60 protein-coding genes, 1 other RNA gene and 1 riboswitch (2 of these 62 running past the window's edge) are annotated in these 55,059 nt (G+C 49.3%); of the genes, 33 read left to right on the plus strand and 28 right to left on the minus strand.

Annotated features, from left to right (window positions below):
* Both QEZ41_RS01710 and dctM read left to right on the plus strand, forming a co-directional pair.
* Positions 1-194, plus strand: the 3' end of a protein-coding gene (locus QEZ41_RS01710) for a TRAP transporter small permease (RefSeq protein WP_289409625.1). Its footprint begins 445 nt before the window's first position; only the last 194 of its 639 coding nucleotides appear in the window; its start codon lies beyond the left edge, outside the window; it ends in the stop codon at positions 192-194.
* Positions 194-1,474: a C4-dicarboxylate TRAP transporter large permease protein DctM gene (gene dctM, locus QEZ41_RS01715; RefSeq protein WP_289409626.1), complete on the plus strand. Its 1,281-nt coding sequence runs from the start codon at positions 194-196 to the stop codon at positions 1,472-1,474. Before QEZ41_RS01710 ends, dctM begins: the two co-directional genes overlap by 1 nt.
* A gap of 66 nt (positions 1,475-1,540) precedes the next feature.
* On the opposite strand, the gene QEZ41_RS01720 is transcribed toward dctM, so the two are convergent.
* Positions 1,541-2,008: a DUF2141 domain-containing protein gene (locus QEZ41_RS01720; protein WP_289409628.1), complete on the minus strand. Its 468-nt coding sequence runs from the start codon at positions 2,006-2,008 to the stop codon at positions 1,541-1,543.
* Positions 2,009-2,025: 17 nt separating this feature from the next.
* Here QEZ41_RS01720 and QEZ41_RS01725 point away from each other — a divergent pair, with 17 nt between their 5' ends.
* From QEZ41_RS01725 to darH, 4 genes are read left to right on the plus strand one after another with little or no spacing between them, the layout of a single operon-like run.
* Positions 2,026-2,943, plus strand: a complete 918-nt coding sequence (locus tag QEZ41_RS01725) for a dialkylrecorsinol condensing enzyme (protein WP_289409629.1) — start codon at positions 2,026-2,028, stop codon at positions 2,941-2,943.
* A 15-nt stretch (positions 2,944-2,958) separates the two neighbouring features.
* Positions 2,959-4,116: a beta-ketoacyl-ACP synthase III gene (locus QEZ41_RS01730; protein WP_289409630.1), complete on the plus strand. Its 1,158-nt coding sequence runs from the start codon at positions 2,959-2,961 to the stop codon at positions 4,114-4,116.
* Positions 4,106-4,525 carry a DarG family dialkylresorcinol biosynthesis protein gene (locus tag QEZ41_RS01735; RefSeq protein WP_289409632.1) on the plus strand — a complete coding sequence of 140 codons (420 nt, stop codon included), beginning with the start codon at positions 4,106-4,108 and terminating at the stop codon, positions 4,523-4,525. Before QEZ41_RS01730 ends, QEZ41_RS01735 begins: the two co-directional genes overlap by 11 nt.
* Complete coding sequence (gene darH, locus QEZ41_RS01740) at positions 4,515-5,510, plus strand: BtrH-related acyltransferase DarH (protein ID WP_289409633.1); 996 nt, start codon at positions 4,515-4,517, stop codon at positions 5,508-5,510. Before QEZ41_RS01735 ends, darH begins: the two co-directional genes overlap by 11 nt.
* Before the next feature lie 3 nt (positions 5,511-5,513).
* Here darH and QEZ41_RS01745 read toward each other — a convergent pair whose 3' ends face one another.
* From QEZ41_RS01745 to QEZ41_RS01770, 6 genes are read right to left on the minus strand one after another with little or no spacing between them, the layout of a single operon-like run.
* The gene (locus QEZ41_RS01745; RefSeq protein ID WP_289409634.1) at positions 5,514-6,077 is read right to left on the minus strand and encodes a hypothetical protein; all 564 of its coding nucleotides are present in this window, start codon (positions 6,075-6,077) and stop codon (positions 5,514-5,516) included.
* A gap of 2 nt (positions 6,078-6,079) precedes the next feature.
* Positions 6,080-7,192 (minus strand): beta-ketoacyl synthase N-terminal-like domain-containing protein, encoded by a 1,113-nt coding sequence (locus tag QEZ41_RS01750; RefSeq protein ID WP_289409635.1) that lies wholly within the window; start codon positions 7,190-7,192, stop codon positions 6,080-6,082.
* Positions 7,189-7,455, minus strand: a complete 267-nt coding sequence (locus QEZ41_RS01755) for an acyl carrier protein (RefSeq protein WP_289409637.1) — start codon at positions 7,453-7,455, stop codon at positions 7,189-7,191. Before QEZ41_RS01755 ends, QEZ41_RS01750 begins: the two co-directional genes overlap by 4 nt.
* Positions 7,437-8,618, minus strand: a complete 1,182-nt coding sequence (locus QEZ41_RS01760) for an ABC transporter permease (RefSeq protein ID WP_289409638.1) — start codon at positions 8,616-8,618, stop codon at positions 7,437-7,439. Before QEZ41_RS01760 ends, QEZ41_RS01755 begins: the two co-directional genes overlap by 19 nt.
* Positions 8,615-9,496, minus strand: a complete 882-nt coding sequence (locus QEZ41_RS01765; protein WP_289409639.1) for an ABC transporter ATP-binding protein — start codon at positions 9,494-9,496, stop codon at positions 8,615-8,617. Before QEZ41_RS01765 ends, QEZ41_RS01760 begins: the two co-directional genes overlap by 4 nt.
* Positions 9,489-9,893 (minus strand): ApeP family dehydratase, encoded by a 405-nt coding sequence (locus tag QEZ41_RS01770; RefSeq protein ID WP_289409640.1) that lies wholly within the window; start codon positions 9,891-9,893, stop codon positions 9,489-9,491. Before QEZ41_RS01770 ends, QEZ41_RS01765 begins: the two co-directional genes overlap by 8 nt.
* A gap of 197 nt (positions 9,894-10,090) precedes the next feature.
* On the opposite strand from QEZ41_RS01770, the gene QEZ41_RS01775 reads away from it, so the two are divergent.
* From QEZ41_RS01775 to typA, 3 genes are all read left to right on the plus strand, one after another.
* Positions 10,091-10,495 (plus strand): hypothetical protein, encoded by a 405-nt coding sequence (locus QEZ41_RS01775; protein WP_289409641.1) that lies wholly within the window; start codon positions 10,091-10,093, stop codon positions 10,493-10,495.
* 183 nt (positions 10,496-10,678) lie between these two features.
* Positions 10,679-12,133, plus strand: a complete 1,455-nt coding sequence (gene thiI, locus QEZ41_RS01780; protein ID WP_289409642.1) for a tRNA uracil 4-sulfurtransferase ThiI — start codon at positions 10,679-10,681, stop codon at positions 12,131-12,133.
* Positions 12,134-12,226: 93 nt separating this feature from the next.
* The gene (gene typA / locus QEZ41_RS01785; protein WP_289409643.1) at positions 12,227-14,038 is read left to right on the plus strand and encodes a translational GTPase TypA; all 1,812 of its coding nucleotides are present in this window, start codon (positions 12,227-12,229) and stop codon (positions 14,036-14,038) included.
* Between the two features lie 147 nt (positions 14,039-14,185).
* On the opposite strand, the gene trmL is transcribed toward typA, so the two are convergent.
* The gene (trmL, locus tag QEZ41_RS01790) at positions 14,186-14,647 is read right to left on the minus strand and encodes a tRNA (uridine(34)/cytosine(34)/5-carboxymethylaminomethyluridine(34)-2'-O)-methyltransferase TrmL (RefSeq protein WP_289409644.1); all 462 of its coding nucleotides are present in this window, start codon (positions 14,645-14,647) and stop codon (positions 14,186-14,188) included.
* On the opposite strand from trmL, the gene QEZ41_RS01795 reads away from it, so the two are divergent.
* Positions 14,646-15,110, plus strand: a complete 465-nt coding sequence (locus QEZ41_RS01795) for a hypothetical protein (RefSeq protein ID WP_289409645.1) — start codon at positions 14,646-14,648, stop codon at positions 15,108-15,110. The genes trmL and QEZ41_RS01795 overlap by 2 nt on opposite strands.
* Before the next feature lie 7 nt (positions 15,111-15,117).
* Here QEZ41_RS01795 and QEZ41_RS01800 read toward each other — a convergent pair whose 3' ends face one another.
* Positions 15,118-17,406 carry a DUF1631 domain-containing protein gene (locus QEZ41_RS01800; protein WP_289409646.1) on the minus strand — a complete coding sequence of 763 codons (2,289 nt, stop codon included), beginning with the start codon at positions 17,404-17,406 and terminating at the stop codon, positions 15,118-15,120.
* Positions 17,407-17,673: 267 nt separating this feature from the next.
* Here QEZ41_RS01800 and nadC point away from each other — a divergent pair, with 267 nt between their 5' ends.
* Entirely contained in the window at positions 17,674-18,522 is an 849-nt protein-coding gene (gene nadC / locus QEZ41_RS01805; RefSeq protein WP_289409647.1) for a carboxylating nicotinate-nucleotide diphosphorylase, read from the plus strand.
* Between the two features lie 49 nt (positions 18,523-18,571).
* On the opposite strand, the gene QEZ41_RS01810 is transcribed toward nadC, so the two are convergent.
* On the minus strand, positions 18,572-19,996 hold the full coding sequence (locus QEZ41_RS01810; protein WP_289409648.1) for a TolC family outer membrane protein: 1,425 nt from the start codon (positions 19,994-19,996) through the stop codon (positions 18,572-18,574).
* Positions 19,997-20,113: 117 nt separating this feature from the next.
* Positions 20,114-20,217: riboswitch (TPP riboswitch) on the plus strand.
* Between the two features lie 77 nt (positions 20,218-20,294).
* On the opposite strand from QEZ41_RS01810, the gene thiC reads away from it, so the two are divergent.
* Positions 20,295-22,178: a phosphomethylpyrimidine synthase ThiC gene (gene thiC / locus QEZ41_RS01815; protein WP_289409649.1), complete on the plus strand. Its 1,884-nt coding sequence runs from the start codon at positions 20,295-20,297 to the stop codon at positions 22,176-22,178.
* A 45-nt stretch (positions 22,179-22,223) separates the two neighbouring features.
* Here the strand turns inward: thiC and QEZ41_RS01820 are convergent, their stop codons facing one another.
* From QEZ41_RS01820 to dauA, 5 genes are all read right to left on the minus strand, one after another.
* Positions 22,224-22,823, minus strand: a complete 600-nt coding sequence (locus QEZ41_RS01820) for a nitroreductase family protein (protein WP_289409650.1) — start codon at positions 22,821-22,823, stop codon at positions 22,224-22,226.
* Positions 22,824-22,905: 82 nt separating this feature from the next.
* Positions 22,906-24,189: a glutamate-1-semialdehyde 2,1-aminomutase gene (hemL, locus tag QEZ41_RS01825; RefSeq protein ID WP_289409651.1), complete on the minus strand. Its 1,284-nt coding sequence runs from the start codon at positions 24,187-24,189 to the stop codon at positions 22,906-22,908.
* A 9-nt stretch (positions 24,190-24,198) separates the two neighbouring features.
* Positions 24,199-24,834 carry a thiamine phosphate synthase gene (gene thiE, locus QEZ41_RS01830; protein ID WP_289409652.1) on the minus strand — a complete coding sequence of 212 codons (636 nt, stop codon included), beginning with the start codon at positions 24,832-24,834 and terminating at the stop codon, positions 24,199-24,201.
* A gap of 17 nt (positions 24,835-24,851) precedes the next feature.
* Complete coding sequence (locus QEZ41_RS01835; protein WP_289409653.1) at positions 24,852-25,637, minus strand: bifunctional hydroxymethylpyrimidine kinase/phosphomethylpyrimidine kinase; 786 nt, start codon at positions 25,635-25,637, stop codon at positions 24,852-24,854.
* A gap of 24 nt (positions 25,638-25,661) precedes the next feature.
* The gene (gene dauA / locus QEZ41_RS01840) at positions 25,662-27,419 is read right to left on the minus strand and encodes a C4-dicarboxylic acid transporter DauA (protein ID WP_289409654.1); all 1,758 of its coding nucleotides are present in this window, start codon (positions 27,417-27,419) and stop codon (positions 25,662-25,664) included.
* A 266-nt stretch (positions 27,420-27,685) separates the two neighbouring features.
* On the opposite strand from dauA, the gene rplM reads away from it, so the two are divergent.
* The 7 genes from rplM to QEZ41_RS01875 all read left to right on the plus strand — a co-directional run bounded on the left by rplM (position 27,686) and on the right by QEZ41_RS01875 (position 32,540).
* Positions 27,686-28,114: a 50S ribosomal protein L13 gene (gene rplM / locus QEZ41_RS01845; protein ID WP_289409655.1), complete on the plus strand. Its 429-nt coding sequence runs from the start codon at positions 27,686-27,688 to the stop codon at positions 28,112-28,114.
* Positions 28,115-28,129: 15 nt separating this feature from the next.
* The gene (gene rpsI / locus QEZ41_RS01850; RefSeq protein WP_289409656.1) at positions 28,130-28,522 is read left to right on the plus strand and encodes a 30S ribosomal protein S9; all 393 of its coding nucleotides are present in this window, start codon (positions 28,130-28,132) and stop codon (positions 28,520-28,522) included.
* A 316-nt stretch (positions 28,523-28,838) separates the two neighbouring features.
* Positions 28,839-29,432, plus strand: coding sequence for a ubiquinol-cytochrome c reductase iron-sulfur subunit (petA, locus tag QEZ41_RS01855; RefSeq protein ID WP_289409657.1), 594 nt, complete (start codon positions 28,839-28,841; stop codon positions 29,430-29,432).
* Positions 29,432-30,643, plus strand: a complete 1,212-nt coding sequence (locus tag QEZ41_RS01860; RefSeq protein WP_289409658.1) for a cytochrome b — start codon at positions 29,432-29,434, stop codon at positions 30,641-30,643. Before petA ends, QEZ41_RS01860 begins: the two co-directional genes overlap by 1 nt.
* Positions 30,643-31,353 (plus strand): cytochrome c1, encoded by a 711-nt coding sequence (locus QEZ41_RS01865; protein ID WP_289409659.1) that lies wholly within the window; start codon positions 30,643-30,645, stop codon positions 31,351-31,353. The genes QEZ41_RS01860 and QEZ41_RS01865 overlap by 1 nt, the downstream gene beginning before the upstream one ends.
* A 114-nt stretch (positions 31,354-31,467) precedes the next feature.
* Positions 31,468-32,088 (plus strand): glutathione S-transferase N-terminal domain-containing protein, encoded by a 621-nt coding sequence (locus QEZ41_RS01870; RefSeq protein WP_289409660.1) that lies wholly within the window; start codon positions 31,468-31,470, stop codon positions 32,086-32,088.
* A gap of 8 nt (positions 32,089-32,096) precedes the next feature.
* Entirely contained in the window at positions 32,097-32,540 is a 444-nt protein-coding gene (locus tag QEZ41_RS01875) for a ClpXP protease specificity-enhancing factor (RefSeq protein WP_289409661.1), read from the plus strand.
* Between the two features lie 101 nt (positions 32,541-32,641).
* On the opposite strand, the gene QEZ41_RS01880 is transcribed toward QEZ41_RS01875, so the two are convergent.
* The 4 genes from QEZ41_RS01880 to QEZ41_RS01895 are packed head-to-tail and all read right to left on the minus strand — an operon-like array spanning position 32,642 to position 35,974.
* On the minus strand, positions 32,642-33,169 hold the full coding sequence (locus tag QEZ41_RS01880) for a BON domain-containing protein (protein ID WP_289409662.1): 528 nt from the start codon (positions 33,167-33,169) through the stop codon (positions 32,642-32,644).
* On the minus strand, positions 33,166-33,759 hold the full coding sequence (locus QEZ41_RS01885) for a phosphoheptose isomerase (protein WP_289409714.1): 594 nt from the start codon (positions 33,757-33,759) through the stop codon (positions 33,166-33,168). Before QEZ41_RS01885 ends, QEZ41_RS01880 begins: the two co-directional genes overlap by 4 nt.
* Positions 33,760-33,804: 45 nt before the next feature.
* Entirely contained in the window at positions 33,805-34,170 is a 366-nt protein-coding gene (locus tag QEZ41_RS01890; protein ID WP_289409663.1) for a YraN family protein, read from the minus strand.
* Positions 34,163-35,974, minus strand: a complete 1,812-nt coding sequence (locus QEZ41_RS01895) for a penicillin-binding protein activator (RefSeq protein WP_289409664.1) — start codon at positions 35,972-35,974, stop codon at positions 34,163-34,165. The genes QEZ41_RS01890 and QEZ41_RS01895 overlap by 8 nt, the downstream gene beginning before the upstream one ends.
* Before the next feature lie 125 nt (positions 35,975-36,099).
* Between QEZ41_RS01895 and rsmI the strand changes: the two genes are divergently transcribed.
* The gene (rsmI, locus tag QEZ41_RS01900) at positions 36,100-36,969 is read left to right on the plus strand and encodes a 16S rRNA (cytidine(1402)-2'-O)-methyltransferase (protein WP_289409666.1); all 870 of its coding nucleotides are present in this window, start codon (positions 36,100-36,102) and stop codon (positions 36,967-36,969) included.
* Here rsmI and QEZ41_RS01905 read toward each other — a convergent pair.
* The 4 genes from QEZ41_RS01905 to folM are packed head-to-tail and all read right to left on the minus strand — an operon-like array spanning position 36,955 to position 38,948.
* Positions 36,955-37,296, minus strand: a complete 342-nt coding sequence (locus QEZ41_RS01905; RefSeq protein ID WP_289409667.1) for a HopJ type III effector protein — start codon at positions 37,294-37,296, stop codon at positions 36,955-36,957. The genes rsmI and QEZ41_RS01905 overlap by 15 nt on opposite strands.
* A complete protein-coding gene (folX, locus tag QEZ41_RS01910) occupies positions 37,289-37,666 on the minus strand; it encodes a dihydroneopterin triphosphate 2'-epimerase (RefSeq protein WP_289409668.1) in 378 nt (125 codons plus the stop codon). The genes QEZ41_RS01905 and folX overlap by 8 nt, the downstream gene beginning before the upstream one ends.
* A gap of 2 nt (positions 37,667-37,668) precedes the next feature.
* Positions 37,669-38,226 carry a GTP cyclohydrolase I FolE gene (gene folE / locus QEZ41_RS01915; RefSeq protein WP_289409669.1) on the minus strand — a complete coding sequence of 186 codons (558 nt, stop codon included), beginning with the start codon at positions 38,224-38,226 and terminating at the stop codon, positions 37,669-37,671.
* 14 nt (positions 38,227-38,240) lie between these two features.
* Positions 38,241-38,948 (minus strand): dihydromonapterin reductase, encoded by a 708-nt coding sequence (gene folM / locus QEZ41_RS01920; protein WP_289409670.1) that lies wholly within the window; start codon positions 38,946-38,948, stop codon positions 38,241-38,243.
* 151 nt (positions 38,949-39,099) lie between these two features.
* Here folM and QEZ41_RS01925 point away from each other — a divergent pair, with 151 nt between their 5' ends.
* On the plus strand, positions 39,100-39,564 hold the full coding sequence (locus tag QEZ41_RS01925; RefSeq protein ID WP_289409671.1) for a flavodoxin domain-containing protein: 465 nt from the start codon (positions 39,100-39,102) through the stop codon (positions 39,562-39,564).
* 23 nt (positions 39,565-39,587) lie between these two features.
* Entirely contained in the window at positions 39,588-40,178 is a 591-nt protein-coding gene (locus QEZ41_RS01930; protein ID WP_434556778.1) for an rRNA large subunit pseudouridine synthase E, read from the plus strand.
* 3 nt (positions 40,179-40,181) lie between these two features.
* Here the strand turns inward: QEZ41_RS01930 and QEZ41_RS01935 are convergent, their stop codons facing one another.
* The 5 genes from QEZ41_RS01935 to tesB form a co-directional block, all read right to left on the minus strand.
* A complete protein-coding gene (locus tag QEZ41_RS01935) occupies positions 40,182-40,382 on the minus strand; it encodes a DUF2788 domain-containing protein (RefSeq protein ID WP_289409672.1) in 201 nt (66 codons plus the stop codon).
* A gap of 160 nt (positions 40,383-40,542) precedes the next feature.
* Positions 40,543-41,025 (minus strand): Lrp/AsnC family transcriptional regulator, encoded by a 483-nt coding sequence (locus QEZ41_RS01940; protein WP_289409673.1) that lies wholly within the window; start codon positions 41,023-41,025, stop codon positions 40,543-40,545.
* A 296-nt stretch (positions 41,026-41,321) separates the two neighbouring features.
* A complete protein-coding gene (locus tag QEZ41_RS01945; protein ID WP_289409674.1) occupies positions 41,322-42,065 on the minus strand; it encodes a substrate-binding periplasmic protein in 744 nt (247 codons plus the stop codon).
* Between the two features lie 13 nt (positions 42,066-42,078).
* Positions 42,079-42,687: an HAD family hydrolase gene (locus tag QEZ41_RS01950; RefSeq protein WP_289409675.1), complete on the minus strand. Its 609-nt coding sequence runs from the start codon at positions 42,685-42,687 to the stop codon at positions 42,079-42,081.
* Between the two features lie 3 nt (positions 42,688-42,690).
* Complete coding sequence (gene tesB / locus QEZ41_RS01955; protein WP_289409676.1) at positions 42,691-43,578, minus strand: acyl-CoA thioesterase II; 888 nt, start codon at positions 43,576-43,578, stop codon at positions 42,691-42,693.
* Positions 43,579-43,772: 194 nt separating this feature from the next.
* Between tesB and rnpB the strand changes: the two genes are divergently transcribed.
* The 11 genes from rnpB to murG all read left to right on the plus strand — a co-directional run.
* An RNA gene (gene rnpB / locus QEZ41_RS01960) (RNase P RNA component class A) lies at positions 43,773-44,128 on the plus strand.
* A 293-nt stretch (positions 44,129-44,421) separates the two neighbouring features.
* On the plus strand, positions 44,422-44,877 hold the full coding sequence (gene mraZ / locus QEZ41_RS01965) for a division/cell wall cluster transcriptional repressor MraZ (RefSeq protein ID WP_289409677.1): 456 nt from the start codon (positions 44,422-44,424) through the stop codon (positions 44,875-44,877).
* Between the two features lie 2 nt (positions 44,878-44,879).
* Positions 44,880-45,821, plus strand: a complete 942-nt coding sequence (rsmH, locus tag QEZ41_RS01970) for a 16S rRNA (cytosine(1402)-N(4))-methyltransferase RsmH (protein WP_289409678.1) — start codon at positions 44,880-44,882, stop codon at positions 45,819-45,821.
* Complete coding sequence (gene ftsL, locus QEZ41_RS01975) at positions 45,818-46,111, plus strand: cell division protein FtsL (RefSeq protein ID WP_289409680.1); 294 nt, start codon at positions 45,818-45,820, stop codon at positions 46,109-46,111. Before rsmH ends, ftsL begins: the two co-directional genes overlap by 4 nt.
* The gene (locus tag QEZ41_RS01980; protein WP_289409681.1) at positions 46,108-47,826 is read left to right on the plus strand and encodes a peptidoglycan D,D-transpeptidase FtsI family protein; all 1,719 of its coding nucleotides are present in this window, start codon (positions 46,108-46,110) and stop codon (positions 47,824-47,826) included. Before ftsL ends, QEZ41_RS01980 begins: the two co-directional genes overlap by 4 nt.
* A complete protein-coding gene (locus QEZ41_RS01985) occupies positions 47,826-49,295 on the plus strand; it encodes a UDP-N-acetylmuramoyl-L-alanyl-D-glutamate--2,6-diaminopimelate ligase (protein ID WP_289409682.1) in 1,470 nt (489 codons plus the stop codon). The genes QEZ41_RS01980 and QEZ41_RS01985 overlap by 1 nt, the downstream gene beginning before the upstream one ends.
* Positions 49,288-50,664 (plus strand): UDP-N-acetylmuramoyl-tripeptide--D-alanyl-D-alanine ligase, encoded by a 1,377-nt coding sequence (locus QEZ41_RS01990; protein ID WP_289409683.1) that lies wholly within the window; start codon positions 49,288-49,290, stop codon positions 50,662-50,664. The genes QEZ41_RS01985 and QEZ41_RS01990 overlap by 8 nt, the downstream gene beginning before the upstream one ends.
* Positions 50,664-51,746, plus strand: a complete 1,083-nt coding sequence (gene mraY / locus QEZ41_RS01995) for a phospho-N-acetylmuramoyl-pentapeptide-transferase (RefSeq protein ID WP_289409684.1) — start codon at positions 50,664-50,666, stop codon at positions 51,744-51,746. The genes QEZ41_RS01990 and mraY overlap by 1 nt, the downstream gene beginning before the upstream one ends.
* 9 nt (positions 51,747-51,755) lie before the next feature.
* Positions 51,756-53,087 (plus strand): UDP-N-acetylmuramoyl-L-alanine--D-glutamate ligase, encoded by a 1,332-nt coding sequence (gene murD / locus QEZ41_RS02000; protein ID WP_289409685.1) that lies wholly within the window; start codon positions 51,756-51,758, stop codon positions 53,085-53,087.
* Positions 53,084-54,328, plus strand: coding sequence for a putative lipid II flippase FtsW (ftsW, locus tag QEZ41_RS02005; RefSeq protein ID WP_289409686.1), 1,245 nt, complete (start codon positions 53,084-53,086; stop codon positions 54,326-54,328). The genes murD and ftsW overlap by 4 nt, the downstream gene beginning before the upstream one ends.
* Positions 54,318-55,059: the 5' portion of an undecaprenyldiphospho-muramoylpentapeptide beta-N-acetylglucosaminyltransferase gene (gene murG / locus QEZ41_RS02010; protein WP_289409687.1), read on the plus strand. The gene runs 329 nt beyond the window's last position; only the first 742 of its 1,071 coding nucleotides appear in the window; its start codon is at positions 54,318-54,320; its stop codon lies beyond the right edge, outside the window. The genes ftsW and murG overlap by 11 nt, the downstream gene beginning before the upstream one ends.

Genomic DNA, 55,059 nt, shown 5'->3' on the forward strand with positions numbered 1-55,059 from the left:
GCGCGGATGATTTAGGTCACTACGGCATCAAACAGTGGCATATCACGCTTATCGTGCCTCTTGGTTTTGCCATGGTGTTTGCCCGATTTTTGGAAATTCTTGTGCGTATTTTAACCAATCAACAAACGGGCTTGGGTTTGGCTGATGAAGCCGCCGATGCGATGAAACTGAGCAGCCAAGAGGAGAGCCAGTAATGACTATTGGGTTTCTATTCGTTGCGCTGTTTGCGCTGATGTTAATTGGCGTTCCGGTTGCTATTTCCTTAGGTTTGGCTGGCTCACTAACGATTATTTTCTTTAGCCCTGACTCCGTCAGCTCACTGGCGATTAAGCTGTTTGAAACCAGTGAACACTACACCCTGTTAGCGATTCCATTTTTCTTGTTGGCTGGCTCTTTTATGACCACCGGTGGGGTGGCGCGCAGATTGATTGATTTTGCCAACGCCTGTGTTGGACATATTCGTGGTGGTTTGGCGATTGGCTCAGTACTGGCCTGCATGTTGTTTGCCGCGCTATCAGGTTCGAGTCCTGCAACGGTTGCTGCAGTAGGTTCGATTGCCATTGCCGGTATGGTGCGCTCTGGTTATCCGCAAGCTTTTGCTGCGGGTATTGTCACCAACGCAGGAACACTTGGTATTTTGATTCCACCGTCGGTGGTGATGGTTGTCTACGCGGCTGCTACGGAAACATCTGTAGGTACGCTGTTTATGGCTGGTGTTGTGCCCGGGTTATTGCTGGGCGTACTACTGATGATAGCTATCTATGTCATTGCCGTAAAAAAGAACCTGCCGGCTATGCCGCGCGCCACAGTACGCCAATGGTTAAGTGCTGCACATAAAGCGGTTTGGGGCTTGCTGCTGATGGTAATTATCCTTGGCGGGATTTATAGCGGGCTGTTTACCCCGACCGAGGCCGCTGCCGTAGCGGCAGTCTATTCAGCCTTTGTTGCGCTGTTTATTTATAAAGACATGACCATTCGTGAGGCGCCAAAAGTGGTGCTAGAGTCAGCCAAACTCAGCATTATGCTGATGTTTATCATTGCCAATGCGATGCTGTTTGCTCACGTCTTAACCACCGAGCAAATCCCACAGCAAATTACCGCCATGGTGTTGGAGGCGGGCTTGCAGCCGTGGATGTTCTTGCTGGTCGTTAATATAGTCTTGCTGGTAGCGGGCGCATTTATGGAACCGTCGGCCATTATTTTAATTTTGGCACCTATTTTGTTCCCAATCGCCATGGAGCTAGGTATCGACCCCATCCACCTAGGCATCATCATGGTGGTCAATATGGAGATCGGCTTAATTACTCCACCGGTAGGGCTCAACCTGTTTGTGACCTCAGCAGTGACAGGGATGCCTGTTACTCAGGTAATTCGCGCTGCCATGCCTTGGTTGATGATGTTATTGGGTTTCTTGGTGATAGTGACTTACGTACCTTCGGTGTCCATGGGCTTGCCACGCTTATTGGGAATGTAAGACCAATAGTACCTACAGCACAAAAGCAAGGCGCACTACGTTTAAAATAAATGGGTGCGCCTTTTTTTATTCCGCCGTATTAGCGTAGCGTTTGCGCACAAAAAAACGGATGTTTTCAGTGACCAAGGGTTCTGCTACGTTAATCCAACACTTATCAATGCTAGGCTTGCCACGAAATAATGAAGGATTGTTGGAAAAACCAACCGGCTCTTTAGGGATGCCGTTGCGTGAGCTATCTAAACGGCCATTGGCATTCATATCTTGAAAAAGCTGCACTGCATACCGCCCCGGGGGCAGACCGGTAAAAACAATAGTTTCTTTTGTGGTCTCCACTGCTCGCAGTGGCTGAGCCTCCCAGTTCGTGCTTGACTGGTCATAGAGTGCCGCATGGATCACAGCGCGCGGTTGTTGTTCAGATAACTCAATGACCAGTGTGGCCGCAAAACTAGGAAAACTTATCCACAACAGCCAAGCTTGGCTTATAATCAGCAAGGTTTTTTTTGCTTTGCCGCGTGGCGGGCAAGTTTTATTCATCGCTTGGTACCTTGAAAATGCGTCATGTTTTAGTGATTCACTATTCACAAAGTGGGCAGTTAAATAAAGTGGTAGATGCTGTTACTGCGCCATTATTGGGGCAGGAGCAAATTCAGGTTGATTATTTAACGCTACAAATGCAAGAGGAGTTTCCTTTTCCTTGGCCATTTTGGCATTTCTTTCATATTTTTCCTGAAACTGTTTTACAGCGTGCGCAGCCTTTGCAGCCCTTTACACTGGATACAGATAAACAATACGATCTGATTATTCTTGCATATCAGGTATGGTTTTTATCTCCATCATTACCTATGGCGAGTTTTTTGGCGACTAAACAAGCACGGCTGCTACTAAAGGATAGGCCTGTTATGACGCTAATTGGCTGCCGAAATATGTGGCTGATGGCGCAAGAAAAAGTAAAATCACGCTTACAGCAGCTGGGTGCCCGTTTAGTGGATAATGCTGTTTTGACCGATGCTTGCGGCAGTGCTGCCAGCTTTTTAGCTACTCCTATGTGGATGTTTACTGGTAAGCGACAAGCCTATGCTTGGCTGCCCAAAGCCGGTATTGCCGAGCAAGATATCAGTGCGGCACAACGCTTTGGTTGGGCTATAAAGACTCGCTTATTAGCTGATACGAAGCCGATAACCGAGCCCATGTTGCGTGGTTTAGCGGCAGTACAGATTAACGAGAAGCTGATAGCCAGTGAGCGCATTGGTAATCGTAGTTTTCAGGTTTGGAGCCGTTTGCTCAGCAAATTGGGACCGCAACTTAGTGTGGCGCGCAGTGTGGGCTTAATGTTTTATGTGATCTTTTTGTTAGTCATGATCATTACAGTCGTACCCATTAGTGCGTTAGTGAGAAAAATACTATCCCCGCTATTGCGCAGAAAAACAGCTGAGCAAAAAGCCTATTTTGCACAACCCTCTGGGGAATAAGGACAAGGAATATCTGTGACACAAGCAGTCTATATCAATCGAGTGAGTGCCTTCCTGCCCCATGAGCCGGTGTGTAACGAACAAATGGAGCAGCGTTTGGGGATGGTTGGTGATAAGCCATCGCGGGCACGTAAAATCATTTTGCGCAGCAATGGTATCCGTTCACGCCATTATGCTATTGATCCAGTGACTTTAGCACCCAGTTACAGCAATGCGCAGCTAAGCGCTGAAGCCATTCGCGGTTTATGTGATGAAGCTATGCCGCTGGAGCAGATTGATTGTTTGGTAGCCAGTAGCTCACAGCCGGATCAGATGATGCCTAATCATGCCGTGATGGTGCACGGAGAGTTGGGTAATCCCGCCTGTGAGGTGGTGGCTACCTCAGGTATTTGTTTATGCGGTATGACCGCTTTGAAATACGCATGGATGAGCGTGGCGTTGGGGCAAAGTGAAGATGCCGTTGCTTGCGGTTCGGAAGTGGCTTCCAATCTCATGCGTGCCAGTAATTTTAGCGCTGAGTATGAGCAGCGAGCCGAGCAGTTGGCCAAGCAGCCAGAGCTGGCTTTTGAAAAAGATTTTTTGCGCTGGATGCTCTCCGATGGAGCCGGCGCGGTGCGTTTGTCTCAGCAGCCTAATCAGACAGGTTTGAGTTTGCGTATCGACTGGCTGGATATTTTGTCGTTTGCCAATGAGTTACCCGCCTGTATGTATGCGGGTGCAGACTATAAAGACGGCAAATTAAAAAGTTGGAGTCGTTATAGCGCACAAGAGCGCAATGCGCGTTCGGTGTTGGCAGTGAAGCAGGATGTAAAACTGCTCAATGAAAATATTGTTAAATATACCGTGGTCAAAGCCTTGCGCAAAATTATGCACAAGCGTGATTTGCAGGCGGATAAAATTGATTATTTTTTACCCCATTACTCTTCCGAGTTTTTCCGTGAACGCTTGGCTGATGGCATGCGTGAGGTGGGTTTGGAAATTCCTTACGAGCGCTGGTTTACCAATTTAACCAGTAAAGGCAATACGGGCTCAGCGTCTATTTTTATTATTTTAGAAGAGTTGTTTAATTCAGACCGTTTACGTGCTGGCGAAACCTTGCTGTGTTATGTGCCAGAAAGTGGACGTTTTTCCAGTGCTTTTATGCAGCTGACGGTGGTTGGTAATGAAGCTTGATGAAGTGCCGCAGGATGCGGAATGCTCTGCTTATGCAGGTCATCAAAAACTGCTGTATGCGGTGGATGAGGAAGGCTGCTACCAAGGCGCACAAAGTGCTGGCTGGGATGCAGAAAACTACGCAACGCAACAGGCCTTAGCTGAGCTGGAAGTGCTTGAGCAGCAGGCAAAGCAGCGTTGGCAGGCGGGCGAGACCTCGGTACTGCCCTATTTGATGTATCGCTACCGGATGGATGAGTTAGCTCTGGCGCAGTGCACAGGCTTGTGGCGCTGGCGTATTCGTCGCCATTTTAAAGTGCCGGTTTATCAACAATTACCTGTGCGGATTTTAACCCGCTACGCCCAAGCGTTTTCACTCCCTGTGGAGCAACTACTCGCGTATCAACAAGGTCAACTGGATGAGCTTTAATCACGAACAAAGTGCCCACTGCGAAAGCGGGGTGATGTCGAGTCTGTTGACCCATGCGGGGTTGCCGATGAGCGAGCCGATGGCGCTAGGCTTATCCTCGGGCATTGCCTTTGCCTATATTCCTTTAGTAAAACTCAGCGGTATGCCATTAATCGCTTACCGCATGCCACCTAAGCATATTATTAAAACGCTAAGCAAACGCCTGGGCTGTCGTTTACACAGCGCAACTTTCAGTAACCCGGCAGCAGGTAAGCAAGCCTTAGATCAAGCACTGGAACAAGGTCGTTTGGTGGGCATGCAGAGTTCGGTGTTTTGGTTGCCCTATTTTCCACCGGAAATGCGTTTTCACTTCAATGCGCATAACTTGCTTGCCTATGGCCGCGAAGGTGAGGAGTACCTACTTAGCGATCCCGTGTTTGAACAACCAGTGCGCTGCGCCAGTGACGATCTACAAAGAGCGCGTTTTGCCAAAGGTGCGCTGGCTGCCAAGGGTTTGCTGTATTGGTTAGAAGATGTGCCCAGTGAAGTTGACTGGGAGAAGTTGATCCGTAGCAGTATTTTATCCACCAGCCGGATTATTGATGGTTTACCACTGCCTTGGATTGGTATTCGTGGCATTGCGTATTTAGCGCGTAAAATTGCAGGCTTGGATGAGCAAGCGAAGAAATACAACCGCCTATATCTGACCCATATAGTGCGTATGCAGGAGGAGATTGGCACCGGGGGAGCTGGTTTTCGCTTTATGTACGCCAGTTTCTTGCAGGAAGCCGGTAGTTTGTTAAATGAGCCGGCTTTATGCGCTGCCTCGCAACAATTAACCGCAATTGGCGATCAGTGGCGTCAGTTTGCGTTGCTCTGTGTGCAGCACAGCCGTGGGAAATCCGAAAAGCCAAGCTTAGCTGAGATAAGCAGTGCTTTGCTGGCAATAGCCCAAGCCGAGCGTGTATTGTTTAAAGAGCTCGCGTGCTGGGCTAAGCGCAAATAATCGCTAGTCTAAAACCAATTGCGTAACAGTAAGCCCGCTACTTAGTTGTGCAAAGCTGTCTGCAGCTAAGAGCTGGTTGTGTTGGTTCTGAACCAGCACTGCTTGTAGTTGTACTTGCTCGTTGCCGCGGCAAACAATCAACAAAGCTTGCTGACAGTTTTTGGCCTGAACATCACAGTAGGCCAATTGCAAGAGTTGCTGCCATACCTGTGGGCCGGCGCTAATAAATAAGTTCGGCCCTTGTACGTCCAGCTGTTTGGCTAGGTAAAAACCTGCGGCGTTGCTGACGCTGTTAACAAACTCAAAGGGTCTGGGTTGTAACTTCTGAATGCACACGCTGTTGAGCAAGCCGGTCATAGTATCCCCAGAGGGGTAGTCAGCAGCTAGATAAATTCCGCAACTAGAAACCAGATGTTGGGTTAAAGGCGCAGCTGTGAGCAGTGCTTGCCAGGCAAGGCGGTCAATGCGGCGGGGCAAACTGCTGAAGTGCTCACGTAAAAGGGTTTTGAGTTGTTTGTCGCTTGTCCGTGTTGAAACCGATAGCTGACTGGCGCTAATGACGTGCATGGTTAGTTTTCCTGCCTAGTGGTTTGCAGAATCAAGCTTGCATTGTTGCCGCCAAAACCAAAAAAATTTGCCAAGATTAGGCTGTCTGATTGAGTCCACTGCGGATTGTGCTGCAGCGCAAAGGTGTCAGTCACATAAGCATGGCGTGGCGTGGGCAGCAAGCCTTGTTGTAAGCAGGCGCTAAGCAGCAGAGTTTCACTGAGTCCGCATGCGCCTAAGCCGTGACCCAGCCATTGCTTTAGTGTGCACAGATTGGGTGCGTTAGCCCGTTGTAAAAAACTCAGTATGCCGTTACGTTCGGCACGATCATTGACTGCAGTGGCGGTGCCGTGCAGTTTGACTAAATCAATGTCCTCAGCCTTACAGCCGGCTTGGTTTAAAGCTTGTTGTATGACGGCATAAATATGACTGCCATCTTCGCACGTGCCGGTAACGCTGGTGGTATCGCAAGCGCTGTAGCCGCCAAGCACTCGACATAGACTGTGTTCTTTCGCTTCGTTGCTTAGCATGGCTGCCGCGTACACTTCGCCTAAAATCAAGCCATCGCTATCAGGGTGGAAAGGGCGATAAAGGCCGCTATGACTGGTTAGTTCCAGAGCTGCGAATCCCTGTTGCACTATGGTGCTGCGCGGCTCGTAGCTTAAAATAGTCACACCAGCGTAAAGTTGATGCTTTATCAAGTAAGCGCCATACAGCAAGGCATTGGCGGCACTGCTGCAGGCCGTATTAATGACAAGACTGGCTTGAAAACCGTATTGTTGTTGAAGCAGGTTTGCAATGCGATTCAGCGGGGTGGAATCGGCCGCACTGAAGCTTGCTTTGGTGCGCGTATTTTGTTCGTGCAGCATAATATCGAGGCTGGAGCTGGCTACAATCAATAGCTGATCGCTAAAATCAGCTTGGTAGTGGCTGATCAACTCTTCGATAATACGCTGCAGGTGCTCAATAGGCTGGCGCTGCTGTTTGAGTGCAAAGTAAGGCATTTCCAGCAAACGTTCGTTTAGCGTGAACGGCTGTGTGTGCGGTGCTTGATTGTTGCGTACCGCAGCAACAGCCTTGGCGAGTGACTCGCCTAGACAGCTGTGCAGAACGGGGCTATGTAGATAACAACTCATGAGTTGTTGCGAATGTAGTCAGCGATAGTGGCGATACTGGTAAGCACGCGTCGACCTTCTTTGGCCCCTTCGATGCGCACGCCATACTGCTGTTGCAGGGCTAGAGAAACCTGCAGGGCATCCAGGCTATCCATTTGAATGCGGCTGTCTTGGCCGAATAAAAGCTCTTGGGTATCGATTTCTTGCCAATCAAAATCATCTTCTTTGTCGCACTCACGCAAAATGAGTTGCTTAAGCTGTTGTTCTAGTTCTGGCTTGTCCATAGGGTGTTTTGTACTCTTCTGTGTAACAAAATAACGCCGGCAGCTCCAGTGCATAGGGCGAAAACGAGCAAATAATAGCACCAGATGGCGATATCTTTGAGTTCTCCCTGGCCGACTAGCAGGGTTAAAAAAGCATCCAGCGCCCAACTCATAGGTGATAGTTCAGCGATGTGCTGCATGCTGATGGGCATCATATTTTTGGGCACCATTATACCGCCAATGGCGGCTAAAATCAGGTTGCTGCCAGCGCTGAGTAGTAGAGCTTGTTCAGTATTTCTGGCAACGGCGGCTACTAATAAGCCAAAACAGCAGCAAGCGCTAGTAATACAAATAGCTAAAGGAAAATAGGCGAGTTCGTTGCCATGGATACTAAGGGCGGGCAAACCCAGCAGGGGTAGCACAAAAAAGCCTAGGCTAAGCAGCAAAATAAACTGCAGCATATTGATCAGGCTATAGGGTATAAGTTTGCTGAGCAACAGGGTGCTTTGCGCCAAAGGTAGCGCGCGCAGGCGTACTAATACGCCAGACTGAAATTCGAGCTGCAAGCTGTTGGACATGGGCAGCACAATAAAAAACATACCGAAAATAAGCCAAGCAGGTACGCTCATTTGACTGGCGCTAGCCCGGTTACCTACAGCGCCACTGCTGAGGATTTGATACTCCTTAAGCTCGCTTTGCGTTTGCAGCTGCACCTGCTGGAGTTGTTCTGCCAAGGGAGCATTGTCACTGATCAGTTCGCTGTCAATTAAGAAATCCCATAGACGGGTTTGCGCTAAAGCGATGGTGACTGCACTGCGTATACGCTGGCGGCTGAGCGTGTCGCTGTTGGCTGGAAACGACAACTTTGGCCCTTGGTGGGGATTGTCGTGCAGTTGTTCGGCAAACGTGGGGCTCAGTGCTATTTGGATGGTGGGGGTGTCAGCTTGTACCTGGCTTTGTGGTAATTGCTTCTCTAATGCAGCGAGAAAAAATGCACTGGCAGGGCTCGGGTTAGGGATATCGACACTAAAATTAACCGCTGGGAGTTCATCTTGATTAATGGCCGACATAGCAAAGGCCATAATCACCAGAAATAGTCCTGGCATAATAAAGAGCGCGCCCAGCGCGTGCCAGTCACGACTGAGCAATAACAGCTCTTTAAAGCTTAATGCCCACAGCCTCATAGCTGACCCCCGCTTACTTGTAAATAAAGCTGTTCCAGGCTCGGTTTGCTGTAATTCATACGAGTGGGTGCGGGCGTGGTGTGACTGATATGTGTGAGCAAGGTTGCCCATTGCGGCTGAGTTAGGGCATGAATAATTAAGCTGTTGTGTTGTTGCTGAAAGTCGAGTTGCTGCTGCTGGCATAGCTTGACTAACTCGATAGGTATCCCAGAGACCCATTCAATCACTAGATTGTGTGCGCTGGGTTGTTCGGCAAGCGCTATATCGAGCTGCACTTTGCCTGCGTTAAGCAAAATAACGCGTTCGGCTATTTGCTCGATTTCGGGTAAATAATGGCTGGTGTAAATGATACTTTTACCGCTCTGTTTAAGTTGCTTAATAGCGTTTAACAGATGTTGGCGGCTGACGCTGTCCACACCAACGGTTACCTCGTCGAATAGAAATAATTGCGCAGGTGCTAAAATACCTAAAGCGAAATTAAGTCGCCGTTGTTGTCCGCCTGATAGTTGACCGGCTTTTTTATGCAGTAGTGATTCCAGCTGCGCCGCTTCGATAGCTAAACTGAGCTGCTGCTGGCGTTGTTGACCCTTAAGCAAGTAAAGATCGGCAAAAAGGTGTAAGTTTTCTTGGCTGCTGAGCTTGGCATAGAAGGCCAGAGTTTGCGGTACAAGCCCTAGACTGGGTTGCTGTTGCCAGCGTAACTGCCCAGCGCTGGGTGTAATAAGCTGTGCGATGAGCGACAGTAGTGTGGTTTTCCCAGCACCGTTAGCACCCAGTAAGCCAATGCACTGCCCCTGCTGTATTTTAAAGTTGATATCGCTCAGCGCATCTTGCTCAGCGCCGGGGTAGCGGTAGTGAAGGTGGCAAAGCTCAAGCATGGTTTAACACCAGTAACAGAGTGCCATCGAGCAGTATCTGCTGCTGTTGTGTAACGGTGAATAGATAAGCAGCGCTGAGTTTGTTGGTAGATTGCAGCGTTGCTTTGACTTGCAGAGTGCCGCCGGTAGACGTGGCCTGTTGATACACCTTGAGTTTACTCAGTTTGCCAATATAGGCTTCAGTGGGCGAGTTGTGCTTGGCATACAATGCGCCATGTGCGGCACAGAGTTGTGCAGCAGCTTCGAAAAAATAAGCACTCTGTAGTTGGGTTAACTGCGCAAGGCAATCCCGGTGGCACTCGCCAAGGATGCTTTGTTGATCATGCTTAATAATTGCAGTTAACCATAGCGCTGTACCGCGATGTGGTAATAAAGCTGTTAGTTCTGGGAGAGCCATAGTTGCTAGGAAAATCTATTAAGTGCGTATGCTGTGCAAGTTGCCGCGGTGTAGGGCTGGCAATTATTGCAAATAATGCGTGATTATAGGGTAGTTTAGAAATAGGGGGCAGTTAAATGATGCAAAACGGGCAGAGGTCAATGGTTTTAGTAACGTTCGCTAGGCGGCAACTTGTCCAGTCATGCAGGTTGGTATTGATGGCTGCGCTCACAGTGGGCTTGCTAGCCTGTGGCAGTAAAGATCCGCAAAATGCGTTAGAAGAAGCTGCGCGCCAGCTGGAGGAAAATATCAAAAACCAACAAACCAGCGCGGTGATGCAGCAGTTGCATACCGATTTTTTAGCGCAGCAACACTATGGCCGACAGGAAATTCGCCAGCAGATGCTGGGACTGTTTATGCGTTATAAGAGCATTAATATTCTAGTGCTTAATCGTGATTGTCAGTTAGATAAGGGCTTTTATGATCGCGGCCTGTGTACGGCGCAAGTTGGCATTACCGGCGCGCAAAGGCTTATTCCAGAGCGGGCTGAACATTATCGAGTCAGCAGTGTGTGGCAGTTAACCGATAAAAAATGGCAGCTGTTGCAGCTGGATTGGCAATAAGCAGCCTAACCTATGCGCGTTTAAAAACCTTATTAGGCTGCAATAAGGATAACTACAACGCGTATTTAATGCGCTTTGCTCGCGTCCTTAACGCATAATTACTCGCGCTAAAAGCCTGAGCTTGCTATACTTGCGCACCCTTTTTCGCGTCCTAAGCGGGTGCGTAACGTTTTGTGTACAGCTATGAAAATCTTCGTTAAGCCCTTTGCTGAGATCACCATTAAAAGCCGCCCGGTGAGGCGTCAGTTTGTTCGCCAGTTGGTGAAAAATATGCGTACGGTGTTGAGTCCGCTTGACCCCGAAGTGGCGGTGAGTGGTGAGTGGGACAATATTGAGGTGCAAAGCAGTCTCGTCGAGCCTGTGGCGCAGCAAGAATTATTTGAGCGGCTCAGCAACACGCCCGGTATCGCACACTCATACCAAGTGCAAGAGTATCCACTGCCAGACTCTATGGAAACCATCGCGCAGTTGTGTGCAGAGCATTACGCACCTTTGTTGCAAGGGAAAACCTTCGCGGTGCGCTGTAAGCGTGTAGGCAAGCATGAGTTTACCTCCATGGATGTTGAACGCACTTTGGGTAGCCTGTTGCGCCGCCAATGCGCGGCAGCTGGAGTAGAGCTAAATCGACCCGAAGTGGAAGTGCGATTAGAAATCCGTCATCAGCGCTTAATGGTTGAGCATGCACGCCATGCAGGTATGGGTGGCTTCCCGTTAGGCTCTATTGAGCAAGCCTTAGTGCTAATGTCTGGCGGCTTTGACTCTACCGTGGCTGCCTATCAGCTCATGCGTCGCGGATTGTTGACCCATTTTTGTTTTTTTAATCTGGGTGGTCGTGCCCATGAATTGGGTGTGATGGAAGTAACCCAGTATTTGTGGGAAAAATACGGTCGCTCCCATAGGGTGCTGTTTATTAGTGTACCCTTTGAAGAAGTGCTGGCTGATATTCTCAATACTGTGGATAACAGCCACATGGGCGTAGTGCTTAAACGCATGATGCTCCGTGCGGCTGAACGTATCGCCGATGGGTTGCATATTGAAACCCTAGCAACAGGTGAGGCCGTTTCACAAGTATCTAGCCAAACGCTCACTAATCTGTCGGTGATTGATAAAGCCATCGAAAAGTTGGTGCTTCGCCCTCTGGTTGCCACGCATAAACAAGAGATTATCGATACGGCTGAAGCCATCGGCACGGCGGATTTTGCTAAAAATATGCCGGAATACTGTGGCGTGATTTCGGTGAATCCGACTACCAAGGCACGATTGGGTCGAGTGATGCGCGAAGAAGAGCGTTTGGATATGAGTATTTTGGACCGTGCGATCAGTCGAGCGCGCTTCATTACCGTGGACAAACTGCTTGAAGAGTTAAGCCAGGATGTGCAGGTAGAAACCGTCAGCCAAGCGTTGCCAGGGCAGATAGTGATTGATATCCGTCATCCGCATGAGTGCGAGGATAAGCCCTTACAGTTGGCTGATATCGAGCTGCTACACATGCCGTTTTATGCGGTAAATAACCGTTTCAAAGAGCTGGACGCTAACCGCCAGTACCTGCTCTATTGTGACAAAGGGGTGATGAGTCGCCTGCATGTGCATCATCTGCTGCATGAGGGTCACACCAATGTGCGGGTGTATCGGCCTTAGCAATCTTTCTGCAATAGAAGCTAAAGCGTATGGACTGGCGCGGCCAAAAAGTCCCAAATTCGATTTAAATGTTAACTACTAGAGACAACTACAGTGATAGATAATTTACGTAATATTGCCATTATTGCCCACGTTGACCACGGCAAGACCACTCTGGTCGATGCTTTGCTGCGAGCCTCAGGGACTTTGGACCGCAAAGAGCTTGAGTCAGACCGTGTGATGGACTCTGATGACCAAGAAAAAGAACGTGGCATTACCATTCTGGCGAAAAACACCGCCATCAAATGGCAAGATTACGCCATTAACATTGTTGATACGCCCGGACACGCCGATTTTGGTGGTGAGGTAGAGCGCGTCATGAGCATGGTTGACTGCGTGCTGCTAGTGGTTGACTCCATCGACGGCCCAATGCCACAAACCCGTTTTGTAACCCAAAAAGCGTTTCAAGCCGGTTTGAACCCTATTGTGGTGGTTAACAAAATTGATCGACCGGGCGCGCGTCCAGATTGGGTGATTGATCAGATTTTTGATCTGTTCGACAACCTCGGCGCGACCGATGAGCAGCTTGATTTCCCTATTGTGTACACCAGTGCGCTGAACGGCATCGCCGGTATGGACCCGAGCGAAATGGCTGAGAATATGGACCCGTTATTCCAAGCAATTATCGATTTTGTTCAGCCGCCTAAAGTGGATGTGGACGGTCCGTTCCAGATGCAAATCTCGGCGCTGGACTACAACAACTTCCTCGGCGTTATCGGCATTGGCCGCATTAGCCGTGGTCGCATTAAAGCTAACTCGCCTGTAACAGCGGTTGACTCCACGGGCAAAAAGCGCAACGGACGTATTCTGAAAATCATGGGCCATCGTGGCTTGCAGCGTGTTGAAGTTGAAACAGCACAAGCCGGTGATATCGTCTGTATCAGTGGTTTTGAGCCGCTGTTTATTTCCGATACTCTTTGCGATCAGCAGCATGTAGAAGCATTACCTCCGCTGACCGTTGATGAGCCTACCGTCAGCATGACTTTTCAGGTGAATGACTCACCTTTTGCCGGTCGAGAAGGCAAGTACGTTACCAGCCGTAACCTCAAAGAGCGTCTGGAAAAAGAGCTGCTGCACAACGTTGCGTTGCGCGTTGAAGAAACAGGTGATCCGGACAAATTCAAAGTATCTGGCCGTGGTGAGCTGCACCTGTCAGTACTGATTGAAAACATGCGCCGCGAAGGTTTTGAGTTGGCGATTTCCCGCCCAGAAGTGATTGTCAAAGAAGTGGACGGCGTCAAACAAGAGCCGTTTGAGTTTGTAATTTTTGATATTGAAGAGCAGCATCAGGGCCCTATTATGGAGCAACTGGGCCTGCGTAAAGGCGACCTAAAAGACATGGTTCCAGACGGTAAAGGCCGTGTGCGTTTGGAGTACGTTATTCCTGCGCGTGGTTTAATTGGTTTTCGTAACCAATTTATGACCATCACTTCAGGCACAGGTATCCTGACCAGTACCTTTAGCCATTATGGCGAAGTGAAGAGTGGTGAAATGGCCGGTCGACTCAACGGCGTGTTGGTTTCGATGGCTACCGGTAAGGCGCTAAGTTACTCGCTGGAAACCCTGCAAGAGCGTGGTAAGTTATTCCTGTCGCCCGGTGAAGAGGTTTACGAAGGTCAGCTTGCGGGCATTAACAGCCGTGATAACGACTTGGCGATTAACCCCACCAAGGCGAAAAAACTCGATAACATGCGTGTATCGGGTAAGGAAGATACCATTCAACTGGTCACTCCGATTCGCTTTACGCTTGAGCAGGCCCTAGAGTTTATTGAGGATGATGAGCTAGTAGAGGTCACGCCGCAATCCATTCGTTTGCGTAAGAAACTACTGACTGAAAACGAGCGCAAGCGCGCCGGTCGCGGTTAGTAAGCAACCCATACTCCGGGCTTGGAGTACTCAATGCATAAGCCGTATGTGTTGGGCTATAGGCAGCAACGGTGGCAAGGATGCAACCGTTACGCTTATAAAAATGAAACCACAGCGCAGGTCGCTATGTGCTTTTCGGGCAGGACGCTAAGAGTCGGCAAAGTTCAATTGTCGCCACGCTTCATAGGCGGCTACTGCTACAGTATTAGATAAATTTAAGCTGCGTGAGTTTTCGCGCATCGGTAGACGCACCAGCTGCTCTGCCGGAATACTGTTACGCACCCAGTCTGGCAAGCCGCGGGTTTCAGGACCAAAAATAAAAGCATCACCAGCCTGATACTGAACATCTGCATAGCTGTGCTGCCCTTTAGTGCTAAAGGCAAGCAGACGTGGTTGGTTAAGTGCCGTTAAACAACTGGCTAGATCCTCATGGAGCTTCACTTCAGCAAACTCTTGGTAATCCAGTCCAGCACGTCGTAAGCGTTTGTCATCAAAAACAAAGCCCAAAGGCTTGATAAGATGTAAGCTGCAGCCAATGTTGGCACACAGACGAATGATGTTGCCGGTGTTTGGTGGGATTTCCGGTTCAAAAAGAATGATGTGAAACATGAGACAGCCTAGACAAAAAATAATTGCTGATTCTACCCTGCCTGAACTGCCGCGACGCAAGTTACGGTTAAAGTTTTTTGCTAGCCTCTGCTTGGTGGCATTTTTGTTGGGGCTGATGCTGGGTGATGTATTTAAAACCCAGCCCGTTCGAATTCACAATCAACTTATCCAGATTACCGTGCAGGAACAGGGATTAAAGCTTTGCTTTGGTGCTGTGCCGCAGGTGCGCAGTGGACAAACACAGGGAATGTACTGGTTAAGTTTTGAGCAGGTGCTTGGCACGCCTGCTAGTGGGCAACTGCTGTTGTCCGACAATGAAGAAAGAGTGAGCTGGCGAGTTACGCCGCAACAAGAGGGGTTGCAGTTAGGGCTGGTTGCGTTACAGCCTTTGCAGGGAACTTGGCAGCAACTCGAAGAACAACCTTGTATAGCGGTACAAGTAACAACAGCGACACAGCAATAATGCAGGTTTAATCACGGCTCTTTAAGCGGCGTAAATCACCGATAACTGATTCTAGGGCGCGGTCAAAGAGCTGTGCATCATCCAGCAACGTCAGAGTTCCGTCTGCAAAAGCTAAAGCAAGCTCGGCGCGGCTTTTCTCCAGTACTTTAAGCCCTCTGCGGTTAACGAAAATATAGCGTCCTGTAGATTTGATAATGGCAGCCAGCTTACAGCGAGTATTTTGCTCATCGGCCTGTGTTAGCTCAAACCAGCTACCGGCATTTAACTTATCTACCAGTGCTAAGGCGGGATGATTTTCATCAACCTCTACTTCAGGCACGGTGTCAGCGGCAGGCTCAGTAAGGGCGATTTTTGCCTTTACCTCAACCATGGCAGGTTCTTCTTGAGCGGGCTCTGTAGACTCAGCTGTTGGTGGTGGCTCTGTAGGAGTATCGCTAGGGGTCGATTGTGCTGGCGTTGCTTTTACAGTCTCAGTAGCAGGTTGGGCGGGCTCTAAGAGTGCGTTGGCACGCTGCATAGCCTGCACATGTAAAACTTCTAGTTTGGTAAACAGTAAAGAGGTAGCGAAAGGATCGAGAGCGGCTTGATTAAAACCTTCGTGCAGTTTTTCGAGCAGTTTTGGGATAAGTAGGCGTAACTTGCGTGCGGTATCCGGCTCTGTATGGGGCGAAACGCTCCATATCAGCTGATCCATGACAGCTAAGCTGCTTTTCCATTGATTGGATTGCTCACCATATTTGAGATGGTTAAGCAGCATGACTTTGCTCCATGAGTCTTGCAGTATCTGTACCACGGTTTCGGCAAGGGTTTTACCCATCAAGCGTTCATTGAGCGCTTCTTCCACCTGTGCGCGCGCATACTCAGAGCGTGCGCGTCCTTCTTCAGCATCACGAACACGTTGTTCTAGAAGCTCGCTGCGGCGACGCTCAGTACGCATGAAGCTGGCAAAATCCGTTAGCAGTTCATTAAAAATACCGGGGTCATCAGAGAAGTCATGCTGTAGACGCTGCACAATGGATTCTATTTTTTGCGATAAGCTATCTTGGTGCTTGGTATCTTGGTCGCTCCAACCCAGTGCAGCAGAGCCAATTTCATTCAACAGGCGGCGTGCAGGGTGATTGGTGTTATCAAAAAAGGATTTGTCTAAAACAGCCAGTTTTAATAGCGGAATTTGCATGCGCCCAATCATGGCTTTTAATGCGCTAGGAATAGAACGATCGTCTAAAATAAAATCAAACAGCATGGAGACGAGATTGATAATGTCGTTATCAATTTCACCTACGACGCGCGTGCGTTTGCTTTGCTGGCTGGCGCGTTGCAGTATGCTGTCGAGTTGTTTGCGGACGATTTGACTGCTTACATGTTGTTCGTTGTTATGTTGCTGTAAGTGAGACAGCAGACGCATTAAATCCTGTGTACTTATGGGTACCGCGTCACTGGGTGCGGGGGTGCTTGCTTGGCTAAGCTTCAAATGCCCCAGTAATGCTTGCAGCTCATCGAAAGCAATGTGTGTGTGAATTGCTTGCGTCACGCCAAAGGAGTGTTGGTCTGCATCAGCTGTATGACTTGTGGCATGCCTTTGTGTAACGGAGGGACGTTTTCGCTCGGTTGTTTGGCTGCTGAGATCGGGCAGAACCCCTTCCTTTATCAACAGCTCATTGCTGGCGTGGTAAAGCGCATGAATATTGTCCAGCACGGCCTTTTCAAACAGCTTCAAGATAATCAGTTTAATCTGGATTTCAAAGCCCAGAATCGTGCAGGATTCGAGAAAAGCAGTGGCCAGTGATTTAGGGCCTAGTGGGTTCTCATCGTTACTGATTTTGCGCTGTAGCAAGTGACCTAGGCGCGTGCTGAGCAGAGTTAGGGGCTGTACTTCAGTCCCCATTACTTTGGCGATCATGGTTTCAAGCGCAACCGATTCTTCAAGCTCGTCATTTTGCACTAAGCTGAGAGTGTCTAGGTTGAGCTTTTCTTCTACTCGGCTGCGGCCTATGGAACGTTGATTCAGCTGATTAAATTTATCAAGTAAGCCATGGAAAAAGCCGCGTTCTAGGCTTTTGCGCTTAAGACGTAAATCGCGCATGGCCTCAAACAGGCTGTTTTGTTCACTATTGCTAGTGGCGCGATCGGCCATTTCAAATAAAATGTCATCCGCTGAGGTAAATAATTCTTGCAGATTTTTTTTGATGTGCAGGGTGGCATTGTCCCGCACTAAAGAGAGGACGGGTGGCAAATTGCCGAGATTCTTTGAGGTGGTACTGTGGCTTATAGGCACAACCTTGGCTTCATTTTGCATAGGCTACCTCCTCTGAGAACAAGCCTGTAGCTTGAGTTTACAAATAACTAATACTAACACCTAGACTAGAAAATGTATGCTGCAAAAAGAGGGTCAGAAATCTGGCGTCAAATTTTTATTGATTATAACCAGCCGCTTTTTAAGTCCAAGCGCAGCCCATCTAAGCTTTGAAGCCAGTCACAGCTATTGTTGGGGGATAGGGGTGTTGGTGTTTCATAATTTAAGCGCGTGGCTCTATAATACTAAATTGTTTTTTTGGAGTGTTGCATGGCGAATTTGACTATCGAGCAACTTGCGGCAGAGGTTCGCGACAATGTGCGGGTTGCTTTAGCAGAAGATGTGGGTACTGGGGATATTACCGCGCAACTTATTCCGGCTGAACAACAAGCCCGTGCTCGGGTAATTACCCGCGAAGATGCCATCATTAGTGGCATGGCCTGGGTGAATGAGGTGTTCCGTCAAGTGGATCCAGCTGTCGAAGTGATTTGGCACGTGGCCGATGGTGAACGGGTGAGCACGAATCAGGTATTGTTTGAGTTGGTGGGCAGTGCGCGTTCGCTATTGACAGGCGAGCGTACCGCGTTGAACTTTATGCAAACGTTATCGGCAGTTGCTACGCGCTGCGGTTATTTTGCCGACAAGGTTAAAGATTTGCCGATCAAGCTATTAGATACGCGCAAAACCATTCCGGGTCTGCGTTTGGCGCAAAAATATGCAGTAACTTGCGGTGGTTGTCATAATCATCGTATTGGGTTGTATGATGTGTTTTTAATCAAAGAGAATCATATTACTGCCTGTGGTGGCATTAAAGAAGCAGTGGAAACTGCACGCCGTATTGCTCCAGAAAAACCCATCGAAGTAGAAGTGGAAAACCTGGATGAGTTTGCTGAAGCGTTAAAAACCAGCGCTGATATTATTATGCTTGATGAGCTATCGTATGAGGATATGCGTACGGCGGTCAAACTCAATGCGGGTCAGGTTAAGTTGGAGGCCTCTGGTGGAATTAACGAACAGACTTTGCGTGCAGTAGCTGAAACGGGAGTGGATTTTATCTCGCTGGGTACGCTGACTAAAAACGTTAAGGCAGTCGACTTGTCGATGCGCTTAAGCCTGTAAATTTATACTGCACCGGCAGAGCTAGCAACGTAGCCCTGCTGGTGTTGGTTTATCTTCTTCTGAGGTTTGCTTCTATTTCTGCATCTAAGTCTGGCGGCAGGAAGTCTTTGTCTGGATCGTAGGCTGGATTCAAGTATGGACTGAGCGCCTGTAAGTTATTAGGGCTGAGACTGCCTGCCACTTGCTGTAAGCGCAAATTGTTCAAAATATAATCGTAACGGGCGTTGTTGTAATTGCGTACTGCAGCAAATAGTTGGCGTTGCGCGTCTAGCACATCTACTATGGTGCGCGTACCCACTTCATAACCAATTTCGGTTGCTTCGACTGCACTCTGGCTGGAAATAATCGTTTGCTTACGCGCCTGAACCTGTTGGATATCCGTGTTAACCGCTCGATGCAGATTGCGCGCATCCTGTATGATCTGACGATGCATACTTTCTTTTAAATATTCGATTTGATTTCTTTGTTGCACGCCCTGACGCACGCTGGCAGAAGTTGCACCGCCGCTGTATAGCGGGATAGTCAGTTGCAAACCAATCACGGTTTGTTCCGCGTGACGATGGTAGGTGGGCATACCCCTATTGATGAAGCCTAGGCTGTCATTGTCACCTTTTTGATGCTGTGCAATGGCGTCGATGGTGGGTGCATGACCGGACTTACGTTTGCGTAAATCATTTTCTGCCGCGGTTACTGCAAAATCCATGGCTTGTAACTGTAGGTTTTCTGCAGTTGCTTTATTGACCCAGGCATTAGCATCGTTGGGCTGGGGCGGCAGGACGGGCAAACTGTGACGTACGCCTTCTAGGGCGTTAAACGTTTGATTGGTTAGGGTGCTGAGTGCTTGAAAGGCGTCCTGCACTTGGTTTTCTGCCACCAAACGGTTCGCGCGAGCTGCGTCATAGGCTGCTTGGGCTTGCAGTACATCCGTCTTATCAGATAAGCCCACATTAAAACGCTCTGAAGCCAAATCGTATTGGCGTTTAAAAGCATCTTCCTCGGCGCGGCTAGCCGCTAGGTTATCCTGTGTGCGTAAAACAGCAAAGTAGGCTTCTGCACTCTGCAAAATAATGCTTTGCTCGGTTGCGGAAAGTTCCAACGCTGCTTGTTCGCTATCTGCCTGTGCCGCTTTGAGTTGGTACCAGCTATCAAGGCGAAACAGGGGTTGGCTAAGCGTGGCTTGATAGCTGTAACTGTTACGCTTGCTGGTTTGCTCACCCAGCTGGCGTGTATCCACTGAGGTGCGGCTGTGGTTGGTGCCGGCACCTGCGCCGAGCTGGGGTAACAAAGCAGCACGAGCCAGGGGAATGTTTTCAGATCGGGCACGGTATGCTGCGTGCGCGGCTGCAAGGTCAGAGTTGTTCTCTACCGCAAGCTGGTACACATCCAGCAAATTAGCCTGTGTAATGGTTTGGGTAGCATAGGCGTTGGTGGTTATAAAAAAACTGGCTGCAATAATAATAGGTAAGGCGCGCATGGTTATGACTCATAAAAATAATACTTAAGACTAAAGTTTGCTGTGGGATGGGTCAAGTGACCATTTAGCACGTGGCGCTGGCTTGTGCTTTTGCGAGCTATCTGTTCTTATGGTGATTGATTCTTGTCGGGGCGCCTGATTTAGGCTGAGATTGGCATATGCCGGATCCCGTTGAACCTGATCGGGTTAATACCCGCGTAGGAAACAAGAGAAGAGGCGTTGTGAGTCTTGGCGCCTCTATTTTTTGTGGACAGGTTCCCCTGACAGTTTTTTGTTCTGTTAACCGGAGAACCTGAACATGACGCAAAAGCTGTCGCAACACCTTAGTGATACCGCCCAAGTGGACGCTCAGTCCATTCAACCCTTTCCTAATTCACGCAAAATCTATGTGCCGGGTTCGCGCCCAGATATACGCGTGCCGATGCGGGAAATCAGTTTAACGCCCACCGTTACTGAGCAAGGCCAAGAAGCCAATGCACCGGTATTGGTGTATGACACCTCAGGTCCCTACACGGACCCTAGCATCAGCATTGATGTGCGTAAAGGCTTGCCCAATGTGCGCAGTGCGTGGATTGCCGAGCGCGGCGATACCGAAGAATTACCCGGGCTTAGCTCAGAGTTTGGTCAGCAGCGCCTCAATGACGCGCAATTAAACGCCATGCGTTTTGCCGCCACCACCAAGCCTAGGCGCGCCAAAGCTGGGCGTAATGTCAGCCAAATGCATTATGCACGGCAGGGCGTGATTACGCCGGAGATGGAGTTTGTCGCCATCCGTGAAAACCTTAAGCTGCAAGAAGCTCGCGAAGCCGGTTTGCTGGATAGCCAGCATCCGGGGCAAAGCTTTGGTGCCAGCATTCCTAAAGAAATTACCGCTGAGTTTGTGCGCAGTGAAATTGCGCGTGGACGGGCGATTATTCCCGCAAACATTAACCATCCTGAATTAGAGCCGATGATTATCGGCCGTAATTTCTTGGTCAAGATCAACGGCAACATTGGTAACTCGGCGCTGGGCTCATCCATTGAAGAAGAAGTCGCTAAGTTGACATGGGGTATTCGCTGGGGTGCGGATACCATCATGGATTTGTCTACGGGCAAAAATATTCACGAAACCCGCGAATGGATTATCCGTAACTCGCCGGTGCCGGTTGGTACGGTACCCATTTATCAGGCGCTGGAAAAAGTCGATGGCATTGCCGAAGAACTGACGTGGGAACTGTTCCGCGACACCCTGATTGAGCAGGCGGAGCAGGGCGTGGATTACTTCACCATTCATGCCGGTGTGTTACTGCGCTATGTGCCGCTGACAGCCAAGCGCGTTACCGGCATTGTCTCGCGTGGCGGCTCGATTATGGCCAAGTGGTGTTTAGCCCATCACCAAGAAAACTTCATCTATACGCATTTTGAAGATATTTGCGAAATTATGAAAGCCTATGATGTGAGTTTCTCGCTGGGTGATGGTTTGCGTCCGGGCTCGATAGCTGATGCGAACGATGCCGCGCAGTTTGCTGAGCTGGAAACGCTCGGCGAGCTGACCAAAGTGGCGTGGGAGCATGATGTGCAAACCATCATCGAAGGGCCGGGGCATGTGCCGATGCATATGATTAAGGAAAATATGGAGAAACAGCTGGAGTGCTGTGATGAGGCGCCTTTTTATACCCTGGGTCCCTTAGTCACTGATATTGCACCGGGCTATGACCACATCACCTCAGGCATGGGGGCGGCAATGATTGGTTGGTACGGCTGTGCGATGCTGTGCTATGTCACGCCTAAAGAGCACTTGGGTTTGCCCAATAAAGACGATGTGAAAACCGGCATTATCACCTACAAGATTGCCGCCCATGCGGCTGACTTGGCAAAAGGCCATCCGGGGGCACAGATTCGTGATGATGCATTGAGTAAAGCGCGTTTTGAGTTCCGTTGGGAGGATCAGTTTAACTTGGCACTCGATCCTGACACGGCGCGGGAGTTTCATGATGAAACCATGCCCAAAGAGTCGGGCAAAGTGGCGCATTTTTGTTCCATGTGTGGACCGAAATTCTGCTCGATGAAAATCACTCAGGATGTGCGTGAGTACGCCAAAGAGCACGGGTTAACGGATGAGCAAAAAGCGATTGAGGCGGGCTTTAAAGAACAGTCGGAACGCTTTCGCCAAGAGGGCTCGATAATTTATAAGCAGGTTTAATTAGCCGGTGGCGAGGTAATGCGGGCAGGGCTGCCCGCATTCTTGTTACGCAAATATCAAAAAACGCTCGGCGTCAGCGATATAGGTTTTTTCGGAAAGCTCGCCTTCGTTGGAGCCAAAAGGCATTTGCGCCCGTAGCGTCCAGTTGCTTGGAATATCCCAGTGCGCAGCGACAGCAGCGTCGATTACTGGATTGTAATGCTGCAGGCTGGCGCCTATATCGGCATTAGCCAGTGCTGTCCAGACGGAAAACTGGGCAATGGCATTGGCATGCTCAGACCAAACTGGAAAGTTATCCGCATAGAGAGCAAAGCGCTCCTGCAATCCTTCCACCACTGTTTGGTCTTCGTAAAATAAAACTGTTCCTGCGCCCGCAGCAAAGCTATTCACCTTGGTTTTGGTGGCAGCAAAGTTATCCGCAGGAACCAAAGGCCGTAAAGACTCTTTGACCAAATCCCACAATGCTTGGTTGTGCTCAGCATAGAGAATTACTGCGCGAGTACTTTGTGAGTTAAACGCTGAAGGCGCCTGCCTAACCGCCTCTTGAATAAGCTCGGTAGTCTCGGCCTGCGACAAGGTGAGGTTTTTACCTAGCGCATACTGACTGCGACGTTTTTTAATGGATTCGATAAATAGATTGTGCATAGGTTGAGTATCCGTTGTTGTATAATTAAGGCTCGACACTGATCAAGCAGGACTGAGCTTGGTTGCTCAGGCCTGCTTGAGGTTAGGCTAAAGCGTTAAAGGCTTGTTCAGCGGCTTCTAACGTGATTTGTAGCTCGGTTTTACCCATGGCTGCAGACACAAAGCCGGCTTCATAAGCACTTGGCGCCAAATAAACGCCGCCGTCAAGCATCAGGTGGAAGAATTTCTTGAACCGTTCAACATCACAGGCGACCGCATCCTTAAAGTTACGGATGTCTTTATTGTCGGTAAAGAATAGGCCAAACATGCCGCCCACTTGCGTGGTTGTGAAGGCAATACCGGCGGCATCAGCACGCTCTTGTAAACCCTGCGTCAGACGCTTGGCATAGCTACTGAGTTGCGCATGAAAATCCGCTTGTTGCACCAGTTTGAGCGTGGCTAAACCTGCGGCCATCGCTAGCGGGTTGCCAGATAGCGTACCGGCTTGGTACACCGGACCTAATGGCGCAATGTGCGACATGATCTCTTTTTTACCGCCAAAGCAGCCTACCGGCATGCCGCCGCCAATTACCTTACCGAAGGTAGACAGATCCGGCTTCACGCCGTAATGTGCCTGTGCTCCACCTAAGGCCACGCGGAAGCCTGTCATGACTTCGTCAAAAATCAACACCACGTCGTGTTTATCACACAGCTGGCGCAAACCTTGCAAGTAGCCATCTACAGGTGGAATACAGTTCATGTTACCCGCTACCGGCTCGATAATAATACAGGCAATGTCTTGGCCTTTTTCTGCCAAGTACTTAGCCACGGCATCTAGGTCGTTATAGGGTAGGGTGATGGTGTGTTTGGCGAAGTCCGCAGGCACGCCGGGCGAGCTTGGCACGCCCAAGGTCAGTGCGCCTGAACCGGCTTTCACCAGCAGACTGTCGGAATGACCGTGGTAGCAGCCTTCAAATTTGATAATGCTGTCACGTCCGGTGTAACCGCGTGCTAAACGGATCGCGCTCATGGTTGCTTCGGTGCCGGAGCTGACCATACGCATCATTTCCATGGAGGGCACTAGCTGGCTAACCAAGTCGGCCATCTCTACTTCCAACGCTGTTGGCGCACCAAATGACAGGCCGTGTTCCAACTGTGCGCGTACTGCATTGAGCACTTCAGGATGACCATGGCCAAGAATCATTGGACCCCACGAGCCGATGTAGTCGACATAGCGTTTGTCGTCCTCATCGGTCACATAAGCGCCTTCGGCGTGCTTGAAAAATAACGGCGTGCCGCCGACACCGGCAAAAGCACGAACAGGAGAGTTTACGCCGCCAGGAATGTGTTGTTGGGCGTTAGCAAATAAAGTGGCTGAACGAGACATGAAAATCCTCTAATTTGTCGCAAAGGGTGGGAAAAGATCGGTAAAGGCACGGGCGCGCCGCTCAACTTCGGCAGCTGTGGACGCGGCAAACAGTGCGTGAATGACCGCTATCATAGCAGCTCCATGGCTGATTAGGGGTGCAGCGCTATCCAGCTCAATGCCGCCAATGGCCACGATAGGGCGCTGCAAAAACTGGGCTTGTTGCAGCAGATCAATATCCGCCAAAACCTCGCCGGGCTTGGTTTGTGAGCTGAAAAAACGTCCAAAAGCAACGTAGCTAGCACCTTGGGCAACTGCCTGTTCGGCCAAGTGTAAATGGTGGTGGCAGGTAGCCCCGATAATGGCGCTTTCAGTTAAGCGTAAACGTGCTTCTGTTAGCGAGCCATCGCCTTGTCCCAAATGCAAACCGCAACCCAGTTGCTCGGCCAATGCTAGTTCGTCATTGATAATCAACTCGGCATTGTAGGCGTGGCACAACTCCAGCAGCGCGCTGGCTTCGTATAAGCGCTGCTTGGTTGAGCTGCTTTTATCACGGTACTGCAGCACACGCGCACCACCTTTAAGCGCTGCTTCGCAGTAAGGTACTAAACGGCCATCCGCAAGCAGTTGGCTGTCAGTGATGGGGTAAAGTCCGTATAGCTTCATAGTGGTCTTATGAAAAATTACAAAGGTAAACGGCGCGGGATATATTGCCCTTTACCCGGAGCTTCTGCGTCACGCAATGTGCGCCATGTATAGTTTAAAGCGCTGTGTACCGCGCTGAGTAAGTTTTCGCCCTGGGCAATTCGACCAGCAAGAGCGCTAGCAAGTGTACAGCCCGAGCCGTGGTATTTTCCGGGTAAGCGTTGTTGGATAATATCGTGGCGACTGCCGTCTTCTAGGTAGAGGCGGTTATGTAGCTCGTTTTCAGGGCCGTGACCGCCGGTGATGAGCAAGTTTTTGCAGTGCCTGAGCAGCACCTCTGCGCATTCGTCCTCAGTACCATAGGGTAGTTCGGCTAGCATCTGCGCTTCTGGCAGATTAGGGGTAACTATATGAGCCAAAGGCAACAGCTCTTCCCTGAGTGTAAAGCCGACATCGCCAGCGCCCAAAGAACCACCGCCTTCGGCGCGCAACACAGGATCGCAGATTACCGGGATGTTTGGGGTCATGTGCATGACCTCAATGGCGGTACGCACCATTTCGCTTGAGCCCAGCATGCCGAGTTTGATAGCTGAAACGCTAACATCGCTAAGAATGGCACGCGCCTGAGCAACAATCCAGTCGTGGTCTAGCACACGAAAATCGCTGACGTTGACCGTGTCCTGAATGGTTAATGCAGTAATAGCAGGCGCAGCGTGGCAGTTTTGTGCTAGCAGGGCTTCGATATCAGCCTGTATGCCAGCGCCGCCTATGGGGTCGTGTCCTGATAGGCATAGTACAATTGGGCGAAAAGAAGGGTTGGTCATTATTAAGCCTTTATTCACAAATAATTAGAGGTGGTTAGGTGTTTCACAGGTAGTAGGTTCATCTAAGCATTTCTGCGCGCTTAACCAGCGCAAAGCGCGCGCTTTAGCTTGTTCGGGGGTATTGGCGAATGATAACTGTCCTCTACGCATACGAACATCGGCGCGGCGCATTTTTCTGCGCACGCGTGCCGAGGTGCCAAGGAAGATAATGCCTATGCCTTGTGCGTGGTAGTCATTTACCACGTTTTGTAAGGCGGCAAGGGCAGTCATGTCTAGCATAGAAACTGCGCTTAAATCGACAATGACAATCTGCAATCCAGGACTGAAGCGACGTAGTGCGCTAAGAGCTTTTTCAGCAGCTCCAAAGAATAAAGGCCCACGGATAGCATACAGAGCAACAGACTCTGGTAGCTCGCCGAGTTCATCAAAATGTTCGCGGCTAATGCTGGTGGTGTCGGTAAGCTCACTCATGCTCTTAATAAATAGACCGGCAGCCAACAGCAGGCCAACTCCAACGGCGAGTACCATGTCGAATAAAACTGTCAAAATAAAGCAGGTTAATAACACCAATACATCATTACGCGGTGAGATTTTTAGTGTGTGAATGACGTGTTTAGGCTCGCTCATGGTCCAAGCTACCATGAGTAGCAGCGCGGCCAGTGCAGCCATAGGGATATAAGTGAACAGCGGCGCCAATACTAAGATGGCGAGTAAAACCACAAATGCGTGAATAATGGCGGAGACTGGTGAGACAGCGCCGGCACGTACGTTTGCAGCGCTGCGGGCAATGGCTGCAGTGGCAGTGATGCCGCCAAACATGGGCGCCACAATATTGCCTATACCTTGGCCAAGCAGCTCACCATTAGGATCGTGTTTGGTGCCTGCCATACCGTCAGCCACTACGGCGCACAACAAAGACTCGATTGCGCCCAACATTGCTATTGCAAAAGCAGGTGCTAATAGTTGACGAAACAGCTCGAAAGACAATACCAGTGGTGCATCATTGGCGCCGGTTAGCTGCCATGGCCAGGTGAAACTGGGTAGAAAAGGCGGAATGCCGGGATGACTAACGCCGTCAACCATATAGCTGAAACGATCACCAATGGTGACAACATCAAGCTCAATAGAATGAAACACAAGACCCAGCAATGTGCCCAAAGTTAAGGCAACCAAGTGGCCGGGGATTTTTGGGAAAAATTTGGGCCAAATAACCAGAGTGCCAAGAGTTAAAGCAGCAACAAGAGTATCGCCCATGCGCATGCTGGGGAGGGCGAGCACTAGGCCTTGTATGCGTTCAATATAGTTGGCTGGAGTATCGATGCCTGTTAAACCAAAAGCGTCCTGTATTTGTAAGGTGGCGATTACCACGCCGATACCAGCGGTAAAGCCGAGTATGACTGGGTAAGGAATAAACTGCAGTAACGCACCGGCACGCAAAAAAGCCATGATGACTAAAATAACGCCTGCCAGCGAAGTACAGAGTAAAAGTCCGCCCAAGCCGAATTGTTGTGTGATGGGCAAAAGAATGACTACGAAAGCTGCGGTAGGACCGGACACGTTAAAACGTGAGCCGCCCAGTAGAGCGATTATAAAGCCACCAACCAATACAGTGTAAAGGCCGTGCTGCGGGGCCGCGCCTACGGCAATAGCTAATGCCATGGCTAGAGGAATAGCAATAATACCCACGGTTAAGCCCGCACTAATATCTCCGCGTAGTGAGTTCACTGAGTAGCCAGCAGCAAAGCTTTGGCGTAAAGCAGAAAATAAAGGGGGAAGATACATCACTGGCTCCAGACGGTTTTTTAGTGGAATTAAGTTGCAATATTCTCTGTAATAGGCATAATTGCCCGACTCTTTTGGACAGTATGCCTAGCTGAACAATTGAATAGACAGGAAGATGCTACGCCTGTCGAGCATGTAAGTTCAAGTAAGCACGAGACCCGAGCCCCCGAAAGTAGTGCTTGCTATGCAGCTTTAAACAGTCAACACCAGACTAATGATTAGGATTTGCCGTTTAAAATAACTGAACGGCTCTGAGGCTATAGCGAATGAAAACTTTTAGTGCAAAACCAGAAACAGTGAAACGCGACTGGTATGTGATCGATGCAGCTGGCCAGACCTTGGGTCGTTTGGCTACTGAAATTGCCACCCGCTTGCGTGGAAAACATAAGCCTGAATACACACCTCACGTTGATACGGGCGACTATATTGTTGTCATCAACGCAGAGCAGGTACGAGTAACAGGAAAGAAAACATCTGATAAGCTCTACTATTCACATACAGGCTACCCAGGTGGAATTAAGTCAATCAGTTTCGAGAAGCTGATTGCGCGTGCACCTGAGCGAGTGCTTGAAGGCGCAGTAAAGGGCATGTTGCCTAACAACCCACTGGGTCGTGCAATGTATCGTAAACTTAAAGTTTACGCAGGTACTGAGCATCCACATGCTGCACAGCAACCCACAGAACTGAAGATTTAACGGGAATAGTAGATTATGTCGGCGAATCAAAATTACGGTACAGGCCGTCGCAAGACTGCAACAGCACGTGTCTTCTTGCGTCCAGGTACTGGCAGTATTTCAATTAATAATCGCAGCATCGACGATTTTTTCGGTCGTGAAACAGCGCGCATGATGGTACGTCAACCGTTAGAGCTCACTGAATCCGCAGAGAAATTCGATGTGTACGTTACTGTGGCAGGTGGTGGTATTACAGGTCAGGCTGGTGCTATTCGTCATGGTATTACGCGTGCACTGATGGAGTACGACGAAACTTTACGTGGTCAATTGCGTAAAGCTGGCTTCGTTACGCGTGATGCTCGTGAAGTTGAACGCAAAAAAGTTGGTTTACGTAAGGCGCGTAAGCGTCCTCAGTACTCCAAGCGTTAAGTGTTTGCGTATACAGAGAACGCCCATATTCTGTTTAGAAATGGGCGTTTTTTGTATCCGTAAAAGGCAAAAAAGCGTGCGACAAATTGTCATGGTTGCATGGGGCTAGCAAAGACAACGCTAAATCTACCGATAGCATAGACTTCCCGTAGATTTAGTTAGCCAAGATCAAGCTTCTGAGTTTTTTCTGCTAGTCAATAATCTTGTCAATTGCACGGCTTTTCTTTACCATTCTATGGATTGAAAAAAACAGTTAGTTTTTTTCTTAATAAAAGGCTTTGTAAAAAAGCCGAATAAGCTGATGGGAGACGACTTAATGAGCAATGACGGCGTGAATGTAGGCCGACGTCGCTTTCTAGTGGCAGCCACAAGTGTTGTGGGTGCTGTAGGAACGGCAGGCGCTGCTATCCCGTTTCTGGGGTCTTGGGCCCCCAGTGCGAAGGCTAAGGCCGCGGGCGCACCAGTGCGAGTAAACATCAGTAAGGTTGAGCCAGGGCAGCAGGTCGTTGCTGAGTGGCGTGGTCAGCCTGTTTTTGTTGTTCATCGCACTCCTGAAATTATGGCTGGATTGGAAAAACTCGAGCCAACCTTGGCGGACCCAGATTCCAAAGAGTCTGACCAGCCTAGTTATGTAGACCCTAAACACCGTTCAATTCGTCCAGAGATATTGATTGTTGTTGGACTCTGTACACACCTTGGATGTGCGCCTACGTTCCGTCCAGAGGTTGCTCCTGCAGACTTGGGTCCAGACTGGATTGGCGGTTATTTTTGTGCTTGTCACGGTTCGCGCTATGACTTGGCAGGCCGTGTATATAAATCCCAGCCAGCACCATTGAATTTGCCAGTGCCTCCATATAGCTATGAGACAGATGATATTGTCATTGTTGGCGTAGATGAGGAGACAGCATAATGAGTAAGTTAATGGAGTGGATCGACGCTCGTTTTCCTGCAACCAAAATGTGGGAAGACCATCTATCCAAATATTATGCGCCGAAGAACTTTAACTTCTACTACTTCTTCGGTTCCTTGGCGTTACTCGTACTGGTCAACCAACTCCTTACCGGTGTTTGGCTAACCATGAGCTATGAGCCATCGGCAGAAGGCGCTTTTGCTTCCGTTGAATACATCATGCGTGATGTTGAGTACGGCTGGATTTTGCGTTACTTGCACTCAACTGGTGCCTCAGCATTCTTTGTCGTAGTTTACCTACACATGTTCCGTGGCCTGCTTTATGGTTCTTACCAGAAGCCACGTGAGCTGGTGTGGATCTTCGGTATGCTGATTTACTTAGCGTTGATGGCAGAAGCCTTTATGGGTTACTTGCTACCTTGGGGCCAAATGTCCTATTGGGGCGCGCAGGTAATTATCTCCCTGTTTGGTGCTATTCCAGTTATTGGTGCTGACCTAACTGAGTGGATTCGTGGTGACTACCTGATCTCAGGCATTACCCTGAACCGCTTCTTTGCGCTGCACGTTGTAGCTGTACCTATTGTGTTGCTGGCTCTGGTTGTATTGCACATCCTAGCACTACACGAAGTGGGTTCTAACAACCCAGACGGTGTGGATATCAAGAAACTGAAAGATGAAAACGGCGTTCCTTTAGACGGTATTCCTTTCCATCCTTACTACACAGTGAAAGATATCGTTGGTGTGGCTGTGTTCTTGTTTGTGTTCTGCTTTGTAGTGTTCTTTATGCCTGAAATGGGCGGCTACTTCCTAGAGCGACCAAACTTTGAACAAGCGAACGCGCTGAAAACCCCCGCTCATATTGCACCTGTTTGGTACTTCACCCCGTTTTACGCGATATTACGTGCCGTACCTGACAAGCTGATGGGTGTTGTCGCGATGGGTGGTGCGATTGCAGTACTGTTTGTCCTGCCATGGTTAGACCGTAGTCCGGTTAAGTCTATGCGTTATAAGGGTTGGATGAGTAAGGTGTGGTTGTGGGTGTTCTGTATTTCCTTCATTATTCTGGGAGTACTGGGTGTGTTAGCACCAACGCCTGAGCGTACGTTATTAGCACGTATCTGTACCATTCTTTATTTCGCGTATTTCATTCTGATGCCTTTCTACACCAGAATGGAAAAAACCAAACCGGTTCCAGAAAGGGTGACAGGCTAATGAAAAAGAAAATTGTTGCATTGATTTTCGCTGCACTGCCAATGTTTGGTTTTGCAGCGAATGGAGCATACCCGCTGGATAAAGTTAACATCGACTTAACTGATAAAGCGGCTATGCAAGATGGTCTAAAAACCTTTGCTAACTACTGCATGGGCTGTCATGGCGCTAAGTTTCAGCGTTATGAGCGAGTGGCTACTGACCTAGGAATTAGCGAAGAGCAAATGATGGAGAACATAGTGTTCACTGATGCAAAAATCGGTGACCACATGAAGTCCGCCATGACTGATGCTCAAGCTAAGCAATGGCTTGGGGTTGCGCCTCCAGACTTGACCATGGTCGCACGTGTACGTGGTGCTGATTGGTTGTATAACTATATGCGCACTTTCTACCAGGATACAACCCGCCCCTATGGTGCTAATAACATGGTATTCAAAGATGTGGGTATGCCTAACGTGTTAGTGTCTTTGCAAGGTAATCAAGTCTGTGCTGATGAGGCTTGTACTACGCTAACCATTGAGCCAGGTACTGGTTCAATGTCAGCTGCTGAGTTTGATGAAACTATTAAGAATCTTGTTACTTTCTTAGAGTATTCAGCTAACCCAGTGAAGCTAAAAAGTCAGCGCATTGGTACTTACGTTCTTATTTTCTTAGTGATTTTCTTTGTATTCGCTTACTTGTTGAAGCGTGAGTACTGGAAAGATATTAAGTAATAATTCGCTATGAATCAGTGAAATGCACGCGGTCCTGTGGTCGCGTGCATTTTGCGTCTCTAAACGAACGTAAGCTTCTGTTGTTTGTTTCACTTAGCTATAAGGAGGGAAGTAATGGCTGCCCCAAACAAATTAGGCTGCTATTCTGATCCTGTATGTCAATATTCGCATCGGATTCGCTTGGTTTTAGCTGAAAAAGGAGTTGCTGCAGATATATTTGATGTGGTCAGTGGCGAGTGTCCTGAGTACTTAGCCGAGGTGAATCCTTACGCTACTGTACCGACCTTAGTTGATCGCGATCTGGCCCTGTATGATACCCGCGTAATTATGGAGTATCTGGATGAGCGTTACCCGCATCCGCCTTTGTTACCTGTATATCCGGTAGCGCGTGCTAATACACGCATGCTAGCCGAACGCGTACAGCGTGACTGGTGTGTGCAAGCAGACACTATTCTGGATGCTAAAGCTAAAGAACCAGCGCGCAATAAAGCGCGTAAAGAGCTGCGTGAGAGTTTAATTGGTGTAGCTCCAGTCTTTGCTAATAAAGAGTACTTTATGAGCGATGAGCTGACACTGGTTGACTGCAGCTTGTTACCCTTACTATGGCGTTTACCTATTTTAGGTATTGAGCTACCAAAAGCAGCTCAACCATTGCTGGATTATATGGAGCGAAATTTTGCTCGTGATGCATTTCAAGCCAGTCTTTCAGAAGCAGAACGCCTTATGCGTGCTTAAGCATAATTATGAAATCAAGCAAACCTTATCTGATACGTGCGCTGTATGAATGGATAGTTGATAATGACTGCACGCCCTATGTGCTAGTAGCTGTTGATTTGCCCAACGTACAAGTACCTGAAGGCTATGGTGAAAATGGTCAGCTGGTGCTTAATTTTTCACCAAGCGCAGTGCGTAATTTAAATATTGATGATGACGCCATTTGCTTTGAAGCGCGTTTTGCTGGTATAGCCCGCCAAATTTATATTCCTATTTATGCGGTGCTAGCTATTTATGCGCAAGAAAATGGTCAAGGTATGTTTTTTGAGGCTGAATTAGGCGATATCAATTCCGTTGCTGACGAAAAGATAGCAGACACAAAACAAGCAAGTTCAGAGGCGGATGAACCAGAGCCGCCTGAGCCACCTACAATGCCTAGTGGTGGCAAACCGAGTCTGCGAATTGTTAAATAGAAAGGTAGCGGGTTGATTGTGGACTTAGCCTACTAAACATAAGGAATAAAAAAGCCTTTTTGCGTTAAGCGAAAAGGCTTTTTTTATGAGTTACGCTGCGATTAATCGACGTATTCAAATAGCCTAACAATTTTTTGTACGCCGCCAACATGGCGAACTGCATCGGTAATGTACTTTGCTTGGTTGTGATCAACGATGCCCAGTAAGTAAACAACGCCATTCTCAGTGATAACTTTCACCCTAGATGCTGGCGCATCAGCATCCCCAATGAGGCGTGCTTTCACCTTAGAAGTTAGTAAGGCATCGTTGCTGCGAATAAGCCCCGTGATTGGCTGCTCTACGGTGATTTCATTATGAACTTTTTTCACGCCATCAACCTGCTGTGCGGCAGTCATTGCGCGCTGCTTAAGCTCAGCCGTGGGTGTTTGACCTACCAGCAGCACAACACCATTGTAGCTGGTTAGTGAGATCACAGAGGTGGGACGGTTTAGATCCACGTGTGCTTCTTTAATTGCAGCGGTTACTGCGGGGGCAATAAATTGATCATCGAGTTTGTTACCTAGGCTACGACCACTGCATGCGCTGAGGACGGCTAGGCTAGCGACTAAAATAATAAGTTTACGTATCATTCTTCACACCCAAAAAGATGGTTATCAATCAGATCACATAGGCAGTGTATGGCCAGCAAGTGGACTTCTTGCACGCGTGCAGTGACGTTTGAAGGTACGCGTATTTCAACGTCATCAGGCAATAATAAAGGCGCTATGTTGCCACCGTCACGCCCAGTAAGCGCTACCACCTGCATATTGCGGTCGTGCGCTGCGTGAATGGCTTGAATAACGTTAGCCGAGTTGCCACTGGTGGAAATAGCCAGCAGTACATCACCGTCACGGCCTAGTGCACGAATTTGTTTGGAAAAAATCTCTTCATAGCTGTAATCGTTGGCAATAGAGGTAATGGTTGAGCTGTCAGTAGTTAATGCAATGGCAGGCAAGCTTGGGCGTTCACGCTCAAACCTATTAAGCAGCTCGGATGAAAAATGCTGCGAATCACCCGCTGAACCACCGTTACCGCAGGCAAGTATTTTGCCTTCATTGAGTAACGAGTTGACCATGAGAATGCTGGCTTGCTCAATGGAATCAGGCAAAACGTCTAAGGCTTTTTGCTTGGTTTCAATGCTGGCTTTAAACATTTGTTGGATACGGTTTTGCATGTTGATTACTTCTTCTAAAAATAATGAATTGCGAGCGCTATCTATATCGAGCTATAGGGCTTCAAAAGCATGCTGCACCCAATCGAAACTGTATGTTTGATTGCTGCTCTTGGCGGCTACCACATCGAATCGACAATCATGCTCTTGCCAGCTGCTGTTTTTTTGTAAAAACGCGTGGGCTGTAGCGATAATTCTTTGCTGTTTGGCTCGGTTAACGCTCTCAAGTGGTTCAGCAAAGGTGGTGCTTTTTCTATAGCGAACTTCAACGAATACTAGGGTAGCACGATCCAGCATGATCAGATCAATCTCGCCGTAACGGCAACGCCAGTTGCGTTCAACGAGCTTGAGACCTTGGTCAATGAGAAAACGCGTGGCGTAATGCTCGGCGTGTTTGCCAACGAGTATCGTGCTATTCATCTTCCAAAACGGGAACTGCTTTTCCTTGTTTTATTTTCGCCCAATATAAAGTTCTTTCGATTTGCTGTTGCTGATTAAGTTGCAATGAGCCGGTATAACCCTCGGTTTTGCTGTTGGGCAATGCTTTGAGCTGTTGTAATTGCAAAGCAAGCTGGTAAGCGTCCGCTCCCATAGCGTAAAAACGGCCCATGAACGCATCAGCTTCTGGCCAGCGAGTAATAATTTGCTGGCGCAGGGGATCATCAGTATTAAACAGCCAAGGGATTTCGGTTAGGAATATACCTTCAAGATCTTGTTGAATACCGCTGTCTTGTGAGCTGGGGTTAAGAGAAGACGTGGCGTAAATGGGCAGATCGCCCGCATATTGAAATCTTAGCGTGGGTTGGATCTGCCGTGCCTGCAAAGGGCTGGCGGCTAGGAAGATAAAATCAACATCGCGGCGGCGGCTGGGATTGGAGAATAACTTGGTACCTAGTAGATTCTGCAGTCTTTTACTGCGTGCCTCGCTGTCGCGTAGCTGCAACAGTGTGCCGATTTGCTGTGCCAGCTCAATGGGCTGTCCAATGGCTTGTGAGCCTGCCACTTGTCCACCAAGGGAGAGCCAGCGTTGGTTAAATGCATTCTGTACGCGCCGGCCCCACTCACCTGACTGGACTAAAATAATGACATTGCGTTTGCCGTCAGCCCATGCGCGATCGGCAGCCATGCGTGCCTCGTCTTCAGCTGCTAGACCAAACTGAAATAACTCATTGGGAGGGCTTTGCTCGGAGGTTTCTGCGTAGTTTAGCGCGAGCGTTGTAACAGGTAGACGCTTTTGTGCTGCTAATCGCTTTACGGTGTCTTTTTCCCAAGGGCCAATCAGCAGGTCAATGTTTTTGCTTTGTAAATCGCTGTATAACTGGCCCAAAGAGGTCTGCTCACTGCTGTTATAAAAGAACAGCTCAGGTACTGTTTTGCCAGTCTCTTGAGCGTGGTAATAGGCGCTGAGCAGTCCGTTACGAATAGCGTTGACTACGTTTTGGTTGGCATCTGCTGTGGGCAACAGGATGGCAATTCGCTTAATGGGTTGCACGGTAAGTTGTTGCAGCGCTTGTAGTGCCTGCGGGAGTTGAATGGCTGCAGGGTGTTTGGCATGAGTTTCAACCCAGTATTGGATCTCCTGCTGCTTTTGTTCTAGTGAGCCGGTGCTTTTGGTCACTTTGGCTAACTCTATCCAGCCGTCAAGGTCAGGTTCGTTTTGTATTTGATAGTGGGTGCTCGGTAATTGGCTAATGAGCTGCCAGATGTGCTCATGGTTTGTATTGGCTTGTTCGCCCGTTAAATAGGGCGCTGTAAAAATACGTTCCCGAGCGGCGGCTAAAGGGCGGCCTGTATCTTCTAAGGCTTGAGCGCGGGCAAGTTGGCTACGAGCTTGTTGTTTGAGCGGTAATTCGGTAAGACGCTGAAATTCAGGCTTGTTTAAAATTTGTAATGCCAGTTCAGGTTGCTTGCGGGCTATGGCTAACTCCGCCGTCAGGGTATAGGCAAAAATTAACTGTGCGGGGGAGGCTTCGCTTAAATTAATTGCCTCTAACAGGGTTCTTGCTTTAAGTGTGTCGCCTTGTTGCCAAGCGAGATCGACCGCCGAGAGGTAGAGGTTTATCGCTTCGGAGCCTTTTTTCTTTTCGGCCAGCATTAGCGTTTTATCAACGTCGTCATACTTTTGGCTTGGCAATGTGCCAATATGATTGTCGGGCGTTCCGGCACATGCTGCTAACAAGACAGTGCAGATTAAAGTAAGAGGTAAAGGTGCACGATTAAACATAGCTAGAATCCACAGCAAACAAGAGGTATGAAAGGTGCACATTGTACCTAAGCAAAGGCCAAGCTGCGATGCTTAGTGCACATTCAAGTTATAATCTCCTTCTAAACCTATTATTGGAAAAACAAATGCAAGACGAAGCCCTTAATAATGCTGCTGGCTGCTTATATGTGGTGGCTACCCCCATAGGTAATCTAGATGATATTACTGCGCGAGCATTGCGTGTTTTGGCTGAGGTGCAGCTGATAGCAGCAGAGGATACGCGCCACTCAAGCCGCTTGCTGCAACACTTCTCGATTAGCACGCCTTTGGTGGCCTGTCATGACCACAATGAACGTGCGCAAAGCAGCAGTTTGCTTCAGCGCATAGAGCAGGGCGCCAATGTGGCTTTAATCAGTGACGCGGGCACACCGCTGATATCCGACCCTGGCTACCACTTAGTGGCACAAGCGCATGCGGCGGGCATTAAAGTGGTACCAGTGCCAGGCGTGAGTGCTGCGATCACTGCTTTATCGGCTGCCGGACTGCCTTGTGATCGTTTTGCGTTTGAAGGGTTTTTACCTGCTAAAGAAGGTGCACGGCAAAAATACTTACAACGTTTGACGCAAGAAAGCCGCACCATGATTTTCTACGAAGCACCGCACCGTGTACTGGGCTCAGTTAGAGCAATGGCCGAAGTCTTTGGTGGTGAGCGTCAAGCGGTGTTGGCTCGCGAGCTGACTAAAACCTTTGAGACTATCAAAAGAGCAAGTTTGGCTGACTTGGCGCAGTGGATTGGCGCGGATACTAACCAGCAACGTGGTGAGTGCGTGTTGTTAGTGAAAGGTGTTGATACAAAAGCAGCAACCGATGAAATAAGCGTCGATACACAAAGCATTCTTAAGCTGCTGTGCAATGAATTGCCGTTAAAAAAAGCCGCGGCCATGACCGCACAGATTACGGGTGTACGCAAAAACCTGCTTTATCAGTGGGGGCTGGATAACTTAGCGTCTAGTTAAGGGCAGTTGTTCAAAAGCAACGGCGTTGAGCCCTGTTAATAACAGTTGGCGGATATTTTGATGTTCTTGTCCGACTGGGTTGGCTAGTACATGGCGGTAATGCTCACCAAAAGCTAACAGGGCTTCTTCTGTACTTAAGCCTTCCAGAAGAGCTAGCCCCAGTATTTTACAGGAACCCTGATTTTCGCCTGCTAGGTTAGTAATGCTACCGTTAAGAAAAGCTTGCGGCTGGTAATGATAATGTTGCTCAATAAACGCCAAGCTGTCGGCAAACAAATGCGTGGGTAGCTGTAGGCGTAGTTTGAAATGAGCCAGTATTTTATGCATGACGCTGTGCGGTTAGGGTAATGGAGACGGACTCAGAAAAGCGCAGCGCATGGGGTTTGTCGATCTCGACTTCAGCAAACTCAACTCGCTCAAAATTCATCACGCAGTCGAGCACTTCTTGGGTGAGGCGTTCCAGAAGTGCAAAGCTCTTGCTTTCAACCAGCGCAATAACCGTTTTGCAAATGCTGCGGTAATTTAACGCGTCTTCTATGTTGTTGCTGATTACCGCATCTTTAGCGCGGTACACTAGGGTGATATTAATGAGTACATCCTGTTTGTTGCGGATTTCATCATCATTAATGCCAATGTAGGTACGCAAGCGCAGATTTTTGATGCGAATTTTAGCCAGACCCGGCTTTAAATCAAGCATGTTCAGTGATTCCGAATAAGCTGTAAAAACTCTTGTCGGGTGTTGCCTGAGCGGCGAAAGCTGCCGAGCATGGCGGAGGTGGTCATGACGGAGTTTTGCTTTTCTACGCCGCGCATCATCATGCACATGTGTTTAGCTTCGATAACCACGCCCACCCCTGCTGCTCCGGTTACGGATTGCACCGCTTCTGCCACTTGGCGGGTGAGGTTTTCTTGAATTTGCAGACGCCGGGCATACATATCTACGATGCGAGCTATCTTAGACAGGCCAAGAACTTTGCCAGTCGGTATATAGGCAACATGAGCCTTACCAATAAAAGGCAGCAAGTGGTGTTCGCATAGAGAATACAGCTCGATATCGCGCACGATGACCATTTCTTCGCTGCTGGATTCAAACAGCGCATTGTTGACGATTTCGTCGAGACTTTTTTCATAGCCGTTACACAGGTATTGCATGGCCTTGGCCGCGCGCATAGGAGTGTCGCGTAAACCTTCACGCTCCGGATCTTCCCCTAGGCCGAGCAAGATTTGTTGATAGTGTTTTGCAAGATCGTTACACACAGAGTGTCTCCTTGTTATAGCAGGTGGCGACCGCCGTTTAGGGTTAAGGTCGTGCCGGTAGTATAGGGGCAGTCAAGTAAGTATTTTATTGTTTGGTAGACCACATTGGGGCCGGGAATGGTTTGCATGACAGATTTGTTTTTTGCCTGTTGTAAATACGGCTCAGCATCGCTGGGGTGCTGCATGATCAATGCGGGGGCGATAGTATTTACTTTAATCTTTGGTGCAAAGCGTGCGGCAAAGGAAAGGGTCATATTGTCCATTCCTGCTTTAGTGGCGCTGTAAGCGATACGCTTGCTGCTGCCTCTGCGGGTTACATCGTCGCTGATGTGAATAATGTCGGCGATAGGGCTTTGTTCTAACAACGGCGCACAAGCGAGATTAATCATGTAAGGCGCAAGCATGTGGACATGGAATAATTGGCTAAGCGGTTGCGACGCAGAAGGATGGTTGTCAGCTTGCCACATCGAGGCGTTATGAATAATAGCGCGCAGATTAGAGGTATGACGCTTTATTTGTTCAATAAATACAAGAATGCTTGCTTCGCAGGAAAAATCTGCTTGGATGCAGGTTACACCCAGTTGGGTCAGCTGTTCTAGCTGTTCGTGTTCACTGCGGTAACTGATAATGACTGAGTAACCGTCGGCGACCAAACGCTTGGCGCAATGAAGGCCAATACGTTGTGCGGCGCCTGTGATGAGAATAGGGGCGGCTTGTTGCATAATACTCAAAACCTATAATGGGTTAAGCAGTCTGCCATACTTGGTCGACTATTTGTATGTGGCGCTGCTGTTTAACCAGCTACGCAGGCATGCAGTAAAGAAACTTAAAGTTATTTTGTCAAATACAGAATAAGTAAAGAGAGGGAAGACAGTGAAGTTAGTCGTTATTTCAGGAACCGTTTTTGGTACCTCAGAAGAGGTGGCTTATCACGCAGTGGAGCTGCTGCTTAAAGCAGGAATCGAGGTGGAGTATAAGCAACAATGGCAGTTGGATGAGTTGGTAGCAGCGGATCCACAGGCTTTGCTGTTTATCAGTTCAACCACAGGTATGGGCGAGATGCCGCCGGCATTACAGCTTTTGACTGTTCAGTTAGAAGATCGCTTGCCGAGCTGGGCAGGTCGTCCTGCAGGTATTATTGCTTTGGGTGATTCCAGTTATGGTGAAACCTTTTGTGCTGCAGGTGAGCAATTGCATGAGCTGTGTGGGCTTTTAGGCTTGGTTGAACTGCAGGAGATGTTACGTTTGGATGCCAGTGAAACTGTAACCCAAGCGCAGGACTCCGAGCCTTGGGTTGAACGTTTTGCTGCTGAGCTAACTGCTTGGGAATCGGTGTGAAGGATAGATGCAATAGAAAAGCTGTGGTCGGCGCTGGTAAAGCAAAACGAAGGTTAACGCGCCAAGAAGCTGCTGTATTGATAGCGTTTAATAAACCCTATGGTGTGTTGACACAATTTACGGATGAGCAAGGGCGACCAACGCTAAAGGATTTTATTGATGTGGCTAATGTGTATCCAGCAGGACGACTGGATCGTGACAGTGAAGGATTGCTGTTGCTGACCAATGACGGTGCATTACAAGCGCGTATCGCCGAGCCCAAATACAAACTCAGTAAAACCTATTGGGTGCAAGTGGAAGGTGTGCCGCAACCGGAACAGCTAGCGCAGCTGGCGGCCGGTGTTGAGCTAAAAGATGGACTGACCCTACCTGCTCAAGTGCGTTTAATAGATGAGCCTGATTTATGGCCGCGCAATCCGCCGGTACGTTTTCGTCAGAGTATTCCAACGCACTGGCTGGAGCTAACTATTTGTGAAGGCAAAAACCGTCAGGTTAGACGAATGACCGCAGCGGTAGGGCTGCCTACCTTGCGTTTGGTAAGGGTGCGAATTGGACAGTGGTCATTGGCGGGTTTAGCGTTGGGGCAGTGGCGGCATGAATCTGTGAGTCGCTAGGTTTTACAGATCCAATACGGCCATCAGTACGGTTTTAATAATAAAACCAAGTACACCTAGGCCGAGGGCGAAAAATAATACCGCGGTGCCAAAACGACCGGCTTTAGATTTCTTTGCCAAATCCCAAACAATAAACGCCATAAATAAAATCAACCCAGAGACTAAAAACGTCACCATGAGTTCTTCAAATACCTCGGTTTCCATTAGAATTACTCGCTCTTTTGTCGGAAAAAATAAGAGAGAAAAAGTTGAGCAGCCAGCCTACTGCTAGCCCTTCAAACCGTTAAGTTAGAAATAAACCAGCCTACCGAACGAGGCAATAGGATTAAAGCTGCATATTTCGCTAATCCTGATTGCGTAAAGTTTAAAAGTTTTTTAAGTGTTCGAGCGGTAGCTGGGTGGTGGATTGTATGTGATCTAGCACAAAGCTGGAACGTACACTGGTAACGCCTTCGATGCGCGTAAGTTTTTCCAGCAAGAATTTCTGGTAGTGGTCCATGTCGGGCACTATTACCTTGAGTTGGTAATCAGCTTCCATGCCCGTAATTAAGCTGCATTCGAGCACTTCGGGACATTGGCTAATTTTTTTTTGAAAGTTGGCAAAGCGTTCAGGCGTATGGCGATCCATGCCTATCAGTACATAGGCTGTTAGGGTGAGACCTAGTTTTTTGCGATCCAGAATAGCGACTTGGCGTTGAATGTAACCGCTTTCTTCCAGCTGTTTCACTCGTCTAGAGCAAGGGGAGGGAGATAAGCTAATAAGGTCGGCCAACTCTTGATTGGAGATGCTGGAATCCTTTTGTAGCGCAGCAAGGATGAGAATGTCGTATCTGTCTAGTTTTTCCATAATAAATGCCGAGGACTGATGTGCTTGTGGGATTATATTGCGTTATTTGTTGTGTTTGTGCAATTGGTTGTTGCTAAGGGTGTTTTTTTTGCACACTAAGCAATAATTAACCTGTGCAATTAATCTATACTAGCCTCATGTTCAGGGCATGCTCAGCCAGATGAGAAATCCTTTACCGAGGGTTTAGACATTAAGCGGTTTACCCAATCACTTAATTGGCGCGCAACAGCTTACCTAGCAGTTGTAGACAGGCAGCAACACACATTGTTTACCGCCGAACACAGATTAAAGGAGCCTTAAGGCTCCTTTTCTGTTTCTAGGATGTGCAGCCCTGATTGGGCCAGGTGGGCGTCAATGGCTTGCATGATGCTGTGCGCGTGTGGGGTTTGTTTAGATAAAATAAAGCTTAAAGGGATTTTCTGCAGCACTATAAAAGGGAGTTGCAGGCTTTCAATGCCAAGAGCTTGTCGGGTGAAAGACATAGGTTCCTGGTAACTGAGCAAAAAGTCTCCGCGCTTTTTAAGTAGCATTGCAATGGCAGAGGTGTGTGATGAGGCTTGAATAACCTTGATGTTGAGATCTTTGTCGTTGAGCCAAGTATTCACTTTCCAGTAGCTAAAGCCTTTAATGGTAATGATTTTTTTATTCTTTAAGTCGTAAGGTAAGTTTGGTGTCACTTGTTCTAAAGGGTAGTAAAGAGCAAGGTTTATTTGCTCAATGCTGTAACGGCTTTCTAGTATGTGGTTTTTTAATTCGGATTTGCCCAGAGCGCCCATCCAAATATTGACTTTGCCACTGATAAGCTCCTTATATAAGCGAGCAGAAGGCAGGGCGCGAAACTTAACCCTGTAACCCAATTCTTCAAGCACTTGTTGCGCGTAATTGAGCGCAGTACCTTGGCTTTGGCCCTGCTCATCGACGTAAGTGATAGGTGGGAAATCATCAAATCCAATGATCAGCTCTTTAGGCTGTTGTGCGTGAGTTAAAGAGGTCAAACAACTGAAGATCAGTGCAGCAGAGTACAAAAACACCTTCTTCATTATTGAGCCTCTGTTATCCAGTGGGTTGTTTAACCTGCTTCAGCAACGCGAAGCAATCAGGCACGTATAAGTCAGTGAGCTTAGGCCAAAGATTGGTTGGCGTGTTTACTAAAATGCTGCGTGCGCCTGCGTGTTTGGCGCTGGTTAAGTCGAAATGAAAGTCGCCAACCATAATAAGCTTACTGGGGCAGACCTGCCAGTTTCGTGCGATCTTTAGCATACCATCAGGGCTGGGCTTAGGTTGTGCCTGTTCGCGGCCATAAATATTTTGTGGTTGAAAGAACGGCTTCAAACCAATGGCCTCCAGCGTCACTTCAACAAGGCTGTGTGCGTTGCGGGTTAATATAGCCAGTTGGCGGCCTTCCTGATGTAATTGGGTTACCAGTTCGTGTGCCCCTGGTGCCGGCTGCGAATTAGCAGCCAGTTCATGCTCGTGCTCTAGTAGCCATGCATGCTTAGCCTGTGCTTCAGCTGTGGGCAAGCTGGCTAGGTGTTCTAAGATATCGGCAGTCGGCGGGATGTCTAGCTGCTGGCGGATGTGTTCAAAGTCATGCACGGCAAGGGTCAGGGTGCCGTCCATATCAAATACCCAGTGTTGGCACTGTTGTAGAAAATCTTTCATATTTTACTCCGCACAGCTTTTGTTGAGCCAGTCGTTACGTACGCGAACAAGACCCTCTTGCGCAACCGAGGCTACCAGCTTGCCGTCACGGGTGAAAATACTGCCGCGTGAAAAGCCTCTAGCGCCTCCAGTCCAAGGACTGTCCGTTGAGTAGAGCAGCCAGTCATCGAGACGCACTTCTTCGTGAAACCAGATGGCGTGGTCGAGGCTGGCAACCTGCATTTGCGGCTGCCAAATCGATGCACCGTGTGGCAGTAGCGAGGTAGTCAATAGACCAAAATCAGAAGCGTAAGCCAGCAGGTATTTGTGCAGCGCTGGGTCATCGGGCAATGCACCGTTGGCTTTAAACCAGACTTGCTTAATAGGGTCGCTTTTTTCTGGGTGCAACGGGTCAAGTACTTGAACTGCACGCGTTTCAATGGGCTTGTCGCGCAACATTTTGATTTGCTTTTCTTCGCTCAGCGCCTGCGCTAACTGTGGTGCTAAGTCTTGCTCGGGAATGAGCTCTTCTGGGGGCGGGACATCAGGCATGCAGGTCTGGTGGCGGAAACCTTCTTCATGGATATGAAAAGATGCGCTGCAAGCGAAAATAGGCTGACCATTTTGAATGCCCATTACACGCCTTGTACTAAAGGTTGCGCCATCGCGCACCCGTTCTACTTGGTAGACCACCGGTTTGTTTGGATCGCCGGCACGTAAAAAATAGCCATGTAATGAGTTGGCTTGCCGTGCTGAGTCGACTGTCTTACTGGCCGCCGAAAGGGCTTGACCTAAAACTTGGCCGCCAAATAACTGGCGAAAACCCAGATCTTGGCTAGCGCCGCGAAAGAGGTTTTCTTCGATGGTTTCCATATTTAGCAAACTGACTAAGGTATTGAGGATTGCATTCATGCGATGGGCTCTCCGAGCGCAAAAAAACGTATTGTTGAGTCAGACACGGCATGCATGAAAAGCTGGGTAAAGTGAAATATTACTGAAGCCTTTATTAGGCTAGCTGGCGCAGGGTGCATGCGTGCTTGTTATTATAGGTATGTGTTATTGATATAGGTTGCGCAAAAAGCAAAGGAATCGTACCCTTGCGCAGCAGAGTCAGTCAAACAGTCGCTGTTTCTTTATCTTTGATAAAGGAAGGGAGGAAAGTCCGGGCTCCATAGGGCAAAGCGCCAGGTAACACCTGGGAGACGCGAGTCTACGGAAAGTGCCACAGAAAATACCGCCTAAGCACGCAAGTGCCGGTAAGGGTGAAAAGGTGCGGTAAGAGCGCACCGCACGGCTGGTAACAGTCCGTGGCTAGGTAAACCCCGCTGGGAGCAAGACCAAATAGGAATCCATCGGCGTGGCCCGCGCTGGATTCGGGTAGGTTGCTTGAGGCAGTCGGTGACGGCTGTCCTAGAGGAATGACTGTTCACGACAGAACCCGGCTTATCGACTGACTCTGCTTTCTTCTTTTCTTAACGTGAGTTGCCCTGACGTTTACGTTAAAAACGCCTCTCTTGATAATTCACTTTAACTTGCGATGCTAGCGTGTTGAGCTGCAATGGCTTGGCAAAATGAGAGCTGGTTCGCATTCAGTGACACATAAGCAAAAACTCCTAAGTTACCGCCAGTTAAGGGTTTTTCGCCTGTTTTAACTTGACGCTCTACCCTTTTGATTCATATAGTGTGCGGAAGTGGCGCAAAGTGGGAAAAAGTGGGTTTTTTCCAAATTCGCCAAACCTTCTAAGGGTAAAAACAGTGTTTCGAGGAACCAGCGCAATCAATTTAGACGCTAAAGGGCGCCTTGCGATGCCGAGTCGGTATCGTGAAGAGCTTGATGAGCGTAGTGAGGGTCAATTGGTGATAACCATTGATCTCGCTGACCCTTGCCTGTGTATCTACCCTTTAAATGAGTGGGAACGAATCGAACAAGAATTGAGTCGTATGCCGTCGTTGCGCCCTGAAACTCGCCGTTTAAACCGTTTACTGATAGGTAGCGCGGTGGATTTAGACCTAGACAGCAACGGTCGTTTGTTAATACCAACGCGTTTGCGCGAACACGCCCAGCTGGAAAAACGGGTGATCCTAGTGGGTCAGCTGCATAAGTTTCAGCTTTGGGATGAAGACACATGGAATGAGTTGCTAGAAAGCGATTTGGCAGCTATTCAAGAGCCAGATTACTTACCTGATGACTTAATGAACTTGGTTTTGTAATCATGACGAGTCCATATAACCACATCACTGTACTGCTGAATGAGGCTGTTGCAGCACTTAATGTGCAGCCCAGCGGATGCTATGTGGATGGCACATTTGGTCGTGGTGGTCACAGCCGACTGATTCTACAAAAATTAGCGGAACAAGGCCGCTTGTTGGGCTTTGATAAGGATCCGCAAGCCATTGCTTCAGGTGTTGAGTTAGCGCAGCAGGATGCACGCTTTGCCATTGTGCAACGTAGTTTTGCACAGATGGATGATGAGCTGGCTGAGCGCGGGTTGAAAGGTCAGGTTGATGGCGTTTTGCTGGACTTGGGTGTCTCTTCACCGCAGCTGGACGATGCTGAGCGTGGATTTAGCTTTAACCAAGACGGTCCTTTAGATATGCGCATGGACCCCAGTCAGGGCATGAGCGCAGCCCAATGGATTGCAGCGGCGAGCGTAGAGGACATTGCGCGGGTTTTTAGAGAGTACGGCGAAGAGCGCTTTGCCAAACGTATGGCTAGCGCGGTAGTTAAACGTCGTGAAGAAAAACCCTTTACCCACACTGCAGATTTAGCAGAAGTACTTAGCGTAGCCAATCCCGCATGGGAAAAAGGTAAGCATCCAGCAACGCGTACTTTTCAGGCGTTGCGTATTCAGGTTAATAACGAGCTAGGTGATTTGGAGCAGGGGCTGCAAGCGGCCGTGGATAGTTTGGCGATAGGTGGACGCTTAGTTGTCATTAGCTTTCATTCCTTAGAAGACCGTATTGTTAAAAATTTTATGCGTCGCTTAGTTAAAGGCGAGCCCGATAACTTGCCCAGACACCTGCCTGTGATGCCGGAAAAGTTTGAACCACAATTAAAATTGTTGGGTAAACCAAGCTATGCCAGCGAAGCAGAGATTCGCGCAAACCCAAGGTCACGCAGTGCGGTCATGCGTGTGGCGGAGAAATTACGATGAGTATGCCTCTATATCGCCACACATCCCTAGCCGCTGTAGCTGTGCTGGTACTGTTTGTCGCCGTAATTTCAACGGCAGTGTTGGTGGCTTATGCGGCTAATGAAAGTCGCAATATGCTCAATGCCTTGTTTGTAGAAATGAGCAAGCGAGACAAGTTGCAAGCCGACTGGGGTCGACTGGTGTTGGAACACAGTACTTGGACTGCACATAACCGCATTGAAAGTTTGGCGGTTGAGCACTTGAATATGATTATTCCTGAGCCTGGGGCAGTAAGGGTGGTGACGCCATGACCAAGCTAAAAGGGTTCGGGTTCAAGCGCTATCATTTAATCCTGCTGGGCTTTGTTACCTTGGCGAGCATAGCGACGGCGCGTATTGTGCAGCTGCATATTTATCAGCATGAGTTTTTGTCTGAGCAGGGCGATGCGCGTAGTGTGCGCAACATACCGATTTCTGCCCATCGCGGCACTATTACAGACCGCAACGGTGAGCCGTTAGCGGTAAGTACGCCGGTAGTGACTCTATGGGCCAACCCCAAGGTACTGATTAATCAAAAATCGCGCTGGTCTGAGCTGGCTAAAGTGCTGGGCGAGAGTGAAAAAAGCCTTGCCGAGCGGATTGAAAAAAACGCTCAGCGTGAGTTTATGTACTTAGAGCGCTCTATGACACCTGAGCGCGGGCAAGCAGCGCAGGATTTACGTATTCCTGGCATTCATGTGCGCGAAGACTTTCGTCGTTACTACCCTGCTGGTGAAGTAACGGCGCACTTGGTGGGCATTACGGATATTGATGAACAGGGCCGTGAAGGGTTAGAGCTAGCCTATAACGAGTGGTTGGCAGGAGTGCCGGGTAAGCGTCAGGTATTGAAAAATTTACGCGGTGATGTGATTCGCGATGTGCAGGTTTTACAAAATGCTAAGCCGGGTCAGTCCTTGGCGTTATCCATTGATTTGCGCTTGCAATATTTGGCCCATCGAGAGCTGCGTAACGCGCTGCAGGAATTTAAAGCTAAAGCCGGATCGCTGGTGATTGTGGACGTTAAAACCGGTGAAATATTAGCCTTGGTAAATCATCCTACCTATAACCCTAACAACCGCAGTACTTACAGCGCAGAAGCGATTCGTAACCGTGCGCTGGTGGATGTGTTTGAACCGGGTTCAACAGTAAAGCCTTTTACTATTGCCGCCGCATTAGGTACGGGACGCTGGCAACCGCAGTCCACGGTGGATGTGGGTAATGGAGTGATGAAAGTAGGTCGCTACACAATTCGTGATGTATCGCGAGGCGGTGTGCTGGATCTGACGAACGTGCTGAAAAAATCCAGCAACGTGGGGGTCAGTAAAATTGCTTTGGATATAGGCGCTGAGCCTATTTATACCATGATGCAGCAGGTGGGCTTCAGCACGGATACGGGGCTGGGTTTTCCGGGCGAAAGCCTAGGTTACTTCCCTGCTTACAGACGTTGGGGCTCGGCAGAAATTGCAGCCATGTCCTATGGCTATGGTTTTTCTATTACCGCCGTGCAGCTAGCGCATGCTTATGCCATCTTGGGTAATAACGGTCAAAGCAGCCAGCTGACATTTTTACAGCAAGAAAAACAAGGTCCTTCGATTCCCATTATCGAGCCTGACATTAGTCACACAGTGATGGAAATGTTGCGCTCCGTAGTGGAAGACGAAGGCGGCGGTGGCGTGCGCGCACGCGTACCTGGTTACCATGTGGCAGGAAAAAGCGGTACTGCCAAAAAACAAGCAGCCAGCGGTGGTTACACCAAGGATAGCTATCGTTCTTTATTTGCCGGCGTCGGTCCAGTGAGTGAGCCGCGCATAGCAGTGGCGGTTGTTATTGATGAGCCACGAGAAGGTGGTTTTTACGGTGGCGTTGTCGCTGCTCCAGTGTTTAGCCGCGTGATGGCGGGCTCTTTACGCCTGCTCAATGTGCGCCCTGATAACCTTGCGCAGCAAGTTGTTAAGCAAGGTCAGGTTGTTCGTGGAGGGCGCAGCTAATGCCAATGCCCTTAAATCAATTATTACCACAAGCACCCAGCAGCGTGCTTATTCGTGAGCTGACCCTAGACAGCAGGCAGGTCAAGCCCGGGGACTTGTTTTTGGCCGTGCCGGGAGCGCAGGCTGATGGACGCTTGTATATCACCGATGCGATTGCCCGTGGTGCAGCAGCGGTGGCCTATGAAAGTGAAGGCGCACCGGATATTCAAGACAGTGCTGCTATGTTGCTGCCCGTTAAAGATTTACAAGGACAGCTATCGGCCATAGCCGGACGTTTTTACGGTGAGCCTAGCCGAGCTTTGACCATGGTTGGAGTGACGGGCACTAACGGCAAAACCACAGTGAGTCAGTTGCTGGCGCAAGCACTAGAGGCGCTGGGCGAAAAATGTGCGGTGATTGGCACGTTAGGCAATGGTTTTTTAGGCGCATTAAAAGCAGGTGTACACACCACGCCCGATCCTATTCAGCTGCAAGCTGCCTTGGCTGATATCCAGCTTGCCGGCGCCGGCGCTGTGGCTATGGAGGTATCTTCCCATGGTTTGCAGCAACAACGTTTAGCGGCTGTGGATATGGATGTGGCGGTGCTGACCAATTTAACCCGCGACCACCTTGATTATCACGGCAGCATGCGAGCCTATGCACAGGCTAAAGCACAGTTGTTTGCATGGCCTAACTTGCGCGCCCGCGTCCTTAATTTAGATGATGCGTTTGGTGCAGAGCTGGCGCAGCAATATGCCAAGCAAGGGCTGACAACCTACAGTATTGAGAACACTGACGCGCATGTGCATTGCAGCCAATTTACGTTTGGCATGGATGGCATTCAAGCCTATGTGGTGACCACTCAGGGTGAGGCTTGGTTACGCAGTTCATTGCTGGGCCGTTTTAACCTAAGCAATTTATTGGCGGTGGTGGCTACGCTGTCCTCCATGGGATATGCCATGGGTGAAATTTTATCGGTGATGCCTAAGTTGCGCGCCCCAGCAGGTCGTATGCAGGCGTTAGCCCATGAAGGTCAACCGCTAGTTGTCGTGGATTATGCGCATACCCCTGATGCATTACAGCAAGTGCTACTCGCCATTCGTCCGCACGTGGCGCAAGGCGGACGCTTGTGGGTGGTGTTTGGTTGTGGCGGTGATCGTGATAAAGGCAAGCGACCCTTAATGGCGCAGGTAGCGCAGACTCACGCCGATGTGCTGGTGGTGACGGATGATAATCCACGTACTGAAGCAGCAGCGGTAATTCGCCAAGAGATTTTAGCAGGGTTAACTGCCGAAATTGCAGTCAGCGAAATAGCTGAGCGTGCCCAAGCGATCGCTTATGCCATCGGCGAAGCTCAGCCGGGGGATGTGGTAGTCATTGCCGGCAAAGGCCATGAGGATTATCAAGAAATTAACGGCGTGCGTACGCACTTCTCCGATCTAGAACAGGCGCAGCACGCGTTACAAGCCAAGGAGGTGACCGATGTTTAAGCCGTGGTCACTGACTGAATTACAAGCCCCTTTGGCTGCCGACTTGCTGGGCGCAGATGTTCAGGTTCAGCGCGTGCACACCGATAGCCGAACCTTGCAGACCGGTGATTTATTTGTCGCACTGCAAGGTGAGAATTTTGATGGTCACGAGTATTTAGCCGCTGCTGAGCAGGCAGGTGCTGTTGCGGCAGTGGTTGACACCTGGCAAGAAGATAGTGATTTATCCCAGCTAATAGTCGCCGATACGCGCTTGGCTTTGGGGCAGCTTGGCGCACTTAATCGCCAAGCCTTTAAGGGCAAGCTGGTTGCGCTGACAGGATCCAGCGGTAAAACCACAGTTAAAGAAATGCTCGCCAGTATCGGTCGTGTCGCTGTGGGTGAAGCGGCTGTATTAGCGACGCGCGGCAATTTAAACAATGACTTAGGCGTGCCTATGACCTTGCTGGAATTAGCACCGCAACATCAGTGGGCAGTGATTGAGCTGGGTGCATCACGCTTGGGCGAGATTGCTTATACCCGCGCATTGGCTCAGCCACAGGTAGTGCTCATCAATAACGCTGGCATGGCGCATGCCGGTGAGTTCGGCGGGCCTGAGCAAATTGTTAAGGCTAAAGGTGAAATCCTAGACGGTTTGGATGCCAGTGCAACAGCCATTTTAAACAAAGATGATGCCGCCTTTACGCAGTGGGCCGCGCGCAGTAGTGCGGATCATGTGCTGAGCTTTGCTAAAGAAGACAGTCAGGCCGATGTGTACGCCAAAGATTTAACCAAGCATGTCAGCGGTTGCTATGGCTTTGTGCTCTGCACACCTGCGGGTGATATAGAGGTGCAGTTAACTGTGCCCGGTGAGCATAACGTCAGTAACGCTTTGGCAGCTGCTGCCACAGCAATTGCGCTGGATTGTGATTTGCCAACAATTGCCCAAGGTTTGCAGCAGATGCAGCCGGTAGCTGGACGTTGCATGGTGCATGCGTTGAGTGATGGCTGCTATGTCATTGATGATAGTTATAACGCCAATCCTGCTTCTATGCGTGCCGCAATGGACGTGCTGGCAGAAATGCCGGGTGAGCGCATTTTATTGTTAGGTGATATGGGTGAGTTGGGCGAGTGGGCTGAACAAGAGCATCGACAGCTGGGTGTGTATGCCCAGGGTAAAGCGGATGCGCTTTATGGTGTAGGTCAGCACGTTCAACAAGCCGTGAACGCTTTTAAAGGCGAAGCAAAACATTTTTCCAGCCAGCAGGAGTTGTTGGCTTTCCTATCAGCTAAAACGCCGGCTTTGGCTAGCTATTTAGTTAAGGGCTCTCGCAGTGCTGCCATGGAAAACGTGGTTGCTGCGCTAATAAATAAAAAAGAAGGTGGGTACTGATGTTGTTACTCATTGCTGAATATTTACAGCAATACCATAAAGGCTTTGCGGTGTTCCAGTACCTGACTTTGCGCGGGATTCTGGGCATTTTAACCGCACTGGTGATGTCACTGTGGCTGGGGCCTTGGATGATTCGCACGCTGCGTAGTTTGCAGATCGGTCAGTCGGTACGTACCGATGGTCCGCAGAGTCATTTGTCCAAGTCGGGTACGCCCACCATGGGGGGCGCACTGATTTTGGCCTGTATTGCTATCAGTACTTTGTTGTGGGGCGATTTGGGCAACCACTATGTGTGGATAGTTTTGGTGACCACCTTGCTCTTTGGCGCGATTGGTTGGGTAGATGATTACCGTAAAGTGATCGAAAAAGACTCGCGTGGCTTACCCGGAAAGTGGAAGTACTTTTGGCAGTCGGTATTTGGTTTGGGCGCGGCCATTATGCTTTATAGCTTAGCTGAGTTACCGGCGGAGACGGCGTTGATTTTCCCGTTTTTAAAGGACGTGAGCCTACAGCTCGGGATTGGTTTTGTCGTACTGACTTATTTTGTGATTGTCGGCTCCAGTAATGCGGTCAACCTAACCGATGGCTTAGATGGGTTGGCGATTTTACCTACGGTGTTAGTGGGCGGTGCGTTGGGCGTCTTTGCCTATTTGTCTGGTCACGTAACCTTTGCTAATTATTTGTTTATTCCCTATATCCCGGGCGTGGGTGAGTTGATTGTCTTCTGCGGTGCTTTAGTGGGCGCAGGATTGGGTTTTTTATGGTTTAACACCTATCCCGCGCAGGTGTTTATGGGCGATGTAGGTGCGCTGGCGCTAGGCGCGGCTTTGGGTTTAGTGGCAGTGATGGTGCGTCAAGAAATCGTGCTGTTCATTATGGGCGGCGTGTTTGTCGTGGAAACCCTGTCGGTGGTGATCCAAGTGGCTTCGTTTAAGTTGCGCGGTAAACGTGTGTTTCGCATGGCGCCTATTCATCACCATTTTGAGTTACAGGGCTGGCCCGAGCCGCGCGTGATTGTGCGCTTTTGGATTGTCACCGTGGTGCTGGTGTTGATTGGTTTAGCCACCTTGAAACTGAGGTAAGACATAAAAATGAATAAGCAGCTACAGGTCGTCGTCGGCCTTGGGAAAACAGGAGTGTCTCTGGTGCGTTTTTTAACGCGTCAGGGCTTGCCTGTGGCTGCTGTAGATACCCGCGAACAGCCGCCAGAGTTGGCTGTGTTGCAAGCTGAGTTCCCACAGGTAGAGCTGCACTGCGGCTCACTGGCAACTCCTTTATTGGCACAGGCACAGACACTCTACGTCAGTCCGGGTTTGGCTTTGGCGCAACCTGAACTTCAGGCTGCACTGGCGCAAGGCGCTCAGTTATCCGGTGATGTGGATCTGTTCTTACAGCACGTGCAAGCGCCAGTGATTGCCATTACTGGTTCGAACGCCAAAAGCACGGTGACAACTCTAGTGGGTGAGATGGCGCAGGCAGCTGGAGTGCGCGTTGCGATGGGCGGCAATATTGGCACGCCCATACTGGATTTGCTCAGTAATGACATTGAGCTCTATGTGCTGGAGCTGTCCAGTTTTCAGTTAGAAACCATTAGCCATTTACAGGCTGATGTGGCGGTATGCTTGAACATCAGCGCGGATCATCTGGATCGCTACCGTGATTTGGCTCATTACACCGAGGTGAAGTTGCAGGTGTATGCGCAGGCAAAAAAGGCAGTGATCAACCGTGATGATACAGCCGCGCAGCCGTTGCAGTTGCCCGAGTCGACGCTGAGTTTTGGTCTGACTGAAGCAGCGACAGGGCAGTTTGGTTTGCGCCGTTTGAACAATGAGCTGTATTTGGCTCAGGGTGATACACAGTTACTGGCGGTATCCGAGTTAAAAATACGTGGCACGCATAATTACAGCAATGCATTGGCGGCACTGGCTATTGGTCAAGCGGCTGGCTTGCCGATGGCGGCAATGCTGCAAGCACTGCGTGCCTTCCCAGGCTTGGCGCACCGCTGTCAGTGGGTGGCGCAAACGCAGGGGGTACAGTGGTATAACGACTCTAAAGCCACCAACATTGGCGCGACCTTAGCAGCCATCGAAGGGCTGGCCCAGCCAGAGCACAAGCTAGTCTTGATTGCCGGTGGTGATGGCAAGGGTGCGGATTTTAGTGAGTTGGCAGCAGCGGTTGGGGCGCATTGCCGTGCCGTCATTGTGCTGGGGCAAGATGCGCAACGGATTGCACGCGCATTAAGTGCTACCGGCGTACAGATCGAGCCTGTTAGCAGCATTGAACAGGCAGTAGCGCAGGCTGCTAAAGTCGCACAAGCCGGCGATAGCGTTTTGCTTGCGCCCGCCTGTGCCAGCTGGGACATGTTTGAAAATTTCGAACAGCGCGGTGACATGTTCGTACAGGCAGTGGAGGCATTAGCATGAAAGAGTTGCTGAGCATACTGCTACAACGAATCCCCAAGTCACCTTGGCTCAACCAGTACAGACGTGTGGACCTTGATTACTGGTTGCTAGGGAGCTGCTTGGCCTTGCTTGGTTTAGGGCTGGTGATGAATGCATCCGCGTCCTCTGCCGTGGCGATGGAGCACCATAAGGATTTGTATTACTACTTCTCACGTCACTTGGCTTTCGTGGTGATTGGCTTGCTGGCCGGAGCGGTGGTTTTACTGCTACCCATAAAGTTTTGGTTGAAAATGAGCTGGCCGCTCATGTTGCTAGGTTTTGTGTTATTGGTTTTAGTTTTTGTGCCTGGTATCGGTCATGAAGTAAATGGTTCCAAGCGATGGCTTAATTTGGGCTTTATCAAGCTGCAGTCATCTGAGTTGGCCAAACTCTTTATCGTGTTTTTTATCGCTGGATATTTAGTACGTCATAAAAAAGAACTGCAGGAAAAGCTGCTGGCATTTCTGAAGCCGCTGCTATTTTTACTGCTGTTTGGCGTCCTGCTTTATAAAGAGCCGGATTTTGGCGCAACGACCGTGATGGCGAGCAGCATTGTGCTGATGATTTTTCTGGCTAATGCGAGCTTAAGGGTGGCGATACCGCTACTGCTTATTGTGGTGGGTCTCGGTGGTTGGTATGTAACGGCTGAAAATTACCGTTTAGCGCGCATTACGAGCATTGCCGATCCTTGGCAGGATCAGTTCGGCACAGGTTATCAGTTGACCCAAGCACTTATTGCCTTTGGTCGTGGCGAGTGGTTTGGCACCGGGCTGGGTAACAGCATTCAAAAGCAGTTTTATTTACCTGAAGCGCATACCGACTTTGTTTTTGCCGTCATGGCTGAGGAGTTGGGAATTTTTGGCTCGTTGCTGACCTTAGCTGTGTTTGTGTTTATTTGCGTGCGTGCGCTGCAAATAGGACGCAGAGCAGAAGGCGTCAAGCATTACTTTGCCGCCTACAGTGCTTACGGTATCGCGATGATTTGGGGTGCGCAAAGTTTTATCAATATTGGTGTCAATCTGGGTTTGTTACCCACCAAGGGCCTCACTTTGCCTTTTGTAAGCTATGGCGGTAGCTCGTTGGTGGTGTGCTGTGTAGAGCTAGCGATTTTGTTACGTATCGAATGGGAAATAAGACAAAGCCTTATCCGTCAGCAAGGTGGAGCCATTATGTCAGTGCGTGAGCTGACCTCTTTAGCTAAAGGAGTGGGTTATGCGCGCTAATATTTTGATTATGGCCGCTGGGACGGGTGGACATGTATTCCCTGCATTAGCCTGTGCACAGGAGTTTGTAGCGCGTGGATATCAGGTGCACTGGCTTGGTGCTGGTCGTGGTATTGAATGTCGTGTTGTCCCTGAGGCTGGCTTTGCTTTGCACAATGTGTCTGCAACAGGCTTGCGTGGTAAAGGATTGGTTAAATTAATTAAAGCGCCATTTCAGTTATTGCGCGCTTTATGGCAATCCTACCGACTGATTAAACAACTTAAGCCGGTTTGTGTATTGGGCATGGGTGGCTATGTCACGGGTCCGGGTGGATTGGCTGCGCGCCTTTGTGGCGTGCCGTTGATTATTCATGAACAAAATGCGGTTGCCGGTACTGCCAATCGCAGCCTTGCCAAATGGGCGGCGCGCATCTGCCAAGCGTTTCCAGATACCTTCCCGGCACAGAAGAACGTCTTAACCACGGGCAATCCAGTGCGCAGCGCTGTACTACAGGCCGCTAGTGACAAAAACGCCATCAGCCAACCTGCTCGGTTATTAGTGTTAGGCGGCAGTTTGGGCGCTGAAGCGCTTAATCAATTAGTACCGCAAGCCATAGCTTTATTGCCTCAGGAAATACGTCCAGAGATTTGGCATCAAGCGGGTGAGGGGCATGCACAGCGTACCCAAGAACGTTATCAGTCAGTGGCTCTGGACGCCCAGGTAGTACCTTTTATTGATGATGTAGCTCAAG

It is taken from the genome of Thiopseudomonas acetoxidans, from assembly GCF_030362935.1.
Classification (GTDB): domain Bacteria; phylum Pseudomonadota; class Gammaproteobacteria; order Pseudomonadales; family Pseudomonadaceae; genus Thiopseudomonas; species Thiopseudomonas acetoxidans.

Coding starts and splice junctions, on each gene's coding strand:
- murD (WP_289409685.1), top strand. CDS start 51,756: ATGAATAAGCAGCTACAGGTCGTCGTCGGCCTTGGGAAAACAGGAGTG.
- dauA (WP_289409654.1), bottom strand. CDS start 27,419: ATGTATCTTCCCCCTTTATTTTCTGCTTTACGCCAAAGCTTTGCTGCT.
- QEZ41_RS01945 (WP_289409674.1), bottom strand. CDS start 42,065: ATGAAGAAGGTGTTTTTGTACTCTGCTGCACTGATCTTCAGTTGTTTG.
- QEZ41_RS01985 (WP_289409682.1), top strand. CDS start 47,826: ATGCCAATGCCCTTAAATCAATTATTACCACAAGCACCCAGCAGCGTG.
- QEZ41_RS01760 (WP_289409638.1), bottom strand. CDS start 8,618: ATGAGGCTGTGGGCATTAAGCTTTAAAGAGCTGTTATTGCTCAGTCGT.
- rplM (WP_289409655.1), top strand. CDS start 27,686: ATGAAAACTTTTAGTGCAAAACCAGAAACAGTGAAACGCGACTGGTAT.
- petA (WP_289409657.1), top strand. CDS start 28,839: ATGAGCAATGACGGCGTGAATGTAGGCCGACGTCGCTTTCTAGTGGCA.
- hemL (WP_289409651.1), bottom strand. CDS start 24,189: ATGTCTCGTTCAGCCACTTTATTTGCTAACGCCCAACAACACATTCCT.
- QEZ41_RS01940 (WP_289409673.1), bottom strand. CDS start 41,025: ATGGAAAAACTAGACAGATACGACATTCTCATCCTTGCTGCGCTACAA.
- thiI (WP_289409642.1), top strand. CDS start 10,679: ATGAAAATCTTCGTTAAGCCCTTTGCTGAGATCACCATTAAAAGCCGC.
- QEZ41_RS01745 (WP_289409634.1), bottom strand. CDS start 6,077: ATGCACGTCATTAGCGCCAGTCAGCTATCGGTTTCAACACGGACAAGC.
- QEZ41_RS01735 (WP_289409632.1), top strand. CDS start 4,106: ATGAAGCTTGATGAAGTGCCGCAGGATGCGGAATGCTCTGCTTATGCA.
- QEZ41_RS01755 (WP_289409637.1), bottom strand. CDS start 7,455: ATGGACAAGCCAGAACTAGAACAACAGCTTAAGCAACTCATTTTGCGT.
- QEZ41_RS01750 (WP_289409635.1), bottom strand. CDS start 7,192: ATGAGTTGTTATCTACATAGCCCCGTTCTGCACAGCTGTCTAGGCGAG.
- thiE (WP_289409652.1), bottom strand. CDS start 24,834: ATGAAGCTATACGGACTTTACCCCATCACTGACAGCCAACTGCTTGCG.
- folM (WP_289409670.1), bottom strand. CDS start 38,948: ATGCAACAAGCCGCCCCTATTCTCATCACAGGCGCCGCACAACGTATT.
- QEZ41_RS01720 (WP_289409628.1), bottom strand. CDS start 2,008: ATGAATAAAACTTGCCCGCCACGCGGCAAAGCAAAAAAAACCTTGCTG.
- QEZ41_RS01770 (WP_289409640.1), bottom strand. CDS start 9,893: ATGGCTCTCCCAGAACTAACAGCTTTATTACCACATCGCGGTACAGCG.
- rsmH (WP_289409678.1), top strand. CDS start 44,880: ATGACGAGTCCATATAACCACATCACTGTACTGCTGAATGAGGCTGTT.
- QEZ41_RS01860 (WP_289409658.1), top strand. CDS start 29,432: ATGAGTAAGTTAATGGAGTGGATCGACGCTCGTTTTCCTGCAACCAAA.
- mraY (WP_289409684.1), top strand. CDS start 50,664: ATGTTGTTACTCATTGCTGAATATTTACAGCAATACCATAAAGGCTTT.
- QEZ41_RS01800 (WP_289409646.1), bottom strand. CDS start 17,406: ATGCAAAATGAAGCCAAGGTTGTGCCTATAAGCCACAGTACCACCTCA.
- QEZ41_RS01810 (WP_289409648.1), bottom strand. CDS start 19,996: ATGCGCGCCTTACCTATTATTATTGCAGCCAGTTTTTTTATAACCACC.
- trmL (WP_289409644.1), bottom strand. CDS start 14,647: ATGTTTCACATCATTCTTTTTGAACCGGAAATCCCACCAAACACCGGC.
- dctM (WP_289409626.1), top strand. CDS start 194: ATGACTATTGGGTTTCTATTCGTTGCGCTGTTTGCGCTGATGTTAATT.
- thiC (WP_289409649.1), top strand. CDS start 20,295: ATGACGCAAAAGCTGTCGCAACACCTTAGTGATACCGCCCAAGTGGAC.
- QEZ41_RS01980 (WP_289409681.1), top strand. CDS start 46,108: ATGACCAAGCTAAAAGGGTTCGGGTTCAAGCGCTATCATTTAATCCTG.
- QEZ41_RS01890 (WP_289409663.1), bottom strand. CDS start 34,170: ATGAATAGCACGATACTCGTTGGCAAACACGCCGAGCATTACGCCACG.
- QEZ41_RS01935 (WP_289409672.1), bottom strand. CDS start 40,382: ATGGAAACCGAGGTATTTGAAGAACTCATGGTGACGTTTTTAGTCTCT.
- QEZ41_RS01950 (WP_289409675.1), bottom strand. CDS start 42,687: ATGAAAGATTTTCTACAACAGTGCCAACACTGGGTATTTGATATGGAC.
- ftsW (WP_289409686.1), top strand. CDS start 53,084: ATGAAAGAGTTGCTGAGCATACTGCTACAACGAATCCCCAAGTCACCT.
- rsmI (WP_289409666.1), top strand. CDS start 36,100: ATGCAAGACGAAGCCCTTAATAATGCTGCTGGCTGCTTATATGTGGTG.
- QEZ41_RS01875 (WP_289409661.1), top strand. CDS start 32,097: ATGAAATCAAGCAAACCTTATCTGATACGTGCGCTGTATGAATGGATA.
- QEZ41_RS01865 (WP_289409659.1), top strand. CDS start 30,643: ATGAAAAAGAAAATTGTTGCATTGATTTTCGCTGCACTGCCAATGTTT.
- QEZ41_RS01905 (WP_289409667.1), bottom strand. CDS start 37,296: ATGCATAAAATACTGGCTCATTTCAAACTACGCCTACAGCTACCCACG.
- QEZ41_RS01820 (WP_289409650.1), bottom strand. CDS start 22,823: ATGCACAATCTATTTATCGAATCCATTAAAAAACGTCGCAGTCAGTAT.
- ftsL (WP_289409680.1), top strand. CDS start 45,818: ATGAGTATGCCTCTATATCGCCACACATCCCTAGCCGCTGTAGCTGTG.
- darH (WP_289409633.1), top strand. CDS start 4,515: ATGAGCTTTAATCACGAACAAAGTGCCCACTGCGAAAGCGGGGTGATG.
- QEZ41_RS01870 (WP_289409660.1), top strand. CDS start 31,468: ATGGCTGCCCCAAACAAATTAGGCTGCTATTCTGATCCTGTATGTCAA.
- QEZ41_RS01725 (WP_289409629.1), top strand. CDS start 2,026: ATGCGTCATGTTTTAGTGATTCACTATTCACAAAGTGGGCAGTTAAAT.
- QEZ41_RS01795 (WP_289409645.1), top strand. CDS start 14,646: ATGAGACAGCCTAGACAAAAAATAATTGCTGATTCTACCCTGCCTGAA.
- QEZ41_RS01765 (WP_289409639.1), bottom strand. CDS start 9,496: ATGCTTGAGCTTTGCCACCTTCACTACCGCTACCCCGGCGCTGAGCAA.
- tesB (WP_289409676.1), bottom strand. CDS start 43,578: ATGAATGCAATCCTCAATACCTTAGTCAGTTTGCTAAATATGGAAACC.
- QEZ41_RS01880 (WP_289409662.1), bottom strand. CDS start 33,169: ATGATACGTAAACTTATTATTTTAGTCGCTAGCCTAGCCGTCCTCAGC.
- nadC (WP_289409647.1), top strand. CDS start 17,674: ATGGCGAATTTGACTATCGAGCAACTTGCGGCAGAGGTTCGCGACAAT.
- QEZ41_RS01835 (WP_289409653.1), bottom strand. CDS start 25,637: ATGACCAACCCTTCTTTTCGCCCAATTGTACTATGCCTATCAGGACAC.
- QEZ41_RS01895 (WP_289409664.1), bottom strand. CDS start 35,974: ATGTTTAATCGTGCACCTTTACCTCTTACTTTAATCTGCACTGTCTTG.
- folX (WP_289409668.1), bottom strand. CDS start 37,666: ATGCTTGATTTAAAGCCGGGTCTGGCTAAAATTCGCATCAAAAATCTG.
- rpsI (WP_289409656.1), top strand. CDS start 28,130: ATGTCGGCGAATCAAAATTACGGTACAGGCCGTCGCAAGACTGCAACA.
- QEZ41_RS01990 (WP_289409683.1), top strand. CDS start 49,288: ATGTTTAAGCCGTGGTCACTGACTGAATTACAAGCCCCTTTGGCTGCC.
- QEZ41_RS01775 (WP_289409641.1), top strand. CDS start 10,091: ATGGCTGCGCTCACAGTGGGCTTGCTAGCCTGTGGCAGTAAAGATCCG.